We start from the raw sequence: 57,671 nt of genomic DNA, 5'->3' as shown, positions 1-57,671 counted from the left end.
TTTTATATCGTCAATGCCGTCGGAATAGCACAAAAGCTGGGGCTGGGCGGGCGCTTTAACATGATCATGCAATCGGCTTTCTTCAAACTGGCAGACATTATTCCCCCGGCCCGCGCAGTGGAATACCTGAAACAGAGCATTGAGCATGCCTACGGCAATAAAGGCCAGAAAGTTGTTGATATGAACAATCTTGCGGTGGACAGCGGCATTGAGTCGGTGGTGCAAATCAGCGTACCGCAGGCGTGGAAGCATCTTGAGGACCGTGTCGTGTCACCCAAAATGCTGCCAGCATTTATTAAAGATATTCTGATCCCGATGAACCGCCAGGAAGGGGATTCGTTGCCGGTCAGCATTTTTAACGGCATTGAGGACGGCACCTTCCCGTCCGGCACGGCGGCATATGAAAAACGCGGTGTGGCGATTAACGTGCCTGTGTGGCAGACGGACAAATGTACCCAATGTAACCAATGTGCGTTTATCTGCCCGCACGCGGCTATCCGCCCTGTCTTGATTTCTGAAGACGAGATGCAAAATGCACCGGCAGGGTTCAGCGCCAGACTGGCCAGCGGAACAGAAGATGCCTGGTATCGCCTCGCCGTTTCTCCGCTCGACTGCTCCGGTTGCGGTAACTGTGCAGATGTCTGCCCGGTCAAAGGCAAGGCGCTGTCGATGCAACCGCTGGAATCGCAGGAACATGAAATTGAACTGTGGGAACATGCGCTCAGCCTGACACCCAAAGCCAATCCGCAAAATAAATTCACCGTGAAAGGCAGCCAGTTTGAACAGCCACTGCTCGAGTTCTCCGGCGCCTGCGGGGGTTGCGGTGAAACGCCTTACGCCAAACTGGTGACTCAGTTATTTGGCGACCGAATGATGATTGCCAATGCGACCGGATGTTCATCGATCTGGGGCGCGAGCGCACCTTCTATTCCTTATACCACTAACCACAAAGGGCAAGGGCCGACCTGGGCCAACTCACTTTTTGAAGATAACGCCGAGTTTGGGCTTGGCATGCTGCTGGGTGTGGATGCGATTCGCGATACCCTCGCCACACAGGTCAAAGCGGCGATCGACAACGCGCCGGATGCGCCACTGGATGCAGAACTGTCAGCCTGTCTGAGTGACTGGCTGGCACATAAAGATCAGGGCGAAGGCACCCGTGAGCGGGCTGAAAAAGTGCTGGCACTTCTGGCTTCACAGACGCCAGGGAAAAATCCGCACACAGACAGTATCTATGCCCACCGCGATTATCTGGCGAAGCGTTCTCACTGGATATTTGGCGGTGACGGCTGGGCCTACGATATCGGCTTCGGAGGGCTGGATCACGTGCTGGCCTCGGGTAAGGACGTCAACGTTCTGGTGTTTGATACCGAGGTATATTCCAACACGGGCGGTCAGTCGTCTAAATCGACGCCAGCGGCAGCCGTTGCGCAATTTGCTGCGAACGGCAAGAAAACCCGAAAGAAAGATCTGGGCATGATGGCAATGAGTTACGGCTACGTGTATGTCGCACAAATCGCGATGGGGGCCGACAAAAATCAGACATTACGGGCGATTGCCGAAGCCGAGGCGTATCCGGGACCTTCTCTCATTATCGCTTACGCGGCCTGCATCAACCACGGCTTGCGTATCGGTATGGGATGCAGTCAGCGTGAAGCCAGGCGCGCTGTCGAGGCAGGATATTGGGCTAATTACCGTTATCACCCGCAACTGAAAGAGGCCGGTAAAAATCCGTTCATTCTCGATTCAGATGAACCTGAAGAGGATTTCCAGGAGTTTCTGGCCGGTGAAGTGCGCTACTCGTCATTGGAAAAACTGTATCCGGAATTTGCCGGGGCTCTGTTTAAAAAGACCGAAGACGATGCACGCGAAAGACTTGAAGGCTATAAAAAACTCGCGTCATCCTGAGAGAAAACGGCGAGTCATCATGGCACTAATCTTTTAATAAACATTTGATATATCAGGAGATTATTATGGCTACCATCGGTATTTTTTTTGGGTCTGATACCGGACAAACAAGAAAAGTTGCGAAGCTTATCTACCAGAAACTGGACGGGATTGCCGACGCGCCCCTGGATGTCCGGCGCGCAACCCACGAACAGTTTTTATCTTACCCGGTCTTGCTGCTAGGTACGCCAACGCTGGGCGATGGTGAGCTACCCGGTGTGGATGCAGGCAGTCAGTACGACTCCTGGCAGGAGTTCACAAACACACTGTCTGAAGCGGATCTGACCGGTAAGACCGTGGCATTATTTGGGCTGGGCGATCAGCTTAACTATTCCAAAAATTTTGTTAGCGCAATGCGGATCCTCTATGACCTCGTCATTTCGCGTGGTGCCAGCGTTGTAGGTCACTGGCCGCGTGAAGGCTATAAATTCTCGTTTTCCGCTGCGCTGCTGGAAAACAATGAGTTTGTCGGCCTGCCACTGGATCAGGAAAATCAATACGATCAGACAGAGGAGCGTATTGACAGCTGGCTGGAGAAGCTTAAACAAGCCGTGCTTTGACCCTCGGGTGATGACACTTCTGCAAAAATACAAAACCAGCCGTCTGGCTGGTTTTTTTCTGTCGGCGGGTATCCGGTTTTCGCACACTATGTCTGGTCATTGCTGATGAAACACGCAGAACCTGAGGCGTTGCGCCTAATCTTCCGGCGCAAAACAGATGTTCCATTCGCAGCATTCGTTACAGCTTGGTGAACGGCAGACGATTTCTCCCAGCGACTGTAGGCATTGCTGGCGGTAGAAGAACTTTTTCCAGCGCATGTTTTGGTGATTCAGCCTGACCAGTTCGGGAAAGCAATCCGTCATCAGGTCGCGCAGTTCGGCGCGGGAATCCAGCCCCAGATCCTGCCACAGATGGTCAAACCCCATCGATGCTGTGGCGATCAGTTCATGCATCGGCGCGGCCTCCGGCACCTGTGACTGCGCGAGCCACTGCGCCAGCTGTTCCCGCTCGCAGCGGCGTGCCTGCTGTAACAACCCGAGCAGTTTTTGCTGTTCGAGTTGTAACGTTGAAAGCGCCGGCGCAGCGCGTCCGGTATGTTGCAGTAAAACCTGCCAGGCGACGTCTTCCAGCCCCATCTGCGGCGGAAAACGTGAGCGCCCGGTCAGGTGCAGTGACAGCAACCGGCTTAACCACCCCTGAGCGCCGTTCATTACGCCACCCCGCGAATGCTGATTTCACCCCCGGCCAGCTTTCGTTGCTGCCACCATTGCGCGAGCACGGTTTCAACCGGCTGCCAGGCGCCGTCCACCTGCGGCTCAATGCCCGCCGCTTCCAGACGTTTCCACGGCGTCAGGCCAATGCGGGCACAGAATACCGCGCTGACGTCTGCCAGCAGCTCCAGCAATGCCTCCATGTTCTGCGCCGCATCTTCCGGCTCACAGTCATCCGGCGAACGGCAATAACGTGGCGTAAAACGCTGCCCGACCTGCATCACACCTGCCGCCGACAGGCTGTACAGCGTGAAACGATCAGCGTGACCGAAATGCTGATCGACAGCCAGCCCCTGCGACGTTGCGACCGCCACCAGACAGGCGTCCGCTTCTTCGGATTCGCCCTGCGACACAATGCTTGCGTGAAGCTGTGTGCGCTGATGTAACACCGGTAAGTAAGGTGGCGGATTGACCGGCACGGACGCCAGCGGGAAAGCCGCATTGCGGTCTTCACCCAGCATGCCGATGGCATCTGCGCGGCACTGATGGCAGTGCGTCATCTGCGGCATCGAAATACCGCAGGATTGTCTCAATGATGCCACCATCTCGGCATCCGGTTCCGCCTGCCCGTTCAGCCCGAAAACAGTGCCGTGTTCAGGACGCGAAATCAGCGGCATGATGTTATGCAAAAACGCGCCCCATTCGCCCGCCTGCTGGCTGACCGCCTGCATATGCTGGTCGTTAATCCCCGGGATCAGCACCGAATTGATTTTCACCAGCACACCTTTTTCAATCAGCTTTCTGATGCCTTCAGCCTGACGTTCGATCAGTAAATCTGCCGCCATCCGCCCGGTATAACGCTCACCGTCATACCACAGCCAGGCATAGATTTTTTCGGCAACCGCCGGATCGAGCGCATTCATCGTCACCGTCACGTGATCCACGCCGACATCCACCAGCCGGTCCACCACATCCGGCAACATCAGGCCGTTGGTGGAAAGACACAGTTTGAGATCCGGCAGTTGCTGGCGCAGCAGTTCGAGGGTCTGGAACGTGCGGCCGATATTGGCCAGCGGATCGCCAGGCCCGGCAATACCGACCACGGAAAGTTGCGGGATCGCCGCCGCCACCTGGCGGGCTTTGGCGACAGCCTGCTCGGGAAGCAACAATTCCGACACGACACCCGGGCGTGATTCGTTACTGCAATCGTATTTGCGGTTGCAGTAATGACATTGCAGATTACAGGCCGGGGCGACGGCCAGATGCATACGGGCAAAGCGGTGATGCCCGCTGACGGAATAACACGGATGCTGCGCCGCTTTACGGGCCAGTTGTTCATTTACACGGGTCTGGCTTTGGCCGGAGCAACCCGCAGAGGAAGGACAGGATGTCATAGCGGTAAACCTTAATCAGCAGAAGGTTCTGAATATCTGCAAAGGTCATACCGTCGGGGGAATGATAAAAATCTTTATTTATTATAATATTACAGCCGATTCGCGCGGGAGTTTTTTGTCAGGTTCACGGCGTTGTGCCAACATTGTTTCAAAAGCAACAAGGCCGGCACGCCACCGTGTGAGGATGTCAGATCAGATACGGTGCATGTTGATGTCCATAATCTGGATACGGTAGGCAATCTGGCGCGGTGTCATGCCCAGCAGTCTGGCCGCTTTGGCCTGCACCCAGCCGGTTTTTTCCAATGCTGCAATCACCCGCTGGCGTTCGTCGAGTTCCTGATCCAGCCAGCTTTCATCTGCCGCCAATGGCAGGCCGGGTTTGACGGACAGCGCCGGGGATTCGTGGTGATTGAACAGGATCACGTCGCGGTCGATCAGCCCTTCATCGGTCATTACCGACGCCCGTTCGAGACAGTTTTCCAGTTCACGTACGTTGCCTGGCCAGCTGTAGGTCATCAGCAGACGCACTGCGCCGTCGCTGATGCGCAGTTCCCGCCCCTGACGCAGCGCAATCTTTTTGACCAGAAACGGCGCCAGATCGGCGATGTCATCCAGCCTTTCACGCAGCGCAGGCAGCGAAACCGGCATCACGTTCAGGCGATAATACAGATCTTCGCGAAAATTCCCGGCACGCACTTCCTCCTCAAGATTACGGTTGGTGGCGGCAATAATACGCACATCGACTTTCAGCGTGGTATCACCGCCGACCCGTTCCATTTCACCTTCCTGCAAAATGCGCAGCAGTTTGGCCTGAAACGACGCACTCGATTCGCCGATTTCATCGAGGAATAACGTGCCCCCGTCCGCCAGTTCAAAGCGGCCTTTACGGGTACGGATAGCGCCGGTAAAGGCCCCTTTTTCATGGCCGAACAGTTCGCTTTCCAGCAGGTTATCCGGCAGCGCGGCGCAGTTGAATTTCACAAATGGCGCGGCCGCACGGGGTGAATTGTAATGAATGGCATTGGCGATAAGTTCCTTGCCGGTGCCGCTTTCACCACGTACCAGAACCGTGGTATCCCATTTGGAAACCTGCCGTAAAATGTCCATCGTCTGGCGCATCGCCTGACTTTTCCCGACCATCTGCTCGAAACCAAACTGGCGCGGAACGCTGCACCGGACCGGCGTTTGGGCAGGCAACGATTCCGGCGGCGCAACGGAGCGCAACGGCTGGCTGATGAGATTGGCGACCATTTCTAAAAACCGCGTGCTGGCAGTCAGCCGGTCTTCGTGCAACGCCATCGGCTGTGCCACCAGCACGCCCGCAGGCTGATTATCCGCACCGGGGATCGGCACGCCAATCAGCGGCAGGCTGTAATCGTAAATATTCAGGCGATCGAGAAAACGCTGATCGTCTGAAATGCGCGGTAACACCAGCGGCTGACGCTGGCTCATCACCGCGCCGATCACGCCTTCCCCCACGCGGTAACGGACACGGCGGGTCTCTTTTTTCCTTTCGCCGTCGATGCCGTGCAGGGATTCTACAAAGAGTGCATTGCGTTCTTTATCGAACAGACACACCATGCCGTATTGCATAAAAGCGTGTTCGTGCAGCACTTCGAGGATCGCCGCCAGCGCGCGATCGGTGTTGATTTCCTGACTCAGCGCCACGCTGATGCGATAAAGCGCCGTAAACTGGGCAGACATATCAAAGCGCCGGACAACCGGGCCCGCAATAGGTAACTGGGTCATTTTAAACCTCCGGTGAGAACCTGCTTCACCGGCAGGCGTAACGTCAGCAGGGTGCCGCCATCAGGGCGGGCCGAGAGATCTAAAGAACCGCGGTGATGGGCGATCAGCGTCTGGATAAGACGCAGTTCCATGCCATTCCCCGGACGGGAAAATGCCGCTTCCGGACGGGCATAACGCACCCGTTCACGCGGCACATTATCGGTAATGTCAAAACACAACCAGCTCGCGTCCTGCCTGGCTACAATGTTCACCGACAGCTTCAGCGACGGCATGGCCTGCACCTGTGACAGCGTGTGATCAATCCATAAACTCAGCGCGGTAAGGATTTGCGTACGTTGCCCGACAGCGTGCAGATCAGCGGGCATGACCACGTAACGCAACTCGCCGTCACTGAGAAAATGGCTGTCGTACAGCGCGCTCAGATCGTCGAAGAATTCACTGACCAGCCATTCTGCCTGCGGCTCAAAATCCAGCGACGGACGGCAGGCCTGTAAGCGGCTCACCGCCTGCTCGCCTTCGCGCCAGGCGAATTCCAGTGCCATATTATTTCCTTCTTCGCCGTTAAGACGACGCGCAGCCGCCAGCATATTGATTGGCCCGTTAAGCTGGATCAGCGCCGCATCGAGCGATTCGCGGATGGCTGCCAGCAATTTGCCATTGGTAAGTTTTTGCTTGAGCCGGTCAAGATACCCCTGCTGCTGGCGGTGATGCTGATCGGTGCAGTCGGTCAGCACAATCAATTTTCCCGGCGCGGTAATGCCAGTAAAGAAGCGGCTGGCCTCTTCATTGACGCCCTGCAGTGACCACTGGCCGAAAGAAAACCAGCGTACGTTTCGGCGCATGGAAACCGGCACCGGTTCGCCGCTGTTCAGCACATCTTTGAGTTCCGGATAGCCCATTTCAGCCAGCAGTTCTTTTCCGCCGCAGTCGGCGCACAAGGTTTTGTAGGCCAGATTATCCATCACCACATTGTCCTGCTCATCCACCACCACCACGGCGGCGGGAATGTTGTTCAGCACTTCCGTGAACAAGGTAATGTGGTTGCGCAACCGCTGCTCCAGCGCGTATTTTTCGCTGATGTCTTTGTGCATCCCGAGGTAATGCTCCACCTGCCCGTCCGCGCCTAAAACAGGCGTGATCGTGACATCCGCCAGATACAACGAGCGGTTATTGCGCCGGTTGATCAACTGGCCGCTCCAGGGTTTGCCCTGCAACAACGTACGCCACATTTCGTCATAGATATGTTTCGGCGTCTGCTGGCTGGCCAGCAGACGGTGGTTCTCGCCCAGAAGTGTCTCAAGAGCAAAACCCGTCTGGCGGCAAAATGCCGGATTGGCATAACAAATACGCGCCTGCGGATCGGTCAGCGAAATCGCCACCGAAGATTGTTCAACCACGGTATAAAACAGTGAAGGATGTTGCAGCGACAAGCGGCTGGCGATATTTCCCTCAGGAAATGATGCTGATAACGCCGTGATGCTCATGTCTTTCTCCCCTTTATTGCACAATGCCGGAACCCAAATCACACATACACTCACCCGGAATAACCGTGCAATTTGCAGGCCTTTCGCGGACTTAACTGCCCAAAGTTTGATCTGAACGGGGTGTTTTTAAGCATGAAGATACAAAGCGGAGCGGTTTTTACCACCCACCAGGCGAAGCACGGTGTGGCACAAGGCCGGAGGCGGGATAACCCTGCGCTGTTATAAGGCAACACAAGCCGATTGTGTGCAATTTTCGTGCAAAGCGGGCATCAAACCCGTCGGCATCGACAAGAAGGAAAACAGGCTCAGGCGTTGATCAATTGTTGCAGCCACTGGCGCTGATAATGTTTCTGTTGCCGGGCAGTCAGTTGCTGACGCACCCGGGCTAAGGCTTCGGCTTTCGGCAAGGGTTGCGGCAGGCGAATTTGTTCGCACAACAACAAATGCCAGCCCAGCCCGGTTTCAACGGCACGGCTCAGTTGCCCGGCCTCAAGACGAAATAATGTGTCTTCCAGTTGCGGATAAAGAATGCCGCGCCCGACCCAGCCCAGTACGCCGCCGCCCATCGCGCTCGGGCACTGGGAATAGAGCAGAGCCTGGCGCGCAAACAGCGCATGCCCGTCACGCAAACGGCGCGCAATGGCATCAATCTGATCGCGAACCGCCGGAGAATTGCCCTCCACGGTCAGCAGCAGATGGCGGGTGTAACGCTGTTCGGGGCGGACAAAATGCTGCGCATGTCCGCGATACCACGCCTCAACCTGCGCATCATCCGGCAGCGGTGCCTGTTGTTGCACCCAGTTTAGCTGTTCGCGCAACAACGTCTGGTGTAATAACAGTTCTTCGGTCTCGGCCGCCGTCAGTTCCAGCTCCGGCAGCTCGGCGGCCAGCGCCTGCCGCGTCACCTCCACCGACTGTGGTTCAATATTCAACGAGCATTCCAGCGCTGCCTGCGCCACGGCTTCTTCTATCACCAACTGACGCTGCCAGGCTTCGATAAACTGCTGATACTGCGCGGACGTCGGGCTGAGTTCTTCACTCAGTTTCATCTGTTTTGCCAGCTTCCAGCGGCTGTAACGGTGCCACACAGGCATACTCATGCCAGTTCCTCCTCGAGATTCAGTGCATGTTCGGGCACCTGAAATATCCGCTGCGCAAACAAAACCTGATAATGAAAAATGCCGTCCAGCGATTCACAACCCATCACGCGCCCCGTGCCGCCCTGCGGCACCACCACTTCACCACGGATAACCAGACTGCGTCGCGAACTGACCAAATCACCGTATTGAAAAGCGCCCGCCAGCCAGGGGGCATCACCGGCGATCAACTCCTGTTCACGGCAGCCGACAATCAGGTCGTCATCGAGAAAATGCACCTGATACACGAGGGTGTCCTGCAAAAACACCCCCCATTCACGCACGTATCCCAGACTGCCGCGACGGATCAGTAAGTCGCCGCGTGTTTTACCGGCGAACGTACCGTCATCGCGCACAATGCGTGTCACCCGCACCTGCTGGTCGACCTCAAATACCGGTTTCATGGCCTCACCTCCAGCAAATCGTTCCAGTCGATAAAGCTGCCGTTATTGCGCTGATACACCGCCAGCCCCGACTGTGTATTCAGCGGCCCGGCCACGGTGTGCTGGTAGCTTTCGGCCAGCAGACGCCGGGCCAGTTGCCAGTCAGCGCGGTCTGATTCTTCCTCATCGACAAAGTGCACCGGCACGGCTGCCGTCAGCCGCTGGTGAAACTGTGCCATGATGTGCAGATGGCGGCTGCGTAACAGAACCGGATCCACATCCAGTTCGAAGAAGTCGAAAAACGACTGCGCCGACTCCAGCTCATCAACGCCTTCAATACGGGTAAACCAGTCCATGTCAGCCTCCCTGAGCCTGGCGTCGTTGTCCTTCGAACGGGATCTGATCGTCCATCCGCATCTGGCACATGGCGATCACTTCATCCTCACTCGGATTACGTTTGAGATGTTCGGCAAATCGCTTCACCTCCTGCAACATCGACAGGGTTTGTTTTTCGCTGAGAATATACCCCAGACGCGCGCAGATGCCGCTCACCGCCTGCCGGCCGGAGTGTTTGCCAAGCACCAGATTAAATTCCCGCCCGACCAGCGAGGGGTCAATGCCCTGGTAACTGCGCGGATCGCGCAGCAGTGCCGCCACATGCAAACCGGATTCGTGGGTGAAAACCTGCCCGCCGACCAGCGGATGCTGCACGTCAATGGTCCTCCCCGCCGCCGCGGCCACAAGGCGGCACAGCGCAGGCAGTTCGGTGAAATCGATACCACAGTCGAGATGCAGGCAACGGTCAAGTGACAACGTTACACTTTCCAGCGCCGCATTCCCTGCCCGTTCGCCGAGCCCGAGAACCGTGGTGTTTACATGCGTTGCACCCGCCCTTACCGCCGCCAGTGTGTTGGCAGTCGCCATGCCCAGATCGTTATGCGCATGTATTTCCAATTCGCCGTGCCAGTGCTGGCGTAATGCAGAAATGCGGGCAAAGGTAGTGAACGGATCGAGAATGCCCAGCGTATCGGCAAACCGCATCCGCTCTATGCCCAGATCCGCCGCCACTTCCGCCAACATATGCAGGGTTTCATCGGCAGAGCGCGAGGCATCCTCACACCCCATACACACCCGCATACCGAGACGGTGCGCCAGTTGCACCAGCGGTTTAAGCAAGGCAATCACCGCAGGCCAGGGCTGATGCAGTTTCTGCCCGCGCAGCAAATCTGACGCCGGTACCGAGATATCCACCCAGTCCATGCCCACCCGCGCAGAGTCGTGAATTTCTGATGAATTCATCCGGCACCACGACATCATCACCGTGTCCGGCAGTTGTCTGCGCAAAATCGCCAGCCGCACACATTCTTCTTCGCCGATCGCCGGTGTCCCCGCTTCCAGCTCACGGACCCCGGCATTAACCAGTGCCCGGGCGATTTCCAGTTTTTCACTGGCGCGAAATGCCACACCGGGGCTTTGTTCGCCATCACGTAAGGTGGTGTCGTTGATTGTGACCGCCACCGGCCTGTTACCGCCGCCGGTCCGGTCCGCCTCTGAAGCCGTCATCGCCCGTCTCCTGTCTCAGCCGTAGGTCGGCGCAAACAGGCCGCCCTGTGGAATTTGCGCTTTATCCTGCTGCCAGTAAGGTGACAGCGTGCGCAGGCGAGCCACGATGTCCGGCATCTGTTCAATCGCCCATTCGATTTCCCGCTCACGGGTAAACCGTGACAGGGAGAAACGGATACTGCCGTGCGCGGCGGTATAAGGAATATTCATGGCGCGCATCACGTGCGAAGGTTCGAGCGAACCCGACGTGCAGGCACTGCCGCTGGATGCCGCAATACCGCAATGATTAAGCAACAGCAGAATGGCCTCACCTTCGATGTATTCGAAGGCAATGTTGACGGTATTCGGCGTACGCGGCTGGTTAGCGCCCATCAGCAAGGTGTGCGGAATGGTGGTCAGCAGGCCGGTTTCCAGCCGGTCACGCATTTCCTGCACCGACTCCATCATGGGCAGATGCACATCCGCCAGTTCGCAGGCCGAACCCATGCCGACAATCCCGGCAATATTCTCGGTCCCGGCACGGCGTCCGCGCTCCTGATGGCCGCCGCGCACCAGCGGGCGAAAGCGGGTATTGCGCCGCAGATACAGGCAGCCACAACCTTTCGGTCCGTGAATTTTATGCGCCGAGCACGACAGCATGTCGATATCGGTGGTACGCAGCGAAATCGGAATTTTGCCTACCGCCTGTACGGCGTCGCAGTGGAACAGAATGCCCCGTTCATGGGCCGCAGTGGCCATTTCGCTGACCGGAAACAGCACACCGGTTTCGTTGTTCGCCCACATCATGGTGACCAGCGCAACCTTTTCACTCAGCGCATCGTAATAATGGGCGGTATCCAGCGCACCTTCTTCGGTAACGCCGATTCGGTGGATCATGTAACCCTGACGCTCAAGGTGTTCGCACACTGCCAGCGTGGCCGGATGTTCCACGGCGGTGGTGATAATTTCACGGCGCTCCGGTGCCAGCCCAATGGCTGAGTAAATGGCCGTCGACGTGGCCTCGGTGGCGCAGGAGGTAAAAATAATTTCGCTGGTATACGCTGCGCCCAGCAGGCCCGCCACCTGTTCGCGGGCGCGTTCCAGCCCCGTCCGGCACGGCTCACCGAAATCATGAATCGAGGACGGGTTGCCGTAATAATCACGCAGATACGGCATCATCGCTTCCAGCACCATCGGGTCAATGCGGGTGGTGGCGTTGTTATCCAGATACACATTTTTCATTGTCTGTTCCTCATTACCGGGAAGATGTGTTTGTTCTTTTCCCCGACTAGGCGGCAGAGACCACGCGCATATAGCGGCCCATACGCTCAACCAGTTTCTGTTGCAGCCAGGCCAGCGTCATGTCAGTCATCATGCAGCCGCTGCAACTGCCGGAAAGCTCCACCGTCACGTCCTGCCCGTCGACGTGCACCAGTGACATATCACCGCCGTCTGCCTTGATGTGCGGACGCAAAGACGCCACCACTTCTTCCACCGCCAGCCAGTTTTCATCCCTGGCTTTTGCCGCCACCGGTATTTTCACCGGGTGTTCTTTGAGGATTTCTTCCAGACACAGCTCGATTTTTTCGTGGCATGACGTGCAACCACCGCCGGCTTTGGTGTAGTTGATCACGTCTTCGAGCGTGGTCAGACCGTTGGCGAGCACCGCGCGGCGGATCTGTGCTTCATCGACCGCAAAACATTTGCAGATAAGCGCACCTTCCTCATGCTCTTCATCCGGCGCTTCTCCACGGTAATGCCGGATGGCAGCCCGCAGCGCTTCCTGTCCCATCACCGAGCAATGCATTTTTTCCGGCGGCAGGCCGTCGAGATATTCAGCGATTTGCTGGTTACTCACCTGCTGCGCCTGCGTCAGGCTGCGGCCGATAATCAGTTCGGTCAGCGCCGACGAGGACGCAATGGCGCTGCCGCAGCCGAAGGTCTGGAATCCGGCATCAAGAATAATTTCCGTCTCAGGATCCACTTTCAGCATCAGGCGCAGCGCGTCACCGCAACTCAGTGAACCGACGTCACCGATGGCATTCGCTTCATCAACGACTTTGGCGTTACGCGGATTAAAAAAATGTTCTTTCACTTTCTCAGAATAATTCCACATGTCTTTAGCCCCTTTGATTAGTCCGGTTCGGGTGATGTCGTACAACTGCCGCTTTCGCAGTGACAAGCGGATGCCGCGGGCAAAACCACCCGTATTCCGGCGCGGCTGTTCTGTTCACCGGCAGATAGCGTGGCATTTTGTAATAACGTCCAGTGCAGCGGATCCGCCAGCAGGCGTAACCCGTTAATCATTTCTACGTGGTCACTCGGCTGAAAGGCCGCGCTCCAGTGCAGCCCCACTTTCCAGCCGCCGCACGGGTCGCCGCCTAATGTCATCCGCAGGCCGCCCCCCTGCGGCGACAGTTGCCGCTGTAACGCCAGCAAGCGGTCAAAAACCGCAGGTTCAATTACCATCATCGGGTCGCCTCCTGTACGGGTTTATTACTACTGAGCAATTGTGATGCCAGTCACATTATCAGCGTAATTTCAACCACATACCCCTGGTGCCCGCGTCAAATCCCACACGAATGTCGCGCTATTTGTCAGGTTTGTCATACAGATGACACAAGGTTAAGGGCGGTCTTCCTCCTGCCATTCGTCCCCCGCCAGCAGTTTGTCGAAACGGCCAGGGTCGCGGCTGCGGCACGTCACCTGACGCTCTGCAGCCGACCAGTGTTGCTGCGTCTGTTTGAGCAAATGCGCAATGTCGGTGTCTTGCGGCACTTTGATCGCCCGTACGCCAATTTCCAGCAACTGGCGGAAAACTGAATCGCCGATCGCCAGGCAATAGAGAGTCACGCAGTCTTCCAGCGCCGCCATCCGGCAGGCGATTTTTTCCTGCTGATGGCCAGATTCGGCGCTGAATTCCGCAACCCGCAGCAGTTGCACCTGATCCTGTTTCACGCCGTACACCACCAGCCGGGTGCTGGCACCGAAATGCTGGTCGACGTGGTGATAATCGGAACTTGCGAACGCCACCTGCATCGGCCACTGAGTGGCGCTGACGGTGTTGAGATAACGGTTAGAGCGCCTCATGGCTGACCTCCGGTACCGTGCTCAGGCTGAACACCTGCTTGAGCGGTGAGTGATACGCCGCCAGCATGTGATGGCGTTCCTGCATCAGATTAGCGAGTTCGAATAAGGTGTCGCGAATACCCGCATAGCCCTGCCGCACGCGGCGAAACTCCCCGAGACGGTCGTAAAGCGGGAAACCGGCACGCACCAGCGCGATACCGTTTTTTTCCGCCAGTGGCGCGGCGTGGGAGTTCGCCACCAGCAGTGAAACCGGGTGGCTGTCGAGCCGGGTTTGTAAATCTTCCAGGTCGCCGATCACCACCTGTTCGACCGGCAACCCGGCCAGTGACTGCTGATTTACCGGCGCAATCACTGGCCCGACGCGCATCCCCTGGCTCTGAGCGAAATCGCACCATGCCACCAGCAAATCGGCTTCTGCCGCCAGTGCAATACGCTGTGATTGCAGCCAGGTATGGCAGTCGATCATGGCGTCCAGCAGTTGCCCGCGCTGGCGCTCAATCCACGCAGGCACCTCGCGGCCTGATACCTGATGCAGATGGCGGATCAGGCTGTCGGTGTTTTCCAGCGTCATCAGGTGCGGCAGGTTCAGCGCCATGCCCCGGCTGCGCATCGCCATCAGGCTGGCGGCGCAGTTGAGCGAACTGCCAAGGGTGATGGTGGTCAGGCTCTGCCCCATTTGTTCAATCTGGCGTTGCGACGTACCGCCCTGCGTGACCGGATTGAAATCACCGTTCGCCAGATGTCCGTCCAGCGACTGCGATAAGTCCGGCAGGATCACCGGTTGCAGGCCGAAGGCTTCGACATAGCTGCGCAGTAATTCCAGATCCCCTGGCGTCAGCAGATGGCTGACCAGCAGATTCACGCGCTTGTTACGCATGCCGGTCGGCGGCTTTTCCGGCACCCACTGGGTGATCACGCTTTCCATCAGTGCGCTGTAGCCGTTTTCCAGCGAGCCGTAAAAATCCGGCGTGTTAACGGTCAGAATGGCGATGGAATTAAAGCGCGGTTCTTTGTTGCGAAACTCGCGCAGCGCCATCGATAAATCACTGCCCTGCGCTTCTGACAGTCCGGTGCTCAAAATCACAATGGCTTTCGGATTACTGCGCTGGCACAGCGTGGTCAGCGCCGTGCTGACGTTGCCGTCCGAGCCCATAATGGTGGTGGTCGATTCCATCGCCGTGGACTGCAACGGGATCGGATCATGAAAATGCTGGATAAAGAAAACTTTGGCGAACGCACTGCAGCCTTGCGCGCCATGAACCAGTGGAATGCAATTCTCCAGTCCCTGACTGGCCAGGATCGCCCCGAGCGGTTGCCCGCTTTTAACAGGCGTGGTGGCAAGCGGCTTGGCATTACGCAGAATTTGAGCCATACACAGTCTCCAAAACAATAAGTCGAAACATCACTGACAACGTGTCTGTTCAGCGCCACGGCACCGGACGGTTTACCTGCGCCCAGACCGGGCTTTCCAGCGTGATGCACAGCTGTTCCGCCAGATTCACCAGCCCGTGATAACCAGCAAAGGCGTGCTCGCGCTCCTGATTGATATCCAGGAACGGCAGGCGGGCTTTGTACGCGGTATACATGTTGCGGCCACCGGCGATCATGATGTCGCCGCCGAAGCGATAGAGGGTGTCGAGCAAGGTTCTGGCATTGCCTTCGTCGAGCATCAGCACGTCTTCGCCCATCAGTTCGCGAATACGCTGTTTGTCTTCTTCGGTTGATTTTCGGGTGCCGGTTGCCACTACCGTGATGCCTAAATCCTGTAACGCCGAGACCACCGACCAGGATTTCACGCCACCGGTATACAGCAGCGCCTTGCGCCCGCTGAGGCGCGCCCGGTAAGGCTCGAGCGCAAGATTCGTCGCGGCTTCCTCGCGCTCAATCAGGCGCTCTGTGCGCACCTGTAAATCCGGGTCTTTGAGCAACGAGGCGATAGTGCGCAGGGAATCGGCCATTGAACGCAGGCCATAAAAACTGCCTTCAAACCATGGGATCTGGTAGCGCTCTTCCATTTTGCGGGCGACGTTGATCAGCGCCCGCGAGCACACCAGCATGTTGGCTTCGCCACGGTGCATGGTCTGGATTTCGGCAAAACGCGAATCACCGGAGAGGCTGCACAGCACGCGGATCCCCAGTTCATCGAGCAGCGGCAGAACGTGCCAGAACTCACCGGCAATATTGAATTCGCCAATCAGGCTGATGCTGTGGCGGTGTCCGGCGGGGATCGGCGAGTTTTCCGGCCACGGCGCGGGTTCGCGCTGGCCGATCACCTTTTTGACCATCACGTCCCCGGCAATGCGGTTACCGAGGTTTTTGCTGCCGTAGAAACCGGCGGCATCGACTGAAATGACCGGCACCCCGGCGGCGGTCGATGCGGCGCGGCACACGGCTTCGACGTCATCCCCTTCCATCGCCGGTACGCAGGTGTTGTAAATAAATACCGCCGCCGGATGGTAATGGCTGACGATGTGCTGCACGGCGTGGAATAAGCGCCGCTCGCCGCGCCCCATGATCACATCCTGCTCGCTCATGTCGGTGGTGAAGCCCATACGGTTGATGGAAGGCCCGGAACTGCGGCTGCCACGGTTGTCCCATGAACTGCCGGTACAGCCAATCGGGCCGTGAACCAGATGCGCGACGTCCGCGACCGGCAGCAGCGCAATCTGCGCGCCGTCAAACGCACAACCACCTGCCGTCGCGCCCGGTTTCGGCAGGCTGCAACCCGACTTCTGCTTGTGGTTATGCTCACAGGCTGGCTCATCAATCAGCGCCAGAATCTCTTTTGCCTTCATCGCAACCTCGTCATGACAGATAAGTATCAGGGGGATGTTGCAAGGAGCAGGCCAGCAGATTACGCACTGATTTTTAAGAGGATTTCATTGTCGTATTTATGACAAACGACACAAAGAAAACAAAGGAGACAACGGATGTCGGGGCGCAGACCGCACCCCGCAGCGGGAAGTTAGCTGAACTGACGGTTTTCCAGCGGATTACTTTTACCTAACCGGCGTGCCAGCCACGGCGGTATGTTTTCGGTCAGCATGCGTTGCAGCGCGGCAAGCTGTGACTCAATGCTTACGCCGGTCACCACTTTGATCGGATGAATATTATGGCGGATAACCCGTGCCGCGGCCGGGCCGCCAATTGCCTCACAGAACAGCAGATGGCAATCGCTGATCAGCCGCGCGCGGGTTTCATTCGATTCTTCGCCCTCGTGCGATACCGGGGTGCGGCGCAGCGCCATCAGATACGGCCCGTCGCTGTCGAACGCATAGATGAAAAACAGGTGTGACTGCCCAAAATGACCGTTCACCGTGATGCCGTCCAGAGACGAAAAAGCCACCCTTAACTGCTGTGGCTGGAGGCGGTTTTCAGTCAGGGTCAGATGCGGCGGCAGTTGCCCCTGCAGGCAACGCATCAGCGACTGCCAGCGGCTGATCGTCACCTTTCCGGCCTCTCCCGGAAAGGTCGCCTCCAGTTCTTCCAGGCTCATGGCCTGCAAATGCCCCAGCCCGATGTTGCCGTCACTTTCACGGCAGCCCTTTGTCAGCCAGGCCAGCACCTCCGGCGGCGGGATTTCCGGGAATAATTGCACCACGGCGAATAAACGCCAAAACAGCAGATCGTCTTTTGACATCGGATTCACTCCTCTGACAGTTCTGAACGGGTTGCCCGCAGGCTGACGGGAAACGACGGGATACCCCGCTGAGGTTCCACGTAATACGCTTTTCCACCTTCCAGACAAACACGTCCACCCCACTGGTGCGGATGGTTATGCTCCAGTTCCACCACTTTGGCTTCCATATCTTGTTTCGCGATATAGCAATAAAGACTGTCATTACGCAGTCGGAAAATAACCATCGGCATAAGCACCTCCCGGCGACACAAGTCCCGGCGGTAAAGAGAAAAACCCCGTCGCACCAAATCGACGGGGCAAGAGTTATCAGCGGATCAGGTCGAAGTTGTAGTCGGTTTTGCCGAGTTTCATGGTTTCGCGATCCAACTGTTCGAGCACCGCATTCACCAGTTGCGTCAGAATGCTCATCGCGCCTTCGTATCCCCAGGTGGTCTGACGGTGCAAATGATGCCGGTCAAAAATCGGGAAGCCGATGCGGATCAGCGGCACTTCGAACTGTTCGCCTTTGGCCAGCGTGTCGCGCTGAATGAATTTCCCGTAAGAGTTACCGATCATAAAGTCCGGTTTACGGGTAAACATCAGCGAGCGGAAATGCCACAGATCGCAGTTCACATACACCTCGCTGTCCTGCCCGTAAGGCGAATCGGCCAGCATTTTCTTCATGGCTTTCTGCCATCGCTTGTTACCGTTATGGCTGAGAATGGTGGTCGGTTCACAACCCAGTTCCAGCAGGAACGCGGTCATACCCATCACAAAATCCGGATCGCCGTACAAGCCGAAACGCTTGCCGTGCAGCCAGGTGTGGGAATCGAGCATCATGTCCACCAGACGGCCACGCTCAGTCGCCAGCGCGTCTGCAATCGGTTTGCCAGTCAGTTCGCTCACCGCCATCAGCAAGGCGTCGGTCGCAGCCAGGCCAATCGGCACACTGACTTCGGTGCCCGGCTGATTCCAGTTGCCCTGCACCACTTTTTTGGTTTTCTGCAACTGCCACGGCTGCAGCAGCAAGGTGTCGATGGCATCCGGCGCATCACGCATTTCGGTTTGCGTAGTGCCCCCGGCATACATGCGGTAATGGCCGTCAGCCGGAGTGTCGAGCACTTCCGACGGATCGGACAAGACGCTGCATTCGACCCCCATCTGATCCATCATGCGGTGGATAACCCGGTAGTTGCCGAGATAGGTTTCAAAACCGGTCACCACGTTCAGTTTGGCGAGTTTGCCCGGCTGATATTCCCGCGTGGCGTCGGTAGTAAAGGTACGGGCGAAGCCTTCAAACATGTTGTCCCAGCCGGTGACATGGCTGCCCAGAAAACTCGGTGTATGGGCATACGGGATTGGCATACCGGCATCCACAAATCCGTCTTTTTTGGCGTTGGCGATAAACGCCTGCAAATCATCACCGATCACTTCCGCCATACAGGTGGTGGAGACGGCAATAATTTCCGGCTTGTACAACGCGCTGGCGTTTTCCAGACCGGTATTCATGTTGTTATTCCCGCCGAAAACGGCGGCATCTTCGGTCATTGAGTCGGAAACACAGGCCACCGGCTCTTTGAAATGACGGTTAAAGTAGGTACGAAAATACGCCACACAGCCTTGTGAACCGTGGACATACGGTAACGTGTTGGCAAAGCCCAGCGCGCAAAGCACCGCGCCTAAGGGCTGGCAGGCTTTGGCGGGTCAACGGTCAGCGCTTCACGCGTGAAGTTGAGATCCTGATATTCCTGCGTGGTGGTCCATTCAAACACTTCCCGCACTTTCGCCTCGCCGTGTGCTTCTTCCAGCGCGCGTTTGTTGGTGAACATACTCTGGTATTCATCCTGTTCGAACAGCGGGAAACAGGATTTTGGGGTGCCAAGATCTTGACTCATGTTTCTCTCCTTCCGCGCCACAAATCTGTGAACTGACGGAATGTCTGCAGCCTCAGTCAGGCCGATTTCAACCAAGGGGCGGTCAGCTTACTCCAGCCCGGATTGTTGAGCGTCATGTCCATGTCACGGGCAAAAATGCCGAAGCCGTCATAGCCGTGATAAGGGCCGGAATAATCCCAGGAGTGCATCTGGCGGAACGGCACGCCCATTTTCTGGAAGATGTATTTTTCTTTGATGCCTGACCCGACCAGATCCGGTTTCAGCGCTTTCACGAACGCTTCCAGCTCGTAACTGCTCAGATCATCAAACAGCAACGTGCCTTCTTTGAGCATCGGCAAGGTGCGGTCGTAGTCATCGTTATGACCGAATTCATAGCCAGTACCGATGATTTCCATCCCCAGATCTTCGTACGCCCCGATGATATGGCGCGGACGTAAACCACCGAGATACAGCAGCACTTTTTTGCCTTCCAGACGCGGCCGGTATTTGTCGATCACTGCCTGCGTTTGCGCCTGATATTTCGCGATCACCGCTTCGGCGTTTTTCTGAATGGTTTCGTCAAAACGCGCGGCGATTTCGCGCAGGGATTCGGCAATCTTGGTCGGGCCAAAGAAGTTGTATTCCATCCACGGAATGCCGTGTTTTTCTTCCATATGGCGAGAGATATAGTTCATTGAGCGGTAGCAGTGCACCAGATTGAGCGCGACTTTCGGGGTGTTCTCCATCTCGACCAGCGTGCCATCACCGGACCACTGCGCCACCACGCGAAGCCCCATATCTTCGAGCAGAATGCGCGAAGCCCAAGCGTCACCGCCGATGTTGTAGTCGCCAATAATGGCCACGTCGTAAGGTGTGGTTTTAAATTCGCGGCCTTCGCGGTTATCCAGCACCCAGTCGCGGATGACGTCGTTGGCGATGTGGTGCCCGAGAGATTGCGAAACACCACGGAAACCTTCACAACGAACGGGCACCACCGGTTTACCGATTTTGGCGCTGCTTGCTTTGGCGACTGCCGAAATATCGTCACCGATTAGCCCTACCGGGCACTCGGACTGCACAGAGATCCCTTTGGTCAACGGGAACAGCATTTCAAGTTCATCGATCAGTTTGTCGAGCTTTTTATCACCGCCAAACACGATGTCGCGTTCCTGAAAATCGCTGGTGAAGTTAAGCGTGCCAAAGCTGTTGATGCCGCTCCAGCCGGTGTAATAGTTGCGACGTCCGGCACGGGAATATTGCCCACAGCCAATCGGGCCGTGAGAAATGTGCGCCATGTCTTTGATTGGGCCAAAAACTACGCCTTTCGAACCGGCATACGCGCAACCCCGCACGGTCATCACACCCGGCTGCGATTTTCGGTTGGAGACAATGCATTTGCCGACCGTTTCCATCGCCGGATCGGTGGTCATCATGTGCTTTTTGCGATCTTTGAGTGCCTTCTCGGGGAAGATTTCCAGCACTTCCTGGATCAACGCCTCGTTGCGTTCGCGTGTTTCACTGGTCATAAAGACTCCGCTGATAGCCTGATAATGGGCACATTCCTTGCGGTCTGTGCCTCTTCGATAAGGGGGAAGAACTCATGCCTCTTCGGCGGCAGTACGGCCGACAATGGTCAGATCTTCTTCTTCCATAATGCCGAACTCCATTAACAGGGCTTCCAGCTCGTCCATGGTGACCGGGGTCGGCACCACCATTTTGGTGTTGTTGACAATTTTGTTCGCCAGCGAGCGGTATTGATCGGCCTGCGCGCAGGTCGGGTCGTATTCGATGACAGTCATGCGGCGAATTTCAGCGCGTTGCACAATGTTGTCGCGCGGGACGAAGTGGATCATTTGTGTGCCCAGTTTTTCGGCCAGCGCGATGATCAGTTCGTCTTCCCGGTCTGTCTGGCGTGAGTTACAAATCAGCCCGGCCAGACGCACTTTGCCTGATTTGGCGTATTTCACGATGCCTTTGCAAATGTTGTTGGCGGCGTACATCGCCATCATTTCACCGGAACAGACGATGTAAATTTCCTGCGCTTTGTTTTCGCGGATCGGCATCGCGAACCCGCCGCACACTACGTCGCCCAGTACGTCGTAAAATACAAAATCCAGATCCGGCACGTATGCGCCTTCTTCTTCGAGAAAGTTGATGGCGGTAATAACACCGCGACCTGCACAACCAACGCCCGGCTCAGGGCCGCCAGATTCCGCGCAGCGCACGCCGCGGTAGCCGATTTGCATCACATCCTCCAGCTCCAGATCTTCCACCGAGCCCACTTCAGCCGCCATTTCCATAATAGTGTTCTGCGCTTTGGCGTGCAGAATTAAGCGGGTTGAGTCAGCTTTAGGGTCACAGCCGACGATCATGACTTTCTTGTTCATTTCGGCCAGAGCCGCTACAAGGTTTTGAGTGGTGGTGGATTTCCCAATACCCCCTTTCCCGTAGATTGCACATTGACGCATTGCCATAGTTTCTCTCCTGTAGTGTCCAGTTGACGTAACAACAGGTGCAGGGTTTGTACCACGATTTCAGGACTTAAATGTTGTTGAAAAATAATGACTTTTAATTTAATCAGGCGGGGATGTTAGAAGCAGAGAGAACAATATGCGTACAGTTTGTTGTAAAACAAACAAACCGATGGCGGGTTCCGGAGGATATTGGTGTGTAAAAGTCAGCATTATCTCTCTTTCCAGTCTGGTAAAAGCTACAAAGATATCAGCCAGCTTCAGAAGTCAGATATCGTCACTCTGCTTATTTAAAGGAATAAGCAACATGAGTAATATATTTTCTTTATTAAATTAATTTGGAAGAGATGGTTGCAGAAAAATAAGACATTTCAGTTAACTGTCAGCCTGCATTTAATAACTCAAAATTTTCGCATGGAAAACTTTCACGCGCCTTCGTAAATACCCCAATAAATCAACCATTGCTTCCTGCCTTCAATTAAGTGACATCTTTTGCAAGAAATAAGCTATTTTATGATGCGTCGTCAACTTTTAGAAGTTTCCTTCTTTCCGAAATAAAATATCCTAGAGACAATGCAGTATGCCACTGCAGGATATATTTGCGTATTCCGCTGCAAATCGACCACGGATTCCGATATAAACCGATCCGGTAACTCTCAAGTTAGTTCTCGTATTTTTATGCTGCCCGGCGTTCTTTTCCGAGTTTAACGATATAGCTTCTATCGGTGACCAGTTTCGCGTCTGGTTGTGACCACTACAAGTCTGTCCGTTCGATATAATGAATACAGTGGGTCAGAAGAAAAGACTTTAACCGCTGCCGCGCATGTTTTAAATCTTCACGAGCAGATGCCCATGCCCGGGCTAAATCTCTGAACGCCTTATCTTCAAAGCCAGGTACGTAGACAGCAGAAAGGTCGCCAGCCCCCAGTGATCACAATAGCTTGATTGCATCACGCCGATCAGTTTTGACCCGATCCCCCGGTTTTTTCGGGATAAGTGAGGGAGCATAGACCATGCAATCAAAACCGTATTTTACCAGGCTATGATAAAGACCAGAACCACAGGGCTTGGCCTCATAAACAACACTGACTTACGATGACTTTGACTGTAGAAGCTTGCAAAGACGTTCAATATCAGTAGGTATTGTGCCAATTTTACCCATCAGCTCAACAGGTTCCGAATTGATGGCATAAGCAACAGTAATTGATTCTTTGTGAACATCTAATCCGACGTAGAACGTTCTAATGTTGGTCATGCTGGCCTCCGTGATGATAATACCTGGGTGTAGCAACAGCTCACCCGTGCAGCTCTGGCAACGATATTAACCCGCGTTAAATATCCCACGTTGGCCAGCGCCTGTCTCACGGAAAGTCATACTGTTTTACGATATTTAGGGAAATCACTTCGGTAATCCATTGATGAACTTCGCTAACTCAACAATTTGCTCATCGGTAAGGTTGGCTTTTGCTCGGTTTCCTTTACCTTCTATTTTTCCATCACGCCGCGCCTTCAGTCCTTCAATCATGACATCTTCAGAGAGTGTGTTCAGCGCCGGCGCTTGATCCATTGCCTTCTTGTCAGCCAACCGACCGTGACACCCTGAGCAACGCTGCTGATAGATCCCTTTCCCATCTGCCTGAGCCGCCATAGGCACCAGCAAAACCAATGATAGGAATGAGAAAAGAAGGCAGGAAGAGAATACGGAGGATTTCATCATGCCCCCAGTGCAATCTGCTGAAATAGCGTGGTTAACGCCTGATCGTTGCGCGCCCCTTGATGCACTGCGGTCACTTTCCCCTGGGCATCAATGAGAAATGAGGTCGGTGTACCAATAACGTCATAACGTTCCTGGGTAATTCCAAGTTGATCGCGCACAACGGGGTAACCGATCTGCCGCTGAGACAGCACCGGACGAAGATCCACCTGCTCCACATCCGTATTCACTGCGACGACCACAATCTTGTCGCCATAGGTTTTACTGAGTTTTTCGAGCGTGGCCATTTCAGAGAGACAGCCCCCGCAGCTTACCGACCAGAAATTCAGGTAGACCGTTTTACCTTTCCAACGATCCAACGACGCCTGTTCTCCCTGTAAGTCATAGGCCGCCAGCGCGGGCGCCTCTTTCCCCAACGCCACTTTGTCCTGTTTGCAGGCTGCAAGCAACGTCACAGCAACCAGGGCCACCATCAATGAACACTTACGCCATAACATGCCGCTGACTCCCCGTACTGATAACCTTACCGTGCTGCAGGCGGATAATGCGGTCGGCGACCCGCCCCAATTCCGGGTTATGTGTCACCATCACAATAGTACGCCCCTGCTGATGCAATTGATTGAGAAGAGCCAAAACACGCTGCTCATTCTCTTCATCCAGATTTCCTGTCGGTTCATCAGCGAAAATAACCGGGGGTTGATTCACCAATGCACGGGCAATACAGACGCGTTGCTGCTCTCCGCCAGACAGTTGGCTTGGGAGATGGCTAACGCGATGCGACAACCCAACCTGTTCCAGCACATTGCGCGCTGCCGCCTCATCCACCACGCTGTGATAATGCTGCGCCAGCATGATATTTTCCAATGCGCTAAGAAAGGGGATCAGGTGGAACTGCTGAAAGACCAGACCGATCTTATCAGCACGGAACTGACGACGCCCTTCTTCATCAAGCACCGCCGCATCGGTACCATCCAGCAATACCTGGCCTTCAGTAACGGTATCCAGACAAGTCAAAATATTCATCAGCGTGGTTTTGCCGGAGCCGGATGCGCCCATAATGGCAACGAATTCTCCGCGATTAATGCAGATACTGATGTCATCCAGGGCGGTAACCTCACCAAACCGCTTGAAAAGATGGCGGGTCTCAATCACCGCCTGCGATTCTGGTTGCGGACTGACCAGCCTGACTGTTGAACTCTTCACTTTATTCTCCTTTTAACACTCTGGCCGGTTGAACATCTATCGCATAACGGGTTGGCACAATCGCCGCCACCGCCGCCACCAACACGGACGAAAGCAACGTAAGTGGGAAAACCGGTGCCCGCAGCGCGATCGCCGCATTGAAAACGGTATGCCCAACCAACTGCGCCAGCAAAAAGCCCAGGACGACGCCCGTCAATGCCGCCGCCAGAGAGATCAACAGAGTCTCTGTTAACATCTGGCGAATAATGTCCCGATCGCCCGCGCCCAGCGCTTTCTGCAACGCGAATTCGCGCGAGCGCTCACTCACCATCGCCAGCAGCGTCGTGTTCACACACAGAGAAGACAAGACGAGGATCACCACAGAGATCAGGCCCATCAGCCCTTTGATTTTATCCAGCACTTGCCCTTCAGACGCTGAAACCTTCAGGATCGGCCTGATTTCAAGTTGCGGATATTGCTGGCGTAATCCCCTGGCGAAATTGTCTACCTGGCCGAGGTCATTACTGACATTTAACAGCGCATTACTGATTTTTCCCGGCTGATGCAGCCACTTTTGCGCCAGTTCGAGACTCACGATCAACACATTATCCGTCGCATCGCCGGACTCAACAATGCCCTTGATTTGCAGGCGCTGCTGACCGTCATTCCCTACCAACGTAATGCTGTCACCCACTTTCACCTGTAGTCGATTAGCCAACTTGACGCCAATCATCGCATTGCGATCGTCAAAATTTACCCCGATCCACTGCCCGCTCACCTGCCAGTAAGGCACCAACGGTTGCAGCGAATCAAACCAGACGCCCATCACCACCACTTTCTCCAGTTCGGTACGCGCCATGCCATACAGGTAAGGGCTGCCTGCGTTGATTAGCCCCGCAGGCGCGGCGGTCAAGATCTGCTGGAAATCGGCCTGCGACAGCGTATTGTCGCTGGCCGGGCCAATATAGAAATTGGCACCAAAGGTCCGCAGCTCCTGACTCATCTTGGCATTGATGTCAAAATAGACCGCCGACATCGCCGTCACTATCGCAGCCCCTACGGTCAGTGCAGCAAAAACCACGCTCACGCGTTGCATCCTGAGGCGCAGAGCGCGGATAACCAGTAGCCAGAACATGCTTTTCACTGGCGCCGTTTTTTTCATGCTCCCGGCGGGTTGATCAGCGGCCATACAGCACCTCCACAGGATACAGTCGTGCAATGCGTCGCGCCGGGAACCAGGTGCCAATCAAGGCAATCAACACTGAAACGACCAATACGCAAGGTGCCACAATCCAGGCAAAACTCAGGGGTGCACCGAACAACATCAGGCCGATAGCTTTCGCCAATCCCCACCCGGCTATGCAGCCCAGCGCCCCACCCAACAGACCACTAAGCGCAGCCTCAAGATAGAACAGCAGCATGATCTGCCATTGCCTGGCACCTAGTGCTTTCATTAAGCCAATCTCTTTTGCGCGTTCCATAATGGTACTGGTCATCAGCGATGCAATCCCCATCGCCGCAGCGACCAGCGCCGCAAGCGTCACCACCGCCAACAACAGTTGAATTTTTCCAATAACCACCCCCTCAGACGCGGCAACTTGCCAGATAGGCCTCACCGCAGACCCCGAGATGGCTTCCTCCAACTGATGAGCAATCGACGAAACATAGGCCGTGCAATACCAGAGATCATATTCCTCAGCATCCAGCCCTTCGAGGTTCTCGCGCGCCCTTCGTGACAGATCATTTTCCGGCACCGTCAGCGCGGAAACACGAATCGCCTGAACCTTGCCAGGCACCCCCATCAGCGCCTGTACCGCCGCCAGCGGCATAACCAACTGCCGTTCCTCATCACCACCGCTGCTTAAGACGCCGGTGATCTTCAGGTTCAACGCCGCCGCGGGTCCTCTTATTCTGAATGAATCCCCGACTGACCAGTGGTTCTGCATCGCCAGCTGTTTTCCCACCAGAGCCTCCACCGGCGCACTTTCAGCCATCGGCTCCTGCGGCCACTCGCCCTGCACTTGCCAGTAAGGACTGATGATCCGTTGCCCAGTGTGGTAATCCTCCTCATCCGGCACATTGACCGGTTGCGAGAAAAAGGTTCCGAGCACGCCGACGGTTTGCTGAGCAGCATTTTGCGGATCGACAGTGACATTGCCACTGAGCAGGGGAGCAAAGCCAACGATGTTATTACGCCAGAAGATATCCTTAATATTCGGCAACTCATTTTCATCAAGGAAATCCTGCCCAGCCAGCGGATTGCTACGCTCGCCAAATAAAACAGGGAGAGCTGCCTGTCCGGCGGGCTCAATCAAAATATTGGCGCCATAGGACTTCAACTCCCGCGCCATTTTATCTCCGATATCGATAGAGACGGCCAACAGCGCCGAGATCAACCCCGCCGCGAGAAATACGGTGATAACGGCCAACGACTTGCGTCGAACGTTTCTGCGCCACGACTGCCGTAACATAATAGCCAGCATCGTTATTAATCCTCCGGTTCACCGTCTTCCGCGGTCGGCGCGATATCGACAAACTGCCGGGGCTGCACGCGGAAACGGTTGTAGTTATCTTCGGAAGAGAAGAACCAGATTTTGCCACCATAGCGGAATTTATACTGCGCACTGATATTAGTCAGATGGCTGCCATCAACCGGATCTTTCACATCGAGCGTCACGACGGTCGTAAAATAATTCACTCCGGTAATCAGCGCATCCCGCCCGATCACCAGTTCCCGATCGTCATTTTTCCAGCCTTCGATGGGGATAGGATTACATCCACCGGGTTTGCCGATTGAGGGGATAAAAATATGGACAGCACAGGCGACGCAGATCACCTGATTGCCCTCCATGACATAGCCCTGATCGCCACACAGCAAACACGCATCGAACACCACACCGAGGCGTAAACGATCCGGGTAGCGGTTGATCACAAAAAAGCGCACGGCTTTACCGTCATCTGACACCCAGACGAAACGGTGCAATTTACCGTCACGGATCTGATCCAGGGGAATATGAACCTGCCCGTCCTCGGCCAGCGTCACGGGAACGGCGGCTGAGAGTTGCGGCGGTTGAGAGGCAATGCGATCCCAGTAGAGCTGGCTTAGCACCACAATCACCACGGCAATCACCATCCATAGCGCAGTACGTCTGGCATTTTGCCATTCAGCCTGTGCCTTGCGCCGTAAAATATCGTCAGTCTGTTGGCCGACAATTTTCCGCAAGGCAAACAGCCCGGGCAGCAGGAGTAGCAACAGCAGAATGAGCAAAAGTGCAGGAAAATAACTTAACCAGGCTGAGGCATTCGTTACCTGGGCAACGTAGGTCAACAGCGATTTCGTCAGCCCCAACACCTGTAATTTCATGAGTAACAGCAGCAGATTGCCGCTCAAAGGCAACGCCAGAAGCAGCGAAAGTAGCAACAATAGCGGCCAGCGCGCAGCGGGAAGCGTGCGAACCAGCATCGTGGTTAACACCGCGCAAAGGATGACGGTTGCCAGTGCCAATACAATCGCGCTGATGTTCAACAGAAAATCGGTATTGACTACCGTGGTGCTGGTCAAGGCCATCAGCGACGGGTTGTCTGCCCAATGCAACGTAGCGCCAGTAATCAGCAGGCATTGCCAGAGGAGAGCGAGTCGCTGATGGCGGGAAAATTGGCAAAGAAGAAACAGCATGAGCGCGGCTAATTCGGCCACGGTAAGGCACAGGCGTAAAATCTGCCCTGACGGCAGATGGCCACCGATTAACGTACCCGCGAGCCAGGCCAGCAGCGTCACCCATCCCAGAGATCGGATACCCGGCAGGGGACGATGCACCCAACTGAGCCCGATCAGGAGTGCAACGGGGAGAAAAACCTGCAAAACATTGACAAAAAAATAACTCATCACGCCCACCTGGACGGGGAAAACACCACGTCTGCCCGGCAACTGAGCCCGACAGCCACTGCCTGTTTGCCAAAGCGGAATGGCAAACTATGCCGCATCCAAACTATCGGCATCCAAACTATGCGACATCAAACTACGCCGCATCTGCCTGACGCTGATGCGGCAAGTCGCTATCAATTCAGACCGACGTACTTGAAGTCAAAACTGACATCGAACGGTTTCCACCAACGGCTGACACCCGTTTCGGTATCCGTGTGGCGGTGCATACCGGCTTTGGATGGCGGTTCGATGTGATATGTCACTTTATAGTTACCCACACCCATCATTTTGATGTTGGCACCATAGTGTGGCCCATCGCTGGCTACCATTGGCATGAATGTGCCTTCCTGCTTGTCGCCCGTGTCAGTATTGACCAACGTATAGGCAATAGTCAGGTACGGCATCCATTCACCTGCACCGAAACCATTTTTACCCCCTTCAGTCGCGTGAATATCCGCTTCCAGATGGATATCCGCTTTCGCAGCGGGCAGACCCATACCACGCGGTTCCATGTCGATAGGTTGCAGATAAACAGCAGCAATCTCCAACTCATTCATTGTGACCGGCTCGCCCGCCGGGAACTCTTTAAAGGCAAAGGCTGCGGGTGCAGCAAAGATACTGGCAATAATGGCACTGGCTATCACACTTTTCGTCATCGTCATGTTACCCATCCCTCTATTATCTTGATTATGCAATGTTTGTTTTACGATCCGCATTCAGCGACTGCCGCCGCATCACCCACAGCGCCAGTACGGCAGCCAGAAGTAACACGCCCTGAGGCAACAGCGTTTCTACATAGGGATAAATCCCTAACCCACTGATTTCCGGTACGCCCTGTAATAATGTCGGTTCAAAGAGCTTCCCTTCGATCAACTCCAATACACCTTTCCCGGCAAAGACGAATGCCATCAGATACATAAAGCCACCGGTAAACATAAAGAACGGCTTCAGCGGCAAACGCACCACGCTGTAACGCATCACCAGCCAGGCCAGTAGCAGCAACACGCAACCCGCTGCAAAACCGCCCAGAATAGACAAATGCCCCCCCACCGAACTGGCATCACCGATCAGCGCCAAATAGAACAGCACCGTCTCTGCCCCTTCGCGATACACCGCCAGAAAACTGGTGAGCCAAAGGCCAGCCATTGATCCGCTGCTGAGTGAATGCGAAAGTTTGCCTTCCAGATACGCTTTCCAATGGCGCGCTTCGACCTTCGAGAGCAGCCAGTAACTCATTGAGAACAGCATCACCACGGCAATCAGCATGGTCACACCCTCGAGAAGTTCACGACTGGCGCCAGAATTGGAAAACAACCACTGGAAGATGAATGCCGTCACCACGCTTGCCAACAACGCGGCATAGACGGACTGGCGAATAAGGGGAAGTTTGTCCTGATGGTTGTTTTTCACCAGATACGCCACGATGGCCGCCACAATCAGCAGCGCCTCGAGCCCTTCGCGCAGGATAATCAGCAGGCTGTAAATCAGCAGACTCCAGTGGGTTTCATTCCCTCCACCTAACAGGGTGACGGCTTTATCCAGGTCCTGTTGCAGTGCTGACGCCTGTTCTTGCAGTTGATTCAGCGGTTGCCCGGCGTTGATCATGCTGACCATGCGGGTAAAATAGCCTTCCAACGTCGATTTAAACGCGGCATCACGCGAGCCGAGTTTATTTTCCATTCCGCTGGCTTCAAACAGATCAAAATAGGCATCCTGAACCGCCATCATCGCGGGTTTGCTTTGACCTTGTTTATAGAGATCCAGCGCAGCTGAGATCGCCTGTTCGATCTGTGCGCTGACATGCTTCCAGTCGGCGTCAGTTCCGCCGTCTGCGGGGCCGTTTGCGGCCTGATCGGGCACTGTCTGTTGCTGTTCACGCGTAGTCGGCAAGCCAGGCAATTGCTCTTCAATATCTTGTATCAGCGTGGTTACGCTATAGGCAACGTCGCTCATGTTATCGGGCGTAGATGCGAGAGCGATGAGGGCGCTGAATTGCTGGTTAATTGCCGCCGCCTGCTGCGAGGAGCGATTTACACGCACGGACATTTCCATTTCGGAGTTTTTAAACCCCTCATAGTGTGCCTGCTGCACAATTTTCCCGGCCTGCTGAAACTTACCCTCCTGATAATCCGTCACGGCTTGTGCCAGCAAATCATCAATAACTTTAAAACTCTGTTGCCAATAGGGCGCAATGTCACTGTTGCCGTAGGCACCGTGCTGCTGTTGCGCCACCACGCGATGGCCGTCTGTCAATACCGGCAAAACACCGTCAAGCTCACCCTTCAACCCGTCGATTTTGGCCTGCACCTCAGGCAGCGGTTTGCCCTCGCCAATCATTCGGCGGATCTCACCGAAGGTGGCTTCCATCTGGTAACTTTTCTGCGAAGAGATGTTGATACGAATGGGGCCTTCAAGATTTTCGAATACCTCAAAATAGGCCATCTGTACTTCCGTACGTGCCTCATCGGTTTGTTTTTGCTGGTAGAGCGCTGAGGTTTTATCGAGACGTTGCTGAATGTCGGTGATCCACTGCTGATAATCAGTAGACGCAGCGAAGGCCAACGTACTCATGAGTAAGCAGTTGCAAACAAGTAAAATCCGTTGCCAGTGAGACATAGTAAATTTCTAATGATAATGACATTTCTTCTCATTATCACTTCATCTGGGTGTCAGATTTTGATCCGTGTCAAAGACTGCTCAAATGAATAGCACGAAAGTAGATAAAATTCGTTCAGGGGTAACGGCCGAAACGCGTCGCAAAACGCCTAATTATTCACCAAATGCAGCTATTATTAACCCGGTCAAGCGATTCATCGGTAGTTCAGTCGGTAGAAGGCGGACTGAATAGACCCTAGTTTCCTAGACGGTTTCGTGCCTCATGTGGAGTGCCCCCGAGCTCGAGATGAGCCCTTACGTAGTACAGTGGCTGTTGAAGCTACCAGTTGATCGCCCGTCCCGGGCAGTGTCCCTACGGCAAAAGGGCGGGCGCCAAGCTGCGTCTTCGTATACGCAGACCTGACCATTTGTAGCCACATGTAACGCGGTCATTCACAGCGGCTAACGCGGCCGGGGGCTCGTAAATTACATTATTTGTTGCGACAACAACCAGAATCGGCACTGCCGTTGGCCGCGAAAGTCTTTTCCAGATACTGCACCACTCGCGGTTACTAGTGATGCCTAAACGGGCGTATCACAAAACGACGGACAGTCATCATCGCTTTTACCGTCACCCTAACTTACTGAAGTCAGGAGAAAAACAAATTATTGAAAACCACCCGGAGCAGGTATGGTCGTCACCGTCACTGTATCTGACATCTTTGTCACTCAGGTGGCTATCCTCATCTCTTCCGCCCGCAGCCTCTGTATATAGGCCGCAATAAGCGGTCTACCGAACCAGAACAGGCCGTCCATCGCCGAGACAGGCAGCGCAAGCTTAAGGCGTCCCCGTGGTTATATCACCGTCTGTGAAATTTGCCGGTAAGGGACTGACGTTATCAGGTTGCCACTTAATGAGGTGTCGATTTTTACCACATCAGAACAGTTGACGCATGCCCTAGTACTTAAAACGACACCCCATATTCACTTAGGTTAAATCTCCTGATAATTCAGCCTATTTCAACGCGATTGCGACCATTCTGCTTGGCCCGGTAGGCAGCAGCATCGGCCCGTTGCAGAACGACATCACCCTGTTCACCATTGCGCCAAGTGGCAACGCCAAAGCTACCCGTCATCTTGCCAACTTTAGGCATGGGGAACGCGGCTAGTTTTTCGCACAAGGCCTGCGCCAACAGCAAAGCAGCGCTAGCGTCTGTAAGCGGACACAACACCACAAGCTCCTCACCGCCTATACGGCAAAGAGTGTCTGTACTGCGCAGACGGGCGGCGATACATGTGCAACTTTGCTGGAGCACCAGGTCACCAATGTCATGGCCCCATTGGTCATTAATGCTTTTGAATTTATCCAGGTCCAAAAAAATCAGTGAGAATTGTTGTGCATAACGCGTGGCCATGTCGACCAGACCGTCCAGGCTTTGCATACAGTGGCGGCGGTTGTGGAAGCCCGTTAGCTCATCGGTTAAGGACTGCCGACGCAGTTCGGCTTCGCTGTCTTTAAGCTCGGTGATATCGATGAAGGAGCCGTACCACATGAAAGAATTGTCTATCTGTCGCTCCGCGTAAGACTCACCCCGCAACCAGCGAAGGCCGCGCTGCGGCAGTTGAACTCGGAAGTCCGCCTGCCACGGTTGATTATGTTTCATGGATTCGATTGTAACCGAGCGCAGAACCGCCAGATCTTCAGGCAGTATTCGTTTGAAAATCGGACTCTCGATATACGACTTGTACATCACCTCATCGGGTGCAAGCTCAAACAAGCGCTGAATGCCGTCACTGCAATAGGTGAAATAACTGTCCCCTGTTTCGAGCATATGATACTGATAAAGCATGTTTGGTATGCGCTGAGTTAAAAGCTTCAGAAACTGCTTCCGCTCCTTTAAGCTCGTCATTAGTGCCTGCCGCTCACTCACATCAGTGATAATCAGCAAATGCTCTAATTGCTTTGTTACGGCATCCTCCGAGATGGCATGACGCAATTCCCCGGTAAAAGTGTCGCCGCCCTTGCGCTGAAACTGTTGCTCGAACAGCCTCTCTGAGGTATCGGATGACATGCGCGTGACGTCCAACTGCCCTTTGACCAGCAAGCTGTCGAAACGAGCGAGGCCCTGAGCCTCCAGCTCTGTATAGCCAAAAATGGCTTCTGACCTGGGGCAGAAGGACAGTATCTTGCCCTGGGTATTGGTCGTAACCACCGCGACCTGGCGTGACGCTTCCAGCAGCCCCCTTGTGCGAGTATCCATGGTCTGGCTCCCTGCTCCGCCTTTATACAAATCTTCCTCGTGCGCAGGCTGCTTATCGCGCAGTTGGAATAGATACATCAGGATGAGCCATGCCAGACTCAGTAATGTAAACAGCATCTCCAAACGTAGTTGTGCCCACACATACATTAAATGCCCGGACATAAACAGTGAAATCAGGGACAGCAACAGAGGAATAATGGCTAAGTAAACGTTGCGCTTACGTCGAAAAATTGAGATTAGCCAGTTATGCAGTTTCAGCATGGTATATTCCTTTCTGGTGACACTAAATATGGCTAAAAATCTGTATTTGACATTCAGGTTGGCTGCATATTGTGGCCGCCGGCAATTTTCCCAGCGAATTCGGTAAGAGTCATCCCGCCCAGTACAGAATGGGGACGACTCTGGCTATAGAGTATTCTCCAGACTTCGATTTTGCACCAGGCATATTCCAGGGACCTGACTTGTTCTCGTTCAAACATTTATACCGTACCCCAGCAGAATACTGTATGAGGTATGTACTGACGGCGATCGCCGACGGGCTATTAATCCGGATACATGAGTTAGTGCGTTGAGTATCATTATCCCTTTTGAGAAAAAACCTATGCGGCCTACGACAGATGCTTACGATTAAAGCGCTTCCAGGAAGCGCTGAAGTAACAGAAAATGGCTTCGACAAGAAGAATGACTTCTGAGCAAATTAGGGCCCGTTTAAAAGTGCATAAGGTGGGAAACTTTAAGAACGGTATTTCCCGGAAGTAAACTTGAGCAAAACAGGCGTCAAGGGCATCCGCCAGGAAATGCAGGCGCATGTTTTTATCAGAATGTCAGAGCATGGCTGTCTGAAAGCAGCTCATGTATTTCCGTTGGGGATAGCGGGCCGGAAAGAAGTACGCTGACCCAGTGTTCTTTGTTCATATGGTAAGCGGGTAAAATACCGTCTTTTTTCCGCAATGAACCGATGTACTCCGGCCTGACTTTCACTTCGAGAACATCTAACACATCATCCGTCTTCAGACCCAGCTTTGTACCCGATACATTCATCACGATACCGAACCATTTCTTTCCGTTGTGATGGCGAAGTACGGCATAACCCGGCAGGTTACTCCAGAGATATTCCGGCTCAGATTTAAAATGTTCCAGCGCGTAGCTGAATAATGTCTCTCTTCTCATAATAATTCCCTATCATTACGTTTGTGAATATTTTAGCCAGGACCTTACAAGACCGAGTTTATGCTTATGTTAATAATTCAAATTCCACATAAGAGTCAGTTCTAATCTGAGAGCACTGGAACGGGTCCCCTTTCAAGATGGGGGGTCAATACAATATAGCTGCGTGTTCCAGTGAAGCCGTCAATCGAATGAATCACTTCCAGCAGAGCTTCAAGCGACTGAGTATTCTGGGTTCTGACTTTTAGCAACATGGTGCGTATTCTGGCGAAGATGAACGGTCGTTCCGGCTGAACGTGAATGCGTTATTTCCTAACGCGCCCTAACTTCTTTTTATTACACCGACCGTTCACTTTTAGTCAACCTGTGCCAGTCGTTTTCTCATCGATTCACCTTTCATTTCCAGACGGTGCGAGTTATGCATCAGACGATCAAGGATCGCGTCCGCCAATGTGTTATCTCCAACGCAACCGTACCACTCATCCGTTGGCAGCTGGCTTATCATGACCGTGGCGTTCTTACCGTACCTGTCGTCCATCAGTTCCAGCAGATCGTTACGTTGCGCTGGTAGTAACGGTTCGAGACCCCAGTCATCCAGGATAAGCAACTGCGTTTTGGACAGTTGAGCAAGTTGTTTCCGGTAACTGCCGTCTGCCCGGCTGTGGGTCAGTTCAACCAGCAACCGGCTCAGTCGCCAGTACTGTACGCTGTAACCCTGCTGGCAGGCGTTGTTGCCCAGCGCACAGCCTACATAGGTTTTACCGCAGCCGCAGGGACCCGTTATCAGCAGGTTCTGCCCCCTGACCACCCACTCGTTCTGGCTTAACTGAGCGATCCGCGAACGCTCCAGGTTTCTCACCGGCTGATAGTCGATGTCGTGAACCGAGGCTTCAAGCCTCAGCCGGGCCTTTTGCAACAGGCGTTTCTGTTTGCGCTGATCCCTTTCCAGAGATTCACGCGTCACCAGCAACGCCAGCCTTTCCCTGAAGGAGAGCTCTTCGTAAGTGCCGGGTTGTTCCATCTGTGAGGACAGCGCGGCTGCCATTCCCATCAGTTTCATTTCAGTCAGCTGTTTCATCAGCGTATGTGGCATTATCGAGTTCCCTGTTTCAGTGGAAGTGGCGTGGGCCACGGATGTTTTCATGTTCCTGAGGAAGTTCCTGAGACGGATGCAGATCGCCGTCCGCCGGAACAAGGTCGCGATTATTTTTCAGTATCGATTTTATCTGCTTCAGTCGGGTTAGCCCCTCAGCATTAGCCAGCCGGCAGCTGTTGTTGACGCGCTCAGAAGGATACTCGCGCGTCAGGCTCAGTAACCCCAGACACAGGCGGTAGGCCTGCTCCGAATGCGCTTTTTCCACCAGACGCTCACTGACCCACTTGAGCGTGTCGGAGCCCACGCCTGCCGCCCAGTTTTTCAACCGCTCTGGCGTCCACTGCTGATGGTGGCGATGACGCTCCGGCATATGCTCTGCTGCGGTGCTGTTACCGGGATGAAGACGCCGCGGGTGACTGGTGATCATCAGGCCCTCAGCCCAGACCTCCAGCAGGTTGTCGAAGGCATGAAGTTCCACCGTTTTGCCGACGTACTGATGCGGCACAGAGTAATGGTGCTGTTCATATTCAACGTGATAATCGATATTCACTTTCGCTTTTTTGATGTGCCGGTAGCGCCACGGCTGTACCGGTAACGGCCTGAGCGCAGGTTTGTCCAGCCTGTCGAAGGCTTCCCGGCGGTTGCCGGGCAGTTTTTTAAAGGGGCGTTCGTTGAGATCCGTAACCAGCGTACGGATACAGTGGTTCAGTTCTGCCAGCGAGAAGAAGACCTGATGCCGCAGTCGGGCCAGGATCCAGCGCTCAACGATCTGAACGCCAACTTCCACCTTCGGCTTGTCTCTGGGTTTTCGGGGCGGGCCGGTATTACCGCGACCTGATAGTGCTCCGCCAGTTGCTGGTAGGACGGATTCAGTTCGGGATCGTAGCGACAGGCTTTATTAACCCCGCTTTTGAGGTTATCAGGGACCAGGATTTCGGGAACGCCGCCGAAGAACTCCAGCATCCTGACGTGGCTGAGAAGCCAGTCCGGTAGCGACTGTGTATACGTGGCCTCCGCGAAGGTATAGTTTGATGCCCCCAACACCGCCACAAAGATCTGAGCCTGCCGGCACTCACCGGTTTCGGGTGAGATAACCGCCACCGTGGGCCCACAGTAGTCGATAAAGCATTTTTCACCAGCGAGATGCTGTTGGCGCATGGAGCGCTTCTGTGACTGGGACCAGGTCTGGTAGCGGCAGCAGAACTGTGAGTAGCTGTACGCCCGGATCGGCATCCGCTGACAATACTCTTCCCACAGAAGGTGGCGGGTGACGCCTTTCTTACGCAACTCCATATGGATTTTAGCCCAGTCAGGATCTTCCAGCGCACCGGGACGACTGTCAGAGTCCGGATACAGCATGCTGGCAAGCCTGGGCTCTGACATCCCCTCTGGTAACGGCCAGGAGATCCCGGAGGCCTCAAGGCGTTTGAGCATTTTCTGGATGGCACCTGTGCTGACATCGGCGCACTGGCTTATCTGACGGAATGACAGGCCGACCTCAAAACGCAGCCTTAAAATTTCATGGATTTTACGCATTGCGATTCTCTTGTTTGGCATATATCACCCCCTGTAATGAAAGGGATAGATATAGCAGCAAAAATCAATGCGTTAAGAATGATTCTGGAAACGTGAACAGCAATTCCGGTCAGGTGAACACCGATTCTGGCAAAATGAACAGTGATTCTGGCCATGGTGCAAAATCGTGGTATTTTCCGTCGGAATACGCGTTCACGCGAAACCAGAAAGTGCGTTCACGTTCTGCCAGAATGAGTGTTCACGATAGGCCAGAATATGCATGCAGTCTTAAATGCATTATATATTGTTAAGAATTAAATAATCACTAACTCATCTAAGAGGTCCATATGACTAACACTACTATCGGAATTATTGGTAGCGGCATGATCGGTGCTAATGTAGCAAGGCTTGCAATTGCAGCAGGTTTGGATATCGTAATTTGCAATTCTCGAGGCCCTGAAACACTTTCAGAACTTATATCAGATTTAGGTTCTAATGCAAATGCAGCCACTATAGAGGATGTCATTAACTCATCAGATCTTATCGTTCTGGCTGTTCCTTTTCCTGCATACACAAATCTACCTGTAGATCTTCTTGCGGGGAAAACGCTTATTGATACGCTAAACTATTATCCTCAACGCGATGGAGAAATGCCCGAAGTAAAAACAGAACATACTGCAACCAGTGAAATGGTACAGTCTCACTTGGCTAACTCTCACGTTATTCGAGCTCTAAATAATGTTGATTTCGTCAGATTATTAAGCAGTGCACGACCTGCTGGAGCAAGTGACAGAAGTGCCCTCCCTGTTGCAGGTAATGATCCGTTATCAAAAGATACAGTAATCAAATTCCTTGATAAAATTGGCTACGATGCTTTTGATATGGGTCCACTTTCTGAAAGCTGGCGTAGTGAACCTACAACACCTGTATACGTGGCTCCTTATATGCATTCAGAAACTTCTTATGTTGCACAAAAAGTGACGGTTGAAATTTTTAAGAATGCGCCTGGTCGAACTGTCACTCGCGATGAGGTTGAAATATTAGTTAAAGCAGCCGTCCGCCATGATAAAATGTTTGGGAAATTACCTGAATTTGCACAGGATTAATTATTATTGCAAATGTATAAAAATTCAAAAAATGACTATTATATTTGAATTTCACCATTTCAAACCTTAATAATTTATTAAATTTCCAATCACAGACTGAAGTTGACCGATTCATGTCAACTTCAGAATTAAAAGCCAGCCTTAATAGGGATATTTTCAGCATAAAATTTATTTTTCAATTAAAAAGATTAATATTCTAAAATATTTGCATTGACTTAAATCAATCAAAAAAATTAACTCATCAATATTTATAAAATTATTGATGAGTTAACGCTAAGATTATTTCCCTGATAAAAAATGAAATATAATCCATGATTTTCTTTCAAAAAAAGAAGTTATTCAGCCTTCAGGAAAGGTAAATCCACCAAATTCTGTTTAAGGAAGACGGCTCCACTGACATCATCAGTATTAACCGATCGTGATGTCGACCGTAACATCGATGGTTGCTACCGGTATCTACGAAGGATCAATACTTGTCGTCATTCATAGTCTCAAGGCCGAATACGGAGATACGATCAGTGCCTCAGCCGCACGCGAGTACTCGGTCAAACGTACCTGCTCGCATCCCTTCGATAATTCGAACCCATAAATCCATAAGCACCGTTCCGGATAGTCTTATCAGCGGCAACGTGGCAAGGATCTACCAGAGATTTCCAGCAGATATATAACTGCAGCAGACTAGCTCCTGATTTCGACGATGCTCTGTAGCGGCCTATCCTATTTGATACGATAATTAGGATAGGCGAACGCGGCGAACGTCTCCCCGTACGGATATCAAATCGCGTACTGCCGCAGATCCCTCAGACTTGCCGATCCAGCCAGATGTTGGATGCTTCGAGCTGGCTACAGACAGTATCAATGAAGACCCGAGTCTTGGCCGGAACCAGGACGCCGGGTGGCATCAGGGCATAAACACTAACTCTCGTTGCGCTATGCCACTGCGGAAGGATGTTTATCAATGTACCGCTGCGAATGTCCTGTGCCACCATCCAGCCCGGCAGGAGCGCAATGCCGGTACCACGCAGTACTACCTTTAGCAGCGCTTCGCTGGTATTGGTCGTCAGAGGCCCGGAAGGGGTAATCTGCACGCGGTCATGTCCGTTTTCCAGGATCCAGTGAGGCCAGTCCGGATGGGTGGTAAAGCCCAGACACAAATGTGAGGCAAGCGCATCCGGTTCAGAGGGCGTGCCACATTTTCTGAGATATTCAGGCGATGCGACCAGCTGACTGCGAAAGGTTCCAAGCTGTCGTCCAGTTAAGGAACTATCCCGAATGATGCCAACACGGATCACAGCATCAAATCCTTCGGCCACGATATCAACCCGCCTGTCCAGGAAATGTGCATCAATACGGATTTCCGGATAGTTCTCCAGAAAGTCAGGCAAAATAGGCGCGATGACCTCACGGCCAAAAGTTACCGGCAGTGAAACACGCAACACCCCCTGCGGTGTCGAAGCAAAATCACCCACTTCACGGCTCGCAGCACTCAGCTCGTCCAGCGCGTTGCGGGTGCGATGCAGAAAATAGATCCCCGCTTCGGTCAGCGTGACGCTACGCGTCGTGCGTACCAGGAGCCTCACCCCAAGCTGTTTCTCAAGATGGCTGACTCGCCGCGAAATCACTGAAGCATCTCGGCCCAGCCTTGTGCTGGCCCCAGTAAAACTTCCCGCTTCTGCCACACATACAAAGGCGGTTAGATCGTCAAAGTTGTCAAACATGATTCCTGCACCCCACACAATAATAATTTGCAATTTAGACCCATTATCATCTTTAGCGCAACTTATTAAGATTTAATCTCAATTTCAACTTTGAGAGAGCACAGCTATGAAAACATTTCTGAGTATTGGATCTGGTCCGGGAATAGGACTTGCAACGGCCACCCGCTTTGCCAGTGAAGGATTCCGTGTGGTGCTGACATCCCGCAATAAGAAATACGTCTCAGAGCAGGTGGATACGCTGAGATCTTCTGGCTTCAAAGCGGAAGGTCGTTTTGTTGATGCCAGCGATATCAGCAGTATTGTCGAACTTATCCGCTCAGTGGAGTCTGAAATGGGCTCGGTTGACGTACTGCATTTTAACTCTGCGGCGCTTCATGACGGCACGTTAGATAATCAGTCCATCGATGGTCTCATTCAGGATCTGACCATCAATATTGGTGCCGGTTACGCTGCAATAAAAGCGGTCTTTCCAGGCATGGCTGAACGCGGTGAAGGCAGTATTCTGCTGACCGGGGGTATTTTCGCTACCCACCCAAATCCTGATTATATTTCGCTAAGCATCGGCAAAGCCGGGCTTCGCAATATGACGCACGGCCTGTTTGATACTCTTAAAGAGAAAAACATCCATATCTCAACGGTCACTGTCGGCGCTCTCGTGGCTGCAGGCTCGACTGAATCAAAAGACGTTGCTCAGGTGTTCTGGGATCTGCATGCTCAACCAAAAGATAAGTGGTCTGCAGAAGAAAATTATCCTTCTTAACAGCATTAATACCTCCGTACAGACAGTTCCTCTCCTGCAGGAGCTGTCCTTTCTTTATTACCTCACGGAGCACGTATGAATACCGGGAGTCATATACAATTAACTGCTCGCCAGACAGTGCTGTTTGCTATCGCTGCTGCATTTATGGTTGCTAACATTTACTACTCTCAACCACTCCTTGCAGTGATTGGCAGTCAGTTCAATATCCCTTCCTCAGATACAGCATTGCTTGTGACACTCACCCAACTTGGCTATGGGTTGGGCGTTTTACTTCTGGTTCCGCTGGGAGATGTCATTGATCGCCGGCGCCTGGCGTCCACAATGATTTCACTTTGCATCATTGCGCTCTTACTGACCGCGACCAGCCAGCATTTCTGGTTTTTTGCCAGCGTTCAGTTACTGCTTGGCCTGGCGGCGAGCGCGACGATGGTGCTGATCCCCTACGTCGCGAACCATACTCCTGCATACAAGCGGGGCCAGAGGGTGGGTCAGATGATCACAGGGATGTTGCTTGGAATACTGCTTGCCCGCACGGTTTCCGGGTTGGTTGCTGATGCTCTTGGCTGGCGATGGATGTATGTGATTGCAGTTATTATTGCGACCATGGTACTGATTCTGATCAGAAAACTGATGGTCCCCTCTGCAGTAACAGGGAAGATTTCTTATCCCGAACTGCTCAAATCAATGGTTTCGCTTCTCCGTGAGTATGAGGCGCTACGCACACGCGCCTTTTACTGCATGATGGGTATGGGGAGCTTCAGTATTCTCTGGACAGGATTGACATTGTTCCTGTCTGGCGAACCCTATCATTTCCAGCCTTCAACCATCGGCCTGTTCGGGCTTATAGGTGCTGCCGGTGCGATGTCTGCCGGTATAGCAGGCAGGATCAGCGACAAGGGGTATGCCTCAGCGCTGACGATCGCGCTGGCAGTGCTGTTAGTTCTCTCGTGGGGAATAATGGCGGAAGCGAAAGCATCACTCCTGCTGCTGACCGCCGGCATACTGCTTCTGGACGTGGCGGCGATGGGACTGCAGGTTGTGCATCAGTCGGTGATTTACAAGCTCAGGCCAGAAGCCCAGTCCCGTATTACATCGATATTCGTCACGTCGGGTTTTATCGGCATGGCTCTGGGATCGGCACTGAGCAGTCTGGGTTTTCGTTACTGGCAGTGGACAGGGATCTGCCTGTTTGGCGCAGCTCTTCCTGTGATCATGCTGATTCACGTGACCATTCAGGGGATGACAAAAAAATTACTAAAAAATCATTGAACACTTTAGGAAGTGAGACTTCTTGCGCAGCTCTTGCAACGTCCTCTCTTCGTGAATATCTAATCTAAGAGAAGAAATTACCATGCTCAGACATTCAGCTTTATCCCTTTTGCTCACCGTTGCCGTACTCGGCAGTGCGCATGCGGCAGACAACACTGAAATGGCTTCAACTCCCGAGACAGTAAAGGTTGTGACCTTTCAGGGAGGCTGGAACCTGCCGGTATGGGTTGCTCAGGAAAAAGGTTTTTTCAGTAAAAGGGGCCTGCATGTTGAGATGGATTACACCCCTAACTCTGACCAACTTATTAAAAATCTGCTTGAAGGCAAATATAATATTGCTGTTGCCGGTATCGATAATGTTATGGCCTATCAGGAAGGACAGGGTGCAATACCGGTTAAACATCCTGATATGTTTGCGTTTTACGGCGTTGATAACGGACTCCTTTCCCTGGTAGCAAAACCGGAAATTAAAAATGTCAGCGAGCTGAAAGGTAAAAAAATTTCCGTCGACGCACTCAGCACCGGCTATGCCTTCGTGATAAGAAATTATCTTGAGCAAAACGGCCTGACAGACAGGGATGTGCAATATTCCAGCGTGGGCAGCACCGGTGACAGATATAAAGCGCTGCTTGCCGGCTCAACGGACGCGACCCTGCTCCGTACACCTCTGGATCTCCAGGCAAAAGATAAGGGGTTTAAGGTTCTGGCTACAGGCAGTGAGCTGGGCGATTATCAGGGGACGGTTGGCGTGACAACCCGCTCCTGGGCGTCAAATCATAATGATACGCTGGTCAGCTATGTCCGCGGATATATGGACGCGCTGAACTGGCTTTATGAAAGCCGTAATCGCAAAGAAGCAGAAGCTATACTTTTGAAAAATGCACCGGGCATGACCCACGAACTCGTTGGAAAGGCGCTCAACGAGCTGCTTGATAATGGCCTTCAGCGTGATGCCGCCATTAATCCTGCCGGTGTCAGGAATGTACTTATGCTCCGCAGCAGGCTAGCGAGGCCAGAAAAACGGCTTACGGAAGAAAAAAAGTATTATGACACCCGTTACTGGAAGCAAGCGCTAAAGCTGAACGCCCTGTCGTCTTCTCCACGTTCCGGGAACTAATGTTCCTGATGCAGCCTTGCACAGGTAGGCTGCATCTCCATGTTACCACTATAATTTTTTAATTATGCTGACTCCTCAGTTTGACGGGAACATGCCTAGTTTATTCAGTGCCAGTTCGGCGATTTCCTGATCCTGGGTGTAGGTCCCCCCGAGATGCCAAGTCCACCAATAATCTTACCGTCAAACATGAGTGGGAACCCCCCACCGACTGCAAGCACTTTAGGAACGTGCGAAATTGGTGCAAGTTGTGGATCGTTCATAAAGCTATTCCACACGTGTGTGGGATATCCGAAAGAAGCTGAAGTCCAAGCTTTATTGATAGCAGCATCAACCGTGAGGAAAGGTGCTGCATCATTTCGGATGAAGGCCTTGAGTATGCCCCCGTTGTCAACAACAGCGGCTGATATCTCTACGCCAAGTGCTGCCGCAGCTTTTATTGCAGCCATCAGTAGAGTCTGCGCCGCCTCAGCGGAGATTGATGCAGTAGTGAAATAATGTGATGTAGGAGCGGTCATGATGAGTGATCCTGAGTAATTTTTCATAAGGGACCGTCACGCAGTGCCTGTTCATGGTTACAGCAATATGGTTCCTTCCAGAAACTGTAAGCCTGTTTGCAACAGCGCATAGTCGTTCAGATTGCATGTTAGTGCTTAGGAACATGTTATAAGATGAATATCTTAATACGTGTTTAAATGTAATCAATGTTATAAATATGCATTACATAAATGCATAGAGTGCAACTATGAAGAACTATAAAATCGATGACCTTATGTCATTTGTGGAGGTTGGCAGGACCGGGAGTTTCAGAACAGCGGCCATCAAGCTTGAGCGGGATGCATCCGTAATATCCCGCCGGGTGAGTCAGCTTGAGAAAAGTCTTGGTGTAAGGCTTCTTATTCGTACCACTCGGGCCGTAACTCTCACTGAAGCGGGTCAGATGTACTACCATCGCTTGCGCAGAGCTTTGGAAGAGGTAGATAATGCCACCCGCGATGTGGGTGATTTTACAGCCACCCCACAAGGCAGTCTGAAGGTATCTGTTCCTACCTCTTTTGGAAGAGAAATTATTGCACGGCTTTTTGCTAAAGTGATTACTGACTATCCAAAAATCCAGATCGATGCTCACTTTGAAGACAGAATTGTGGATATTGTAGGAGAAGGCTTTGATGTCGTCATCCGGGTGGGGATATTGTCGGACAGTTCGTTGATTTCCAGGAAATTAGGTTCTTTTCGCAGTGCACTTGTAGCCACTCCGACTCTGATTGAGAAATTTGGCCTACCCAGACATCCCGAAGAACTGGCCCAGTACCCATGTCTGGGGTTTACTAAGTTACCCGAATGGCCGAACTGGACCCTTGAGAAGGGGGAAACGACGAGCACCCTCCAACCCAATTGTGTCTTGCTAGCAGACAGTAGCGAGGCAGTGCTGATATCAGCACTTCAGGGTTTAGGTATAGCATTAGTTCCTGAGTGGATGGCTGCTCCATATTTTAAAAGCAGCGAGCTAATTAATGTACTTCCCGGCTGGAGAAGCTGCAGGGATATAGAGGTTCATGCGCTAATGCCCGGCTCATTGATCCCGGCTAAAACACGTATATTTATCGATGAACTGATTCAAAGTTTTAAAATTAGCGGATTTTAAAAATTAAAATCATCAATAAGGACCACAGCATTTATCCTGTTGCTGAGGTCCTCATAGTCATGTTTATGCTTTATTAATATCGAAATTACCTAGCGACCCGTACATTTTATCGTGCCTGACAGCTTTCCGAAGCAAATCAGTCACTTTTTCTTTACTAACCACATTGCCAAGAGCCGTCATAAATGAGCTTACATCTGTAGGGCCTGATTCATAGACAGTGTTAATCCTCCAGTATGGATTGACATAGACTGGCATAGTTGGCTCACTCCGCCAACTTTCAGACAGCGCCCCCATATTCACAGAATCGTACCCGATATCATCAAGGAAATTAATGACGGACGCCTTAGCGTCTTCAAAGTCACTCGCAACAGGGAGTGCACTACGTTCATTATGTCCGGCAGGACGAGCCCGGCTAAGCAGGCGAACAAAGTCCATATTATTGATTGCACGAACAACGCAAGAATCAACCAGATGCTTTTGAACCAACTCACTTGAAGCAATTTTGTCAGTTTTGACTTCGCCCATGATACCATCACGTTCTGGATAATAATTCATTGTATCCACGAGTATTTTTCCTGCTAAGATATCGGCAGGAAGTTTAGGGTATGCGGCAAATGGAACAGCCAATATGATAATATCATTTCCGCTAGAAACCTCTGCCAGCCTTGCAGCTCTTGCTTTGGGACCTAATTCTGCAATCAGGTCTGTCAGCGTTTCCGGCCCACGTGAATTACAAATAACGACGTCATATCCTGCTGCCATTGCAAGGCGCGCCACCTGACTACCAATCATCCCACTGCCAATAATTCCAATTGACTTACTCATGATTTATACCCTATCGAAAATATAGTTAAAACGTATTGATATAATGTATAAAAATCACTTCGATAACAACAGTGGCCAATGCATTTGTGTGTTGCAAAAATCGCATGCCTCTAAGTTTTAATATCTTTATGTCAATACAGATTAAGTATGGATAAAGATAAAAGGATTAATTACATGGATAAATCTATAAAAAATAAAATTATCTACATGGTGAAAATTGGTGCGCCTTCGTTTACTACCGAATTTTTCTTAAAATAAATGAGATGACGTATCGTGGTTTGAATGTCAATCATGAAATAGAGTACATTTATGCTTCCATATTTTTGATTACAATCAGGGCAATGCGCGGCTTTCAGCTATAAAGTTTGTCATGACATAGTTACGACATCGGATGTCTAGAAAGTTGTTATTTAACTGTGCGCGGCCAAGACTGTTATTTTAAATAACTTGAAATGAAACTAGCCATCGACACCCTACAGAAATTATAGTTAATTCATTGTAGGTTATATCGTTACATTTTCACGTAATGCTTTTAATAAAATAGAAAATGCAGGCGTTGGCTGACGACGGCTTGGATAATACAAATAATAGCCATCGTAAGGCTGGCACCAGTCTTCCAGAATTTTCACAAGCGAACCATTTTCCACATGTGTTTCGAAATAAGAGGTCGGCATACAGGCGATACCCATCCCATTAATACAATACCTAACAATTTGCTGTGGGGAATTTGAAATAAACTGTCCATCAGGCCTGATCTTGATTTTTTTCCCACCCCTGGAGAATTCCCATGTATAAATCTCGCCGTGCGTCTCCAGTCTGAGTGCCAAGCAGTTGTGGCTGACCAACTCTTCAGGACGACTAGGGCGGCCATTCTTTTCAAAATACGCGGGAGTAGCGACAACAGACATATTGATATCAGGGCCTATACGAAGCGCTATCATGTCGTTTGCAAGCCTTTCGCCCAGTCTTATTCCCGCATCGCATCGCTCAGCAACGATGTCAGATAGGGCATTATCCACCACGATTTCCACTTTTATTTCCGCATACTGCAAAAGAAATTTCATAATGGTTTGCTGGAGGACTGAGTCTGCCGCGTGATCAGAGCAGGAAATTCTGATGGTGCCAGCCGGTTCGGCACGGAACGAATTTAGGCCTGAAAGCGCATAATCAATTCCGTCAAGATGCATGCCTGCATGAGCTAGCAGGTGATTACCTGCATCCGTCAGAGCCATACTTCGGGTAGTGCGGGAAATGAGCCTGACGCCGAGCCTTTCCTCAAGTGTTTTGATTGTGTAACTCAACGTAGACTGAGACATACCCAGACGTGCCGCCGCCTTAGTAAAACTAGACTCACGGGCAACACAAACGAAAGCTACCAGATCGCGCACATTGTCCCGTGATTGTTCTAAAGTCATAAAGTTTCCCTGATCATGGTGATAAAACAGCATTATTCGATATTTTCAATAATTGTATTAGCTAAATTCGGCATAGTCGAACAATCCTCCAACATGTAAATTTTAAGCGTCAGGTGACCCTTGGCATTTTTAGTCAAACACACCTCACAATGATTCACCGACCGATTCGGTGAATAAAGTTATGAATTTATCAGGAGAGCACTATGTCATTCACAGTTCGCGGATTTGCAGCACACAGCCCGGATGCAAAGCTTGTCCCGTTTACATTTGAACGTCGTAGCCTGCGTCCGGATGATGTGGAAATAGAAATTCTATTCTGCGGCGTGTGTCATTCTGACGTGCATCATGTCCGTAATGACTGGGGTGGTGAAGAATACCCGGTAGTACCGGGGCACGAAATTGTCGGTAAGGTTGTTCGCATCGGTAAAAAGGTAACCCGTTTTCAGGCTGATGATTTGGTCGGGGTTGGTTGTCTCGTGGATTCCTGCCGCGAGTGCGCACCTTGTGAGCATCACCAGGAGCAGTTTTGCGATAACAACACGCTTACTTATTCTGATAAAGACAGGCATGACGGTACGCCTACCTATGGTGGCTATTCAGAAAAAATCGTTGTTAGCGATCGCTTCGTATTAAGCATTCCTGATGGTCTCGCTCTACCGGGTGTTGCGCCCCTGCTTTGTGCCGGGATCACAACTTACTCTCCTCTGCGTCGGTGGAATGCAGGCCCGGATAAGAAAGTTGCGGTCGTTGGGCTGGGTGGCCTGGGACATATGGCTCTGAAGCTGGCAGCAGCAATGGGTGCTGAAGTCACGCTGTTCAGTCGTTCTCCGGGGAAGGAAGAAGATGCGCGCAGGCTGGGCGCGAAACACGTTCTTATCTCATCAGATCAGAAAGCGATGGAGCAGGCATCGGGTAGCTTTGATATCATTATTGACACGGTTCCCTATAATCATGACGTAAACGAGTATGTCGCTACTCTGGCACCGGGTGGTGCATTAGTGCTTGTCGGGTATCTTGGTCCGTTAGAGCCAACTCTGAATTCTGCGCCACTGGTTTATCGTGGAAAATCACTTGCAGGCTCGCTTATCGGTGGATTGCAGGAAACGCAGGAAATGCTGGATTTTTGCGGTAAGCATGGCATCACTTCTGATATCGAAATGATCGACATTCAGGATATCAATCGGGCTTACGAACGACTGTTGAAAGCCGACGTTAAATATCGCTTCGTTATTGACATGCAGAGCCTTAAAAGTCAGTAACTCACTCTAAGATGGCTGGGTTAATTATTATTAATCCGCTATCTCATTATTTCATAAATCTTAACATCAAAATGAGCTTTCATAGCTTAATGGCAACGCTTAAAAAGTGGTCATCGGCAGACACGGTCGGTAAAGCAGAAACCTAGCAAGAACAACCGTTAACGAACAGTTCCCATCTCACAGGGAAACTGTTTTATTTTTATAATCCGTTAGCGAACCCGGACACTTTGAAAATTCCGGACCCATTTTTGTTATTCATGTCACTCGATGCCGTAATGTAAACGTCACGTTCACCCTGCTTGATTGCCAAGTTGGTAGTACGAAGATAATTCCCTTCGTCACGGCCTGGAATGGTGATTTGGCCGATTGGAATGGCGTTGCGGTTTAACACGATAACTCTTCCCTGACCATGTAGTGCAATATAAAGGTTTCCATCTGAATCAGCTTTCATTGAGTCCGGTGCTGGACTGTTAAATGGGTAGGCAACAGTTTCACCATAAGGTGCGATTGTAGTGGTCAATGAAAACTTCCCAGGCAGGACGTTGACATTAGCCTCGACCAGCCTTGTAACACAGATTGTTGCAGTAAAAACAGGCCTGGTACTGGCAATTTTACCTGCTTCATTGCCGCGAAAAACAGCGATCTGGTGGAAGTCATCCAAACACAAGATGTGTTTTCTGAAGACCTCTGGTTGGTCAGTCGTACCGCCTTACCAGCATCTTCACGGATCAGGGTTGTGGCTGACTTTTTAATAGAAATTATCGCTGAAGCTCAGCTGGCATTAGCTTGCTTAGTTATTGCTGTAGAGCTCAAAATATCCTCTTCTTGCACTTAATTGGCCACCATAAGGACTCATCCACCCGCTATAAGCGAGATATAGTCATTCGCACCCTGAGAATTACACTATTAAGTGATTCAGGGTATGCGCTTGCTGGTTACGAATATTGAGCGAGAATCACGTGATGATCGCCGCTTTTCTTTCGAGCCAGTAGGTGCTCCACGTTCGCTAACGAATACTCAGGGCATGCAGATAAACTGCTGGCTATATTTCTTTCGAAGAGCGTGGAATGCATACCAATCCCCGATAAAAAGGAGTTGGTGATGACTGTGACTAATCAATTTGCTGCGCACGTTGGTCTGGACTGGGCGGATAAAAAACACGATGTCTGTGTTCAGTTTAAAAACAGTGAACGCGTATTCGATGTGATTGAACATACAGCAGAAGCGCTTGATGCCTGGCTTACTGAGTTACACCAGAAGGTAAAAGGCAGAATCGCCATAGCTCTCGAGCTGAAGAAGGGCCCCGTGGTATATGCTCTTCAAAAATATCCCTTTATCACCGTTTTCCCCGTCCACGCTTTGTCCCTGGCTCGTTACCGTCAAGCCTTCTCGCCCAGCGGCGCTAAAGATGACCCGCAGGATGCAGAGCTGGCATTAGAGTTAATGCTGCGTTATCCCCAAAAGATAAAAGCTATTGAACCCGACAATGCGGATATTCGCTTACTTCAGCAACTGGTTGAGCAACGTCGTCAGTTGGTTGAAGACAAACGCCGCTTTGTGAATCGCCTCATCAACACGCTTAAACAGTATTATCCTCAGCCACTGGAGTGGTTCTCACATCGGGGTAGCTTACTTTTGTGTGAGTTGATTATCCGGTGGCCCAGTCTGCAACAACTGAAACGAGCCAGGCGCGACACGACCCGAAATTTTCTGAATGCCAGAGGTGGCCGCGCAATGGCCCTTACCGAGCAACGTGTTGCGAGTATTGATAATGCGATCCCATTGACGACAGACCCGAGTGTTATAGAGGCTAATGCTTTGATGGCAACAGCACTGGCGACACAAATTAAAGTCGTGAGTGAAATCATCAAAACCTATGACGAACGAATCGAAACGCTGTTTGACACATTGCCAGATGCGGGGCTGTTCAAATCACTTCCGGGCATGGGGCCGTGTATGGGCCCACGGATGCTTGCTGCACTTGGTGATAACCGTGACCGGTTTAACAGCGCTGAAGAAATTCAAAACTATGCAGGTATTTCACCGGTGACCGAACGAAGTGGCCAGAAATCATGGGTTCACTGGCGATGGCAATGTGCCAAGTTCGTCAGGCAGACCTTTGTCGAATGGGCTGCGAAGACGATTAACTCATCATACTGGGCCAGACTTTATTATCAGGGACTGCGAGAAAAAGGAAAATCTCACCAGTCTGCAATCCGGGCTCTTGCCTTCAAATGGATAAGGATCATTTACCGCTGCTGGAAGACCAGAACCCAGTACGACGAAGCAAAATATTTGCTGGCTCTCGAAGCGCGACACTCGCCCTTACTGAAGCCATAAAAAGCTTGTCGAATGTCTCAGGGCGTGAAGCGGAAGTACGAAATTGTTATCAACGCCAAGGGTGCATTACTAACATTACCGCGTGTTAATAAACGGAACAGTTCAAACCACTAATTTGACGTTAATAATCTTGAGAGGTACAGTTAAACTTTATATCAGTCTCAAATATCATGACGATTCAAATGGGTAAACTTAAACTAGTTGTTTTTGCAATAAGTGTTTTAGTGGTTGTGTTAGGGGCTAACGAGTATTTTGCCATGCATCGTGGCCCTGAATGCAGCAATGTAAGTTTTGAAGAAGCATCAGCACTCATTTCAAAAGATTTTTTAGGCGATAGAATGCTTCGTTGGCAGCACGATACTGATAGACTAGGAACCAAATCACCTAAACTAAGCTTTGACCAAAAAAATACCAAAGTTACTGATGTCTATCTAGTCCCATTTACAGCAGAAGGACCAAATGGAATAATTCATTACGACGCTATGTATACTTGTAAGACTAATTCGATAGAGTATAGCAGTCGATAAAATTCCAAGATATATTTCATTGCCTCATTAATCAGGGGCAATGACCCCACCTCTATATTAACGAAAACCAGTTCCTTTGATATCTAACTGCCCCGGAATATAAATCAGAAACTCCTGACCCGTGAAGTGCGCAAGAACCGAACTTGATCCCGCTCCAATGCCGCTGGAGACAGGCATTAAACGTCTGGATGACGGGAGTCTGATGGTTGCAGTGCGCACCGATTTGCAGGGGTGCAAAGGACGGGTGATTGCATCCCGGCAATTTCGCCCGGCGGCCAGTATTTGATTGAGTTGGCGACGCCGAACGTCCCTTTTTTCATTATCTCAGAAGGTATAAGTCACCCCGGTCGAGAGGATCCCGGTCCAGCTTTTATCGACCATCGGGCTATCCGTAACTTCATCAGAAAGATGAAGGTAACGAACGGCTACGTTAACTTTCCAGTCTTCGTTAATGGAATAGGCGGCATTGAGTTCCAGAAAAGGTGACAAGCTGCTGCCTGCGTCATAGGCGCTCAGACCACTTCTGCGCGACTCTTTCTGTGAGATCCCGTAGTAGTAATTATTCTGTTTGGCATCAGCAAATTCCACGCCGGCGCCGGAAAGAAAATCAATACCCCCACGCTCCAGGGATACATCCAGCCCACATTCCCTGTCATACCGTCGCTGTTGCCGAGTACATCGCCCGCCACAGCGGCCCGGAGAAAGCCATACGCTGTCATGTGGGTGTAAGTTAATCCCGCCATAGCGGTTGACTTACGATTATCCAGTCGTTTCAGTTGATTATCGCTGCTGTCATCAGATTTAAACTTAAAAGGCGCCCAGTACACCGTCGCTGACAATTTGTCTTCTTCCGTGTTCCACAGATAGTACCCGGCCCCAAGCCCATGCACCCAAAAGTTGTCTCCCTCATACATGATTTGCGGAAGGGCCTGGACATCATGGTCATAATCTTTATAGGGGCTCTGCGCAATGGCGACGCCGGCACCAATGCTCAGTCCATCAGTTTTTGCAGAGGCCATTGAGGTCACGGGTAGGGCCATAATACACAGCAGAGCGACTTTTTTTTTCATGAAAAATGCACCAGCAGAGTAAAGTTTGTGCATCTTGCAGTAGAGTTTCTGGCTTGCACAGACCCTTTTCGCATTCTTAATAGTGCCTGACGATATCCTGTCGCATCGTTACGGATACTCCATATGATTTCAATTTTCATGCGGGCTCTTTTCATATTACTTACGTACGTCTTTTATGTGGGCTGGTAAAGTCTCAAGTTGAGAATGAACGTTCACTAAAGGTCGATCTACTTATGGTTTACAGAAAATTATTTATTACAGGGCTCGCACTTTTGATAGTTAGTTGTGATCAAAAGAATGCCGGGATGCCGGGGCCGGGTTCCATGCCTACTGATGTGGGCGTCGTCACCCTAAAGTCTGAATCCGTTACCCTTTATAGTGAACTTTCAGGACGTGTTACCGGAACGATGGTGTCTGATGTCAGGCCACAGGTCGGTGGCATCATAAAGAAAAGGCTATTCACGGAAGGGGATGAGGTGCAAGCGGGACAGGTCCTTTATCAAATTGACCCGGCCACTTATCAGGCCAGTTATGATGAAGCGGTTGCGCAGATGAACAATGCCATTGCCGTGGTGAAAAGCAGCAAGCTTAAAGCTGAACGTTATACCGCCCTGCTGCAAGAAAAGGGCGTAACCCGTCAGGATGCTGACGATGCACAAGCGACCTACCAGCAGAATGTGGCCTCCGTGGCGCAGTACCGGGCAGCGGCGCAAAGCGCCCGCCTTGATCTTGAATACACCCAGGTAAGGGCGCCGATTTCAGGCCGTATCGGTATTTCATCAGTGACCCCAGGTGCATTAGTCACGGCGAGCCAGACCGATGCGCTGGCTACGATAAGAGTACTGGATCCGATTTATGTCGATTTAACACAGTCCAGTACCCAGCTGTTAAAGCTCAGGAAACAGCAACAACACGCCGCGCAGAAAGAAGAAACCGTCCCCGTTACCGTGACATTGGATGATGGTACAAAATACCTGCATCAAGGGAAGCTTGAACTGGAAGAGGTTTCCGTTGATGAATCCACGGGCACGGTAACGCTCCGAGCCATTTTTCCTAACCCGGAACATGAGCTTCTGCCAGGTATGTACGTCAGGGCCTCCGTGAGCCAGGGTGTTCGCAACAATGCCATCCTGGCCCCTCAGCAAGGTATCACGCGTGACGCCAAAGGCGATGCCACGGCCCTTGTCGCAGGGAAGGACAACAAAGTTGAAAGCCGGCAGGTCACCACCGGGGCGTGGTGGGTAATAAATGGCTGATCACCCGCGGCCTTCAGGCGGGCGAACGTCTGATCACCGAGGGTACGGGCAAAGTCCAGGCCGGTATGGACGTTAAAATCACCGAGGTTGGCAGCACGGCTGCGAACGACGCTTCCATCACCGCTACCGGAGGCAAGTAAGCATGCTCGCACAGTTTTTTATCAGACGCCCGGTCTTCGCCTGGGTCATTGCCATCGTCATCATGCTGTTTGGTATTATCAGCATTAACAGCCTGCCTATTGCGCAATATCCAGACGTGGCGCCGCCTCAAATTAGTATTCAGGCTACGTATACGGGCGCATCCGCTGAAACGCTCGAAAGCAGCGTGACTCAGGTTATTGAGCAAGAGCTGACCGGTCTCGATGGCCTTTTGTACTTCTCTTCAACCAGTACGGCGTCTACGGGTCAGGTGAAAATCACCGTGACCTTCAAACAAGGAACCGACCCGGATATCGCACAGGTTCAGGTGCAAAACAAAGTTCAGCAGGCAGAAAGTCGCCTGCCTGACTCTGTGACATCCCAAGGTGTAACTGTCGAGAAGGCGCAGAGCGACTTCCTGCTTATTATGGCGCTGTATGACAAGACAGATAAAAGCACCTCCGCCGATGTCGCAGACTACCTTGTGAGTAACATGCAGGACACACTGGCGCGCGTTTCAGGCGTCGGGGGCGTTCAGGTTTTTGGCTCAGAATATGCCATGCGTATCTGGCTGGATCCCGTCAAACTTGCAGCCTACTCCCTTATGCCATCCGACGTGAAAACGGCGATTGAGAATCAGAATACTCAGGTCGCCTCCGGCCAGCTTGGCGCCATGCCATCAGGTACAGAACAGCAACTGGTCGCCACCGTTCAGTCACGCTCACGCCTTCAGACGCCGGATCAATTTCGTCATATTGTTCTTAAGAGTAAATCTGACGGTTCCGCAGTGCGTTTGAGCGACGTGGCGCGGGTTGAGATGGGTAATGAAGATTACAGCTCTAACGTTATTGCCAATGGCCATCCGGCTGCCGGGATTGCGGTTCAGCTGGCATCGGGAGCGAATGCGCTCACGACAGCAGAACAAGTCAAAAAAATCGTGGCTGAATTTCAGACGAGCATGCCCGCCGGCTATGTCGTTGCTTATCCGCTAGACAGTACGGACTTTGTTAAAGTATCCATCACCGAGGTGGTTAAAACGCTTGGCGAAGCCATTTTGCTGGTTATTTTGGTGATGTTTATTTTCCTGCAAAATATCCGCACCACCTTAATTCCGGCTATCGCTGTTCCGGTTGTGCTATTGGGAACGTTTGGGGTGCTTTCAGCATTTGGCTATTCCATCAACACCCTGACGATGTTTGGTATCGTGCTGGCAATCGGCTTGCTGGTGGATGACGCCATTGTCGTCGTCGAAAACGTTGAGCGCGTTATGCGCGAGGAAAATCTTCCCCCTCGCCAGGCCACTGAAAAATCGATGCGAGAGATAACCGGGGCACTTATAGGAATTGCAATGGTCCTCTCCGCCGTTTTCCTGCCGATGACTTTTTTCAGCGGCTCAACGGGCGTTATTTACCGGCAATTCTCCATCACGATAGTTTCCTCTATGGTGCTGTCAGTGATAGTGGCCCTGACACTGACGCCCGCCCTGTGCGCAACATTGCTTAAACCCCATACCCCGCAAAGTAATGATAAAGGCTTCTTCGGATGGTTTAACCGCACATACATGACCATTCAAGGTCGCTACAAGAATGGCGTAGGGCGTGTTATTCATGGACCCACGCGCTTTATTCTTGTTTACGGGGTGATTTTGTTAGGTTGTGCCGTTATGTACATGCGGCTGCCAACCGGCTTTCTCCCTACTGAAGACCAGGGATACATCATGGTGCAGTACCAGCTGGCTCCCGGTGCTACTGAAAACCGCACCCGTGAAGTGCGCAAGGAGATACAGCAGTATTTCCTGACCAAAGAGAAAGATAACGTTAATGTCGGCATGCTGGTTGACGGTTTCAGCTTCGCCGGCAGCGGACAAAATGCGGGCATCGGCTTTATCTCACTTAAAAACTGGGATGACCGCAAAGGCAGTAACAACACGGCTGACGCTATTGCCGGGCGGGCAATGATGAACCTGGCAGGGATCAGGGATGCACAAATTTTCGTACTGACCCCGCCGGCGGTTTCGGGACTCGGGCAGTCTAATGGTTTCACCTTCGAGCTTCAGGCGCGCGCGGGGACTGACAGCAGCACGCTGATTAAACTCCGTGACCAACTTATTTCTGAGGCGGCTAAAGATCCTTCGCTGGACAGCGTCCGGGCCAATACACTGCCGGACTTGCCTCAGCTTCAGGTCGACATCGACGATGACAAGGCGCAGTCCCTTGGCGTCTCCGTCAGTGATATTAACGACACGCTCAGCGCGGCGTTGGGCGGTACGTATGTTAATGACTTTGTTGATCGCGGTCGTGTGAAAAAAGTCTATGTGCAGGGTGATTTGAACCATCGCAGCAAGCCCGAGGATATCGACCAATGGTACGTGCGCGGAACTGACAGTGATGGAAACAGTACGATGGTACCGTTTTCTTCTTTTGCCTCCTCTCACTGGGTTTACGGCTCAGATACCCTCTCACGTTTCAACGGACTGTCATCGTATGAAATTCAGGGAAGTGCATCCTCTGGCAACAGTTCCGGTGATGCGATGACCGCCATGGAGAAACTTGCCAGCAAGTTGCCGTCAGGTGTGACGTACGCCTGGTCATCACTTTCATACCAGGAAAAACTCTCAGGCAATCAGGCCATGTCCCTCTACGGTATTTCTCTGATTGTGGTGTTTCTCTGCCTGGCAGCCCTCTATGAGAGCTGGTCGGTTCCCTTCTCCGTCATTATGGTCGTTCCGCTGGGTGTCATTGGCTCCCTTCTGGCTATCACTCTGCGCGGGCTGGAAAATGATGTTTATTTCCAGGTTGCGCTGCTGACCATCATTGGGCTTTCAGCAAAAAATGCCATCCTCATCGTGGAATTTGCCGAAGACAATTATCGGAAAGGAGAAAATCTGCTGCAGGCCGCTATTCATGCAGCCAGTATGCGCCTGCGTCCGATAATTATGACTTCCCTTGCCTTTATGGCCGGCGTATTGCCGCTGGCGGTTTCTTCCGGTGCGGGCGCGAACAGCCGCATTGCGATAGGCACAGGTATCATTGGCGGGACGCTCACTGCCACTCTTCTGGCCATATTTTTGGTCCCCCTGTTCTTCGTTCTGGTAAGACGCATGTTCCCCGGACTTCCGGCAGACCATAAAGAGGTACGTAATGCCGCTGAAGAAAAAGGAGAACAAAATGAACGTTAAGCTTCTGATTCTATGCGTCCCAATGTTGCTGGCCGGTTGCATTTCATTGGATCCCGATTATAAGCGTCCTGACTTATCGACACCGGCCACATCCCCGCAAGGGGAAGCCTATGTCAGTTCGGGCAAGACCACTGACGTAAGTTATCGCGACACAGGCTGGTACGATTATATTCAGGATGCCAAACTCCGGCAGGTCGTGGCGATGTCTCTTGACAGCAGCAGGGACCTGCGCGAAGCCGTTGCCAATGTCAAAGCCGCCCGGGCACAATATGGGGAAGAACGATCTAATCTTTTCCCGACCATAAATGCTGAGCTCAGTGGGAGTCGCTCCCGTTCGCTCTCAGGGGAAGGTAATAAAACCGCCATAAGCTCGAGTTATGAGGGAGACGCCAGCGTCAGTTCCTTTGAGCTCGATTTGTTTGGTAAGAACCAAAGCCTGACCCGCGAGCAGTATGAAACGTATCTCAGCACGCTTCAGGGAGCGCGAAGTACCCGCCTGACCGTCCTTTATAATACGGTCGACTACTGGCTGACGTTGGCTGCCGACCGAAGTTATCTTGCAGTCGCCAAAGAAACCGCAGAAAGCGCCCGTCAGTCATTGGAGGTTACACAGGCGCAGCTTCGTCACGGTACGGCATCGATGGTGGATGTCTCTTCTGCGGATACCACGTATCAGTCTGCGCTTGCCGATGTGGC

At 52.3% G+C, this 57,671-nt stretch carries 48 protein-coding genes and 6 pseudogenes (2 of these 54 only partly in view); 15 read left to right on the top strand and 39 right to left on the bottom strand.

Features of this window, described 5'->3' with window-relative positions; all coding sequences use genetic code 11:
- Together nifJ and ACM5QY_RS14385 are read left to right on the top strand one after the other, a co-directional pair.
- Positions 1–1,908, top strand: partial view of a pyruvate:ferredoxin (flavodoxin) oxidoreductase gene (gene nifJ / locus ACM5QY_RS14390; RefSeq protein WP_416121443.1) — the 3' portion only. It extends 1,617 nt beyond the left edge of the window; only the last 1,908 of its 3,525 coding nucleotides appear in the window; its start codon lies beyond the left edge, outside the window; its stop codon occupies positions 1,906–1,908.
- A 65-nt stretch (positions 1,909–1,973) separates the two neighbouring features.
- A complete protein-coding gene (locus ACM5QY_RS14385; protein ID WP_416121442.1) occupies positions 1,974–2,507 on the top strand; it encodes a flavodoxin in 534 nt (177 codons plus the stop codon).
- Positions 2,508–2,642: 135 nt separating this feature from the next.
- On the opposite strand, the gene ACM5QY_RS14380 is transcribed toward ACM5QY_RS14385, so the two are convergent.
- The 28 genes and pseudogenes from ACM5QY_RS14380 to ACM5QY_RS14245 all read right to left on the bottom strand — a co-directional run bounded on the left by ACM5QY_RS14380 (position 2,643) and on the right by ACM5QY_RS14245 (position 31,292).
- Positions 2,643–3,158, bottom strand: coding sequence for a nitrogen fixation protein NifQ (locus ACM5QY_RS14380; protein ID WP_416121441.1), 516 nt, complete (start codon positions 3,156–3,158; stop codon positions 2,643–2,645).
- On the bottom strand, positions 3,158–4,552 hold the full coding sequence (nifB, locus tag ACM5QY_RS14375) for a nitrogenase cofactor biosynthesis protein NifB (protein WP_416121440.1): 1,395 nt from the start codon (positions 4,550–4,552) through the stop codon (positions 3,158–3,160). Before nifB ends, ACM5QY_RS14380 begins: the two co-directional genes overlap by 1 nt.
- 192 nt (positions 4,553–4,744) lie before the next feature.
- Positions 4,745–6,301 (bottom strand): nif-specific transcriptional activator NifA, encoded by a 1,557-nt coding sequence (gene nifA / locus ACM5QY_RS14370; RefSeq protein ID WP_416121439.1) that lies wholly within the window; start codon positions 6,299–6,301, stop codon positions 4,745–4,747.
- Complete coding sequence (gene nifL / locus ACM5QY_RS14365) at positions 6,298–7,785, bottom strand: nitrogen fixation negative regulator NifL (RefSeq protein ID WP_416121438.1); 1,488 nt, start codon at positions 7,783–7,785, stop codon at positions 6,298–6,300. Before nifL ends, nifA begins: the two co-directional genes overlap by 4 nt.
- A gap of 305 nt (positions 7,786–8,090) precedes the next feature.
- Positions 8,091–8,885 carry a nitrogen fixation protein NifM gene (gene nifM / locus ACM5QY_RS14360; RefSeq protein ID WP_416121437.1) on the bottom strand — a complete coding sequence of 265 codons (795 nt, stop codon included), beginning with the start codon at positions 8,883–8,885 and terminating at the stop codon, positions 8,091–8,093.
- A complete protein-coding gene (locus ACM5QY_RS14355) occupies positions 8,882–9,325 on the bottom strand; it encodes a nitrogen fixation protein NifZ (RefSeq protein ID WP_416121436.1) in 444 nt (147 codons plus the stop codon). Before ACM5QY_RS14355 ends, nifM begins: the two co-directional genes overlap by 4 nt.
- Positions 9,322–9,660, bottom strand: a complete 339-nt coding sequence (nifW, locus tag ACM5QY_RS14350) for a nitrogenase-stabilizing/protective protein NifW (RefSeq protein WP_416121435.1) — start codon at positions 9,658–9,660, stop codon at positions 9,322–9,324. Before nifW ends, ACM5QY_RS14355 begins: the two co-directional genes overlap by 4 nt.
- 1 nt (position 9,661) lies before the next feature.
- Positions 9,662–10,867 (bottom strand): homocitrate synthase, encoded by a 1,206-nt coding sequence (nifV, locus tag ACM5QY_RS14345; RefSeq protein ID WP_416121434.1) that lies wholly within the window; start codon positions 10,865–10,867, stop codon positions 9,662–9,664.
- 15 nt (positions 10,868–10,882) lie between these two features.
- Positions 10,883–12,088, bottom strand: a complete 1,206-nt coding sequence (gene nifS, locus ACM5QY_RS14340) for a cysteine desulfurase NifS (RefSeq protein ID WP_416121433.1) — start codon at positions 12,086–12,088, stop codon at positions 10,883–10,885.
- 46 nt (positions 12,089–12,134) lie between these two features.
- Complete coding sequence (nifU, locus tag ACM5QY_RS14335; RefSeq protein ID WP_416121432.1) at positions 12,135–12,962, bottom strand: Fe-S cluster assembly protein NifU; 828 nt, start codon at positions 12,960–12,962, stop codon at positions 12,135–12,137.
- Positions 12,963–12,979: 17 nt separating this feature from the next.
- Positions 12,980–13,318, bottom strand: coding sequence for a hypothetical protein (locus ACM5QY_RS14330; protein ID WP_416121431.1), 339 nt, complete (start codon positions 13,316–13,318; stop codon positions 12,980–12,982).
- 153 nt (positions 13,319–13,471) lie between these two features.
- Positions 13,472–13,936 carry a NifB/NifX family molybdenum-iron cluster-binding protein gene (locus tag ACM5QY_RS14325; RefSeq protein ID WP_416121430.1) on the bottom strand — a complete coding sequence of 155 codons (465 nt, stop codon included), beginning with the start codon at positions 13,934–13,936 and terminating at the stop codon, positions 13,472–13,474.
- Positions 13,923–15,308, bottom strand: a complete 1,386-nt coding sequence (gene nifN / locus ACM5QY_RS14320) for a nitrogenase iron-molybdenum cofactor biosynthesis protein NifN (RefSeq protein WP_416121429.1) — start codon at positions 15,306–15,308, stop codon at positions 13,923–13,925. Before nifN ends, ACM5QY_RS14325 begins: the two co-directional genes overlap by 14 nt.
- Positions 15,309–15,357: 49 nt before the next feature.
- A complete protein-coding gene (nifE, locus tag ACM5QY_RS14315) occupies positions 15,358–16,731 on the bottom strand; it encodes a nitrogenase iron-molybdenum cofactor biosynthesis protein NifE (RefSeq protein ID WP_416121428.1) in 1,374 nt (457 codons plus the stop codon).
- 170 nt (positions 16,732–16,901) lie between these two features.
- Entirely contained in the window at positions 16,902–17,576 is a 675-nt protein-coding gene (locus ACM5QY_RS14310; RefSeq protein ID WP_416121427.1) for a NifB/NifX family molybdenum-iron cluster-binding protein, read from the bottom strand.
- Between the two features lie 5 nt (positions 17,577–17,581).
- On the bottom strand, positions 17,582–17,806 hold the full coding sequence (locus ACM5QY_RS14305; RefSeq protein WP_416121426.1) for a NifT/FixU family protein: 225 nt from the start codon (positions 17,804–17,806) through the stop codon (positions 17,582–17,584).
- Positions 17,807–17,882: 76 nt separating this feature from the next.
- Positions 17,883–19,450 (bottom strand): annotated as a pseudogene (gene nifK, locus ACM5QY_RS14300) (nitrogenase molybdenum-iron protein subunit beta).
- 56 nt (positions 19,451–19,506) lie between these two features.
- Positions 19,507–20,955: a nitrogenase molybdenum-iron protein alpha chain gene (gene nifD / locus ACM5QY_RS14295; protein WP_416121425.1), complete on the bottom strand. Its 1,449-nt coding sequence runs from the start codon at positions 20,953–20,955 to the stop codon at positions 19,507–19,509.
- A gap of 72 nt (positions 20,956–21,027) precedes the next feature.
- Entirely contained in the window at positions 21,028–21,903 is an 876-nt protein-coding gene (gene nifH, locus ACM5QY_RS14290; RefSeq protein WP_416121424.1) for a nitrogenase iron protein, read from the bottom strand.
- Between the two features lie 757 nt (positions 21,904–22,660).
- Positions 22,661–23,155, bottom strand: a pseudogene (locus ACM5QY_RS14285) (IS110 family transposase); the annotation flags it as partial.
- Positions 23,156–23,299: 144 nt separating this feature from the next.
- On the bottom strand, positions 23,300–23,548 hold the full coding sequence (locus ACM5QY_RS14280) for a c-type cytochrome (protein ID WP_416122890.1): 249 nt from the start codon (positions 23,546–23,548) through the stop codon (positions 23,300–23,302).
- A gap of 65 nt (positions 23,549–23,613) precedes the next feature.
- Positions 23,614–24,111: a TlpA family protein disulfide reductase gene (locus ACM5QY_RS14275; protein ID WP_416121423.1), complete on the bottom strand. Its 498-nt coding sequence runs from the start codon at positions 24,109–24,111 to the stop codon at positions 23,614–23,616.
- On the bottom strand, positions 24,098–24,796 hold the full coding sequence (locus ACM5QY_RS14270; RefSeq protein ID WP_416122889.1) for an ABC transporter ATP-binding protein: 699 nt from the start codon (positions 24,794–24,796) through the stop codon (positions 24,098–24,100). Before ACM5QY_RS14270 ends, ACM5QY_RS14275 begins: the two co-directional genes overlap by 14 nt.
- A gap of 22 nt (positions 24,797–24,818) precedes the next feature.
- Positions 24,819–25,985, bottom strand: coding sequence for an ABC transporter permease (locus tag ACM5QY_RS14265; protein WP_416121422.1), 1,167 nt, complete (start codon positions 25,983–25,985; stop codon positions 24,819–24,821).
- Entirely contained in the window at positions 25,975–27,279 is a 1,305-nt protein-coding gene (locus ACM5QY_RS14260) for an ABC transporter permease (protein WP_416121421.1), read from the bottom strand. Before ACM5QY_RS14260 ends, ACM5QY_RS14265 begins: the two co-directional genes overlap by 11 nt.
- Positions 27,280–27,284: 5 nt before the next feature.
- Positions 27,285–28,682: a Fe-S-containing protein gene (locus tag ACM5QY_RS14255; protein WP_416121420.1), complete on the bottom strand. Its 1,398-nt coding sequence runs from the start codon at positions 28,680–28,682 to the stop codon at positions 27,285–27,287.
- 173 nt (positions 28,683–28,855) lie between these two features.
- The gene (locus tag ACM5QY_RS14250) at positions 28,856–29,383 is read right to left on the bottom strand and encodes an iron transporter (RefSeq protein ID WP_416121419.1); all 528 of its coding nucleotides are present in this window, start codon (positions 29,381–29,383) and stop codon (positions 28,856–28,858) included.
- A gap of 25 nt (positions 29,384–29,408) precedes the next feature.
- Entirely contained in the window at positions 29,409–31,292 is a 1,884-nt protein-coding gene (locus ACM5QY_RS14245; protein ID WP_416121418.1) for an FTR1 family iron permease, read from the bottom strand.
- Positions 31,293–31,775: 483 nt separating this feature from the next.
- On the opposite strand from ACM5QY_RS14245, the pseudogene ACM5QY_RS14240 reads away from it, so the two are divergent.
- Positions 31,776–32,044 (top strand): annotated as a pseudogene (locus ACM5QY_RS14240) (IS3 family transposase); the annotation flags it as partial.
- 282 nt (positions 32,045–32,326) lie between these two features.
- Here ACM5QY_RS14240 and ACM5QY_RS14235 read toward each other — a convergent pair.
- The 5 genes and pseudogenes from ACM5QY_RS14235 to istA form a co-directional block, all read right to left on the bottom strand.
- Entirely contained in the window at positions 32,327–33,838 is a 1,512-nt protein-coding gene (locus ACM5QY_RS14235) for a sensor domain-containing diguanylate cyclase (protein WP_416121417.1), read from the bottom strand.
- Positions 33,839–34,393: 555 nt separating this feature from the next.
- Positions 34,394–34,747 (bottom strand): MmcQ/YjbR family DNA-binding protein, encoded by a 354-nt coding sequence (locus ACM5QY_RS14230; protein ID WP_416121416.1) that lies wholly within the window; start codon positions 34,745–34,747, stop codon positions 34,394–34,396.
- Between the two features lie 101 nt (positions 34,748–34,848).
- Positions 34,849–34,998, bottom strand: coding sequence for an Lrp/AsnC ligand binding domain-containing protein (locus ACM5QY_RS14225; protein ID WP_416121415.1), 150 nt, complete (start codon positions 34,996–34,998; stop codon positions 34,849–34,851).
- A 101-nt stretch (positions 34,999–35,099) separates the two neighbouring features.
- Entirely contained in the window at positions 35,100–35,840 is a 741-nt protein-coding gene (gene istB, locus ACM5QY_RS14220; RefSeq protein WP_416122809.1) for an IS21-like element helper ATPase IstB, read from the bottom strand.
- Between the two features lie 13 nt (positions 35,841–35,853).
- Positions 35,854–37,397: pseudogene (gene istA / locus ACM5QY_RS14215) on the bottom strand (IS21 family transposase).
- A 305-nt stretch (positions 37,398–37,702) separates the two neighbouring features.
- Here istA and ACM5QY_RS14210 point away from each other — a divergent pair.
- Positions 37,703–38,461 carry an NADPH-dependent F420 reductase gene (locus tag ACM5QY_RS14210; RefSeq protein ID WP_416121414.1) on the top strand — a complete coding sequence of 253 codons (759 nt, stop codon included), beginning with the start codon at positions 37,703–37,705 and terminating at the stop codon, positions 38,459–38,461.
- Between the two features lie 800 nt (positions 38,462–39,261).
- Here the strand turns inward: ACM5QY_RS14210 and ACM5QY_RS14205 are convergent.
- A complete protein-coding gene (locus ACM5QY_RS14205) occupies positions 39,262–40,179 on the bottom strand; it encodes a LysR family transcriptional regulator (protein ID WP_416121413.1) in 918 nt (305 codons plus the stop codon).
- Positions 40,180–40,285: 106 nt separating this feature from the next.
- On the opposite strand from ACM5QY_RS14205, the gene ACM5QY_RS14200 reads away from it, so the two are divergent.
- The 3 genes from ACM5QY_RS14200 to ACM5QY_RS14190 all read left to right on the top strand — a co-directional run bounded on the left by ACM5QY_RS14200 (position 40,286) and on the right by ACM5QY_RS14190 (position 43,325).
- Positions 40,286–40,939: an SDR family oxidoreductase gene (locus ACM5QY_RS14200; protein WP_416121412.1), complete on the top strand. Its 654-nt coding sequence runs from the start codon at positions 40,286–40,288 to the stop codon at positions 40,937–40,939.
- Between the two features lie 75 nt (positions 40,940–41,014).
- On the top strand, positions 41,015–42,208 hold the full coding sequence (locus ACM5QY_RS14195) for an MFS transporter (protein ID WP_416121411.1): 1,194 nt from the start codon (positions 41,015–41,017) through the stop codon (positions 42,206–42,208).
- 82 nt (positions 42,209–42,290) lie between these two features.
- A complete protein-coding gene (locus tag ACM5QY_RS14190) occupies positions 42,291–43,325 on the top strand; it encodes an ABC transporter substrate-binding protein (RefSeq protein WP_416121410.1) in 1,035 nt (344 codons plus the stop codon).
- Between the two features lie 104 nt (positions 43,326–43,429).
- Here ACM5QY_RS14190 and ACM5QY_RS14185 read toward each other — a convergent pair whose 3' ends face one another.
- Complete coding sequence (locus ACM5QY_RS14185) at positions 43,430–43,840, bottom strand: GlcG/HbpS family heme-binding protein (protein ID WP_416121409.1); 411 nt, start codon at positions 43,838–43,840, stop codon at positions 43,430–43,432.
- Between the two features lie 227 nt (positions 43,841–44,067).
- Between ACM5QY_RS14185 and ACM5QY_RS14180 the strand changes: the two genes are divergently transcribed.
- Positions 44,068–44,967 (top strand): LysR family transcriptional regulator, encoded by a 900-nt coding sequence (locus tag ACM5QY_RS14180; protein ID WP_416121408.1) that lies wholly within the window; start codon positions 44,068–44,070, stop codon positions 44,965–44,967.
- A gap of 63 nt (positions 44,968–45,030) precedes the next feature.
- On the opposite strand, the gene ACM5QY_RS14175 is transcribed toward ACM5QY_RS14180, so the two are convergent.
- Together ACM5QY_RS14175 and ACM5QY_RS14170 are read right to left on the bottom strand one after the other, a co-directional pair.
- Positions 45,031–45,792: an NADPH-dependent F420 reductase gene (locus ACM5QY_RS14175; protein WP_416121407.1), complete on the bottom strand. Its 762-nt coding sequence runs from the start codon at positions 45,790–45,792 to the stop codon at positions 45,031–45,033.
- A gap of 503 nt (positions 45,793–46,295) precedes the next feature.
- A complete protein-coding gene (locus ACM5QY_RS14170) occupies positions 46,296–47,207 on the bottom strand; it encodes a LysR family transcriptional regulator (RefSeq protein ID WP_416121406.1) in 912 nt (303 codons plus the stop codon).
- Between the two features lie 203 nt (positions 47,208–47,410).
- Between ACM5QY_RS14170 and ACM5QY_RS14165 the strand changes: the two genes are divergently transcribed.
- Complete coding sequence (locus tag ACM5QY_RS14165) at positions 47,411–48,466, top strand: NAD(P)-dependent alcohol dehydrogenase (protein ID WP_416121405.1); 1,056 nt, start codon at positions 47,411–47,413, stop codon at positions 48,464–48,466.
- Between the two features lie 199 nt (positions 48,467–48,665).
- Here ACM5QY_RS14165 and ACM5QY_RS14160 read toward each other — a convergent pair whose 3' ends face one another.
- Complete coding sequence (locus ACM5QY_RS14160; protein WP_416121404.1) at positions 48,666–49,133, bottom strand: SMP-30/gluconolactonase/LRE family protein; 468 nt, start codon at positions 49,131–49,133, stop codon at positions 48,666–48,668.
- A 434-nt stretch (positions 49,134–49,567) separates the two neighbouring features.
- Here ACM5QY_RS14160 and ACM5QY_RS14155 point away from each other — a divergent pair, with 434 nt between their 5' ends.
- The 3 genes from ACM5QY_RS14155 (at position 49,568) to ACM5QY_RS14145 (ending at position 51,619) form a co-directional block, all read left to right on the top strand.
- Positions 49,568–50,806, top strand: coding sequence for an IS110 family RNA-guided transposase (locus tag ACM5QY_RS14155; RefSeq protein ID WP_416121403.1), 1,239 nt, complete (start codon positions 49,568–49,570; stop codon positions 50,804–50,806).
- A 182-nt stretch (positions 50,807–50,988) separates the two neighbouring features.
- Positions 50,989–51,333, top strand: coding sequence for a YebF family protein (locus ACM5QY_RS14150; RefSeq protein ID WP_416121402.1), 345 nt, complete (start codon positions 50,989–50,991; stop codon positions 51,331–51,333).
- A gap of 157 nt (positions 51,334–51,490) precedes the next feature.
- Complete coding sequence (locus tag ACM5QY_RS14145) at positions 51,491–51,619, top strand: hypothetical protein (protein WP_416121401.1); 129 nt, start codon at positions 51,491–51,493, stop codon at positions 51,617–51,619.
- Between the two features lie 38 nt (positions 51,620–51,657).
- Here ACM5QY_RS14145 and ACM5QY_RS14140 read toward each other — a convergent pair.
- A pseudogene (locus tag ACM5QY_RS14140) lies at positions 51,658–52,403 on the bottom strand (MipA/OmpV family protein).
- Between the two features lie 233 nt (positions 52,404–52,636).
- Here ACM5QY_RS14140 and ACM5QY_RS14135 point away from each other — a divergent pair.
- The 3 genes and pseudogenes from ACM5QY_RS14135 to ACM5QY_RS14125 all read left to right on the top strand — a co-directional run.
- A pseudogene (locus ACM5QY_RS14135) lies at positions 52,637–53,799 on the top strand (efflux RND transporter periplasmic adaptor subunit).
- A gap of 2 nt (positions 53,800–53,801) precedes the next feature.
- Entirely contained in the window at positions 53,802–56,975 is a 3,174-nt protein-coding gene (locus ACM5QY_RS14130) for an efflux RND transporter permease subunit (RefSeq protein ID WP_416121400.1), read from the top strand.
- On the top strand, positions 56,938–57,671 hold the 5' portion of the coding sequence (locus tag ACM5QY_RS14125; RefSeq protein ID WP_416121399.1) for an efflux transporter outer membrane subunit. The gene runs 721 nt beyond the window's last position; only the first 734 of its 1,455 coding nucleotides appear in the window; it begins with the start codon at positions 56,938–56,940; its stop codon lies beyond the right edge, outside the window. The genes ACM5QY_RS14130 and ACM5QY_RS14125 overlap by 38 nt, the downstream gene beginning before the upstream one ends.

Origin of the sequence: Rahnella sp. PCH160 (genome assembly GCF_047784855.1) — a bacterium.
Taxonomy (GTDB): domain Bacteria; phylum Pseudomonadota; class Gammaproteobacteria; order Enterobacterales; family Enterobacteriaceae; genus Rahnella.
This window is presented reverse-complemented; position numbering and strand designations above follow the sequence as displayed.

Coding starts and splice junctions, on each gene's coding strand:
- ACM5QY_RS14280 (WP_416122890.1), bottom strand. CDS start 23,548: ATGGCGGCTCAGGCAGATGGGAAAGGGATCTATCAGCAGCGTTGCTCA.
- nifS (WP_416121433.1), bottom strand. CDS start 12,088: ATGAAAAATGTGTATCTGGATAACAACGCCACCACCCGCATTGACCCG.
- ACM5QY_RS14175 (WP_416121407.1), bottom strand. CDS start 45,792: ATGAGTAAGTCAATTGGAATTATTGGCAGTGGGATGATTGGTAGTCAG.
- ACM5QY_RS14230 (WP_416121416.1), bottom strand. CDS start 34,747: ATGAGAAGAGAGACATTATTCAGCTACGCGCTGGAACATTTTAAATCT.
- ACM5QY_RS14185 (WP_416121409.1), bottom strand. CDS start 43,840: ATGACCGCTCCTACATCACATTATTTCACTACTGCATCAATCTCCGCT.
- ACM5QY_RS14260 (WP_416121421.1), bottom strand. CDS start 27,279: ATGCTGGCTATTATGTTACGGCAGTCGTGGCGCAGAAACGTTCGACGC.
- nifL (WP_416121438.1), bottom strand. CDS start 7,785: ATGAGCATCACGGCGTTATCAGCATCATTTCCTGAGGGAAATATCGCC.
- ACM5QY_RS14205 (WP_416121413.1), bottom strand. CDS start 40,179: ATGTTTGACAACTTTGACGATCTAACCGCCTTTGTATGTGTGGCAGAA.
- ACM5QY_RS14310 (WP_416121427.1), bottom strand. CDS start 17,576: ATGTCAAAAGACGATCTGCTGTTTTGGCGTTTATTCGCCGTGGTGCAA.
- nifM (WP_416121437.1), bottom strand. CDS start 8,885: ATGAGTATGCCTGTGTGGCACCGTTACAGCCGCTGGAAGCTGGCAAAA.
- nifU (WP_416121432.1), bottom strand. CDS start 12,962: ATGTGGAATTATTCTGAGAAAGTGAAAGAACATTTTTTTAATCCGCGT.
- ACM5QY_RS14145 (WP_416121401.1), top strand. CDS start 51,491: ATGCCGCTGGAGACAGGCATTAAACGTCTGGATGACGGGAGTCTGATG.
- ACM5QY_RS14325 (WP_416121430.1), bottom strand. CDS start 13,936: ATGAGGCGCTCTAACCGTTATCTCAACACCGTCAGCGCCACTCAGTGG.
- nifA (WP_416121439.1), bottom strand. CDS start 6,301: ATGACCCAGTTACCTATTGCGGGCCCGGTTGTCCGGCGCTTTGATATG.
- nifW (WP_416121435.1), bottom strand. CDS start 9,660: ATGGACTGGTTTACCCGTATTGAAGGCGTTGATGAGCTGGAGTCGGCG.
- ACM5QY_RS14180 (WP_416121408.1), top strand. CDS start 44,068: ATGAAGAACTATAAAATCGATGACCTTATGTCATTTGTGGAGGTTGGC.
- ACM5QY_RS14330 (WP_416121431.1), bottom strand. CDS start 13,318: ATGATGGTAATTGAACCTGCGGTTTTTGACCGCTTGCTGGCGTTACAG.
- ACM5QY_RS14190 (WP_416121410.1), top strand. CDS start 42,291: ATGCTCAGACATTCAGCTTTATCCCTTTTGCTCACCGTTGCCGTACTC.
- nifD (WP_416121425.1), bottom strand. CDS start 20,955: ATGACCAGTGAAACACGCGAACGCAACGAGGCGTTGATCCAGGAAGTG.
- ACM5QY_RS14235 (WP_416121417.1), bottom strand. CDS start 33,838: ATGCTGAAACTGCATAACTGGCTAATCTCAATTTTTCGACGTAAGCGC.
- ACM5QY_RS14165 (WP_416121405.1), top strand. CDS start 47,411: ATGTCATTCACAGTTCGCGGATTTGCAGCACACAGCCCGGATGCAAAG.
- ACM5QY_RS14255 (WP_416121420.1), bottom strand. CDS start 28,682: ATGAGTTATTTTTTTGTCAATGTTTTGCAGGTTTTTCTCCCCGTTGCA.
- ACM5QY_RS14275 (WP_416121423.1), bottom strand. CDS start 24,111: ATGTTATGGCGTAAGTGTTCATTGATGGTGGCCCTGGTTGCTGTGACG.
- ACM5QY_RS14155 (WP_416121403.1), top strand. CDS start 49,568: ATGACTGTGACTAATCAATTTGCTGCGCACGTTGGTCTGGACTGGGCG.
- ACM5QY_RS14305 (WP_416121426.1), bottom strand. CDS start 17,806: ATGCCGATGGTTATTTTCCGACTGCGTAATGACAGTCTTTATTGCTAT.
- ACM5QY_RS14225 (WP_416121415.1), bottom strand. CDS start 34,998: ATGTTGCTAAAAGTCAGAACCCAGAATACTCAGTCGCTTGAAGCTCTG.
- ACM5QY_RS14150 (WP_416121402.1), top strand. CDS start 50,989: ATGGGTAAACTTAAACTAGTTGTTTTTGCAATAAGTGTTTTAGTGGTT.
- nifE (WP_416121428.1), bottom strand. CDS start 16,731: ATGAAGGCAAAAGAGATTCTGGCGCTGATTGATGAGCCAGCCTGTGAG.
- nifH (WP_416121424.1), bottom strand. CDS start 21,903: ATGGCAATGCGTCAATGTGCAATCTACGGGAAAGGGGGTATTGGGAAA.
- nifN (WP_416121429.1), bottom strand. CDS start 15,308: ATGGCTCAAATTCTGCGTAATGCCAAGCCGCTTGCCACCACGCCTGTT.
- nifV (WP_416121434.1), bottom strand. CDS start 10,867: ATGACGGCTTCAGAGGCGGACCGGACCGGCGGCGGTAACAGGCCGGTG.
- nifB (WP_416121440.1), bottom strand. CDS start 4,552: ATGACATCCTGTCCTTCCTCTGCGGGTTGCTCCGGCCAAAGCCAGACC.
- ACM5QY_RS14355 (WP_416121436.1), bottom strand. CDS start 9,325: ATGAAACCGGTATTTGAGGTCGACCAGCAGGTGCGGGTGACACGCATT.
- ACM5QY_RS14200 (WP_416121412.1), top strand. CDS start 40,286: ATGAAAACATTTCTGAGTATTGGATCTGGTCCGGGAATAGGACTTGCA.
- ACM5QY_RS14195 (WP_416121411.1), top strand. CDS start 41,015: ATGAATACCGGGAGTCATATACAATTAACTGCTCGCCAGACAGTGCTG.
- ACM5QY_RS14245 (WP_416121418.1), bottom strand. CDS start 31,292: ATGAGTACGTTGGCCTTCGCTGCGTCTACTGATTATCAGCAGTGGATC.
- ACM5QY_RS14250 (WP_416121419.1), bottom strand. CDS start 29,383: ATGACGATGACGAAAAGTGTGATAGCCAGTGCCATTATTGCCAGTATC.
- ACM5QY_RS14170 (WP_416121406.1), bottom strand. CDS start 47,207: ATGACTTTAGAACAATCACGGGACAATGTGCGCGATCTGGTAGCTTTC.
- ACM5QY_RS14380 (WP_416121441.1), bottom strand. CDS start 3,158: ATGAACGGCGCTCAGGGGTGGTTAAGCCGGTTGCTGTCACTGCACCTG.
- ACM5QY_RS14210 (WP_416121414.1), top strand. CDS start 37,703: ATGACTAACACTACTATCGGAATTATTGGTAGCGGCATGATCGGTGCT.
- ACM5QY_RS14265 (WP_416121422.1), bottom strand. CDS start 25,985: ATGGCCGCTGATCAACCCGCCGGGAGCATGAAAAAAACGGCGCCAGTG.
- ACM5QY_RS14130 (WP_416121400.1), top strand. CDS start 53,802: ATGCTCGCACAGTTTTTTATCAGACGCCCGGTCTTCGCCTGGGTCATT.
- ACM5QY_RS14385 (WP_416121442.1), top strand. CDS start 1,974: ATGGCTACCATCGGTATTTTTTTTGGGTCTGATACCGGACAAACAAGA.